Consider the following 41,194-nt stretch of genomic DNA (forward strand, 5'->3'; position numbering starts at 1 on the left):
GCGTCGGCCGCCGCCCCACCCGAGGGAGAACCGGAACCGGGCCGGACCGCACGGAACACCGCGGTGCGCTCGCTGTCGGCCGACTCGCCCGCGGCGGGCGCCGCGGGAGCCGGGGCCGCACCGGACCCGGCCTTCCCGGCGACGGGAGCGTCACCGGACGCGGACTTCGCGTCGGCCGCCGCCCCACCCGAGGGAGAACCGGAACCGGGCCGGACCGCACGGAACACCGCGGTGCGCTCGCTGTCGGCCGACTCGCCCGCGGCGGGCACCTTGGGAGCCGGGCCCTTGCCGGACGCGGGCTTCGCGGCGTCGGCCGCCGCCCCGCCCGGAGCCGAACCGGCATCCGGCCGCACGGCACGGAACACCGCGGTGCGCTCGCTGTCGGCGAGGGCCTCCCCGGACGCGGGCTTCTCGGCGTCGGCCGCGGGGCGGCTCGGGCCGGGAGCGGAACGGGGCTTCCCGGTACGGAAGACCGTGGTGCGCTCACCGTCGACCGGCTCGTCGGCAGCGGGCTTCACGGCGTCAGCCGCCGCGGCGGGCGCGGGCTTGCCCGCCTCGGCGGCAGCCCCGGGCCGGGACTTCACGGAGGCGGAACCGGAACCGGGCGTCGAAGCCCCGGCGGTGGCGTCGCGTCCGGTGGAAGCGGACCCCGGCTCCCCGGTGGCGGCAGCCGCACCGGACGCAGGCTTGTCCGTGTCCGGTGCGGCTGCCCCGGTCCCGGACTTCGGCGGGCCGCTCACGGCGTCGTCGGACACGGAAGCGGAACCGGAACCGGGCTTCACGGCACGGAAGACAGCCGTGCGCTCACTGCCGGCCGACTCGTCGGCAGCGGCGGGCTTGGCGCCGGCTCGGGCCGCCGCCGACACGGGCGCCTCGGCGTCGTCCGCGGACGCGGGACCCGGCTCGCCGGCGGCCGGAGCAGCACCGGACCCACGCTCCGCGCCGTCGACCGCGGGCTTGCCCGCGTCGGGCTCGCCGCCGGACGGAGACTTCGCGCCGTCGGCCGCGGCCCCGTCCCCCAGGGACCCGGAACCCGGCTTCCCGGCCGCGGGAGCGTCACCGGACGCGGCCTTCGGGGCCGCCGCCTTCTCCGCAACCGCCGCATCGGCATCCGCATCGGCATCGGCATCCGCATCCGCATCCGCCCTGGAGGATCCGGCGCCGGCAGAGGCGACCCACGCCGCCACCGCCTCCCGCAGCGGATCCCGCCCGGCGGGCTCGTCACCGGAACCGGCGGCACCGGAGTCGGCGTCCACCTTGGCGGAGTCTCCTGACCCGCCCTCAGGTTCCCTCGGCCTGAACACCGACAGCCTCGGGTCGCGGCCCACGGAGGACTCCACCGCCCCCGGCGTTCCTTCATCTACCGACTTGTCGGGGGACTCGCCCGCCACCGTTCCTCCTCCATCGACGCCACGACCGGTTGTCCGAATGTCTAACAGTGTCCCGTCTCGGGGGCATCGCCCCCGTGCTAGACGAGAACGACATAGCTGCGGGTTCCCCCACAAAGCAGGCAGGCACTCTCGACAGATGAATGTGAGAGGCGTCACCCTGTCACTCATCCACGCGGGGAGGCATGGATGGGCAGGAGCCGCAGAACAATTCCGGAGGAGCTTCTGCTGCTCGCCTTGGACCCGACCACGGGTACCACGGCGCAGCCGCAGTCGCTCGACCTCGGCCTGGCCGGGGCACAGCTAGTGGAGCTGGCTCTGGCAGGACGGATAGCCCCTGACGGGGATCGTATCGCCGTGGTGATGCCACGGCCGACAGGAGATCCGACTCTGGACTCCGCACTGGAACTGCTGCGCAGGCGCGGCAGCCCGGTACGGGCCGTCCACTGGATCGGCGGACCCCGGCTGGGGCTCCGCCAGATTTACCTGGCGCACCTGGAGCGCTGCGGCATGGTCCATGCCGTCGCGGGACAGATGTGCGGGGTGTTGCCGACGACTCGCTACCAGGCGACCGACACGGCGATCAGCCGGGAGATCCGTACCCGGCTGGACACGGCGATCCGCACCGGCGTACCGCCGGACCCGCGGACCGCGGCGCTCGCCGCACTGGCCCACGCGGTCGGACTCGGCAAGCACCTGTACCCCGGCAACGAGGGGCGGTCGTCCAGGTCCCGGCTGCGGGACCTGATCCGGCACGACCCGATGGGCGGTCTCGTGGCGCACGCCGTCATGGACGTCCAGAACGGTGTGGCCGCACAGCCGCGCCGCGACCGTGCTCCGGCCGCCCAGCCGGCCGCCCGGGCCACGGCGAGCGGTGTTCCGCTGCAGCCGCGCCGGACGGGTGCGATGGCCCGCGCGGCCGCGCACTGAACGAGTTCGACCCGCTCCACCCGCTCCACCGCAATGCCACCAGCGCGCGGGGTGGCGGTACCGGCGAACCGGTACCGCCACCCCGCGCGTCTGCTTTCCCCGTTTCACCGCCGTTCCCCCGTTCCCCAGCGGCGCCAACCGCTTCGGTGGCAGTCTGCTCACCATCAGGCACGCAGAGAGACAGCTGCGGCACGGCAGAAGAAGACAGAAGAAGGCGGAGGTGCCGTTCACGTGGCGTCCAATGTCAATCCCACCGTCCGACGCCGCCGACTGGGCATGGAGTTGCGCAAGCTCCGCGAGGACAAGGGCATGACGGCCGAGCAGGTCGCCGAACGCCTGCTGGTCTCCCAGTCGAAGATCAGCCGACTGGAGAACGGCCGCCGTTCCATCAGCCAGCGCGACGTCCGCGACCTGTGCGACGTGTACGAGGTCGAGGACCGCCGGCTCGTCGACTCCCTCATGCAGATGGCGAAGGACTCCCGCCAGCAGGGCTGGTGGCACGCCTTCGGCGACATCCCGTACAGCGTCTACATCGGCCTGGAGACGGACGCCGCCAGCCTGCGCACCTACGAGCCCCAGATGGTTCCGGGCCTGCTCCAGACCCCGGAGTACGCCCAGGCCCTCATCCGCGGCGCGCTGCCCGAGACCGCGCCGCTCGACGTGGAGAAGCGCGTCCAGGTCCGGATGCACCGGCAGAAGCGGCTCTCCGAGACCGACAACAACAACCCGGACGTGGGACCGCTGCGGCTGTGGGCCGTCATCGACGAGGCGGCGCTGCGCCGGCACGTGGGGGACGCGCAGCTGATGATCCGGCAGCTGGAGTACTTGATAGAGCAGTCCGAGCAGCCGTACATCACGGTGCAGGTGATGCCGTTCACGATGGGCGCGCACCCGGGCATGAACGGTCAGTACGCGATTCTGGAGTTCCCGGACGCGTCGGACTCGACCGTGGTCTACATCGAGGGCGTCACGAGCGATTTGTACCTGGAGAAGGCCAACGACGTTCAGAAGTACAGCGTGATGTACGAACACCTGCGCGCCCAGGCCCTCAACGTCGAACAGACGCGGCAGTTCATCGGCGAGATCATCGACCACCATGCGGGCAAGGGCAGGTAAAGGGTCGGAAAGGGGCCAGGTCGCGGGGAGGGCCCGTACGGTACACCGTCACTCCCCGGCCACAGAAGGCCTGAATGGAATATGCCACTCGGTCGGGTGAACGTCCCCTTCGCCCGTCGGGAGGTGCGGGTAGCGTCGATCACGTCGGCCGGGAAGCACTGAATTCGGCCGACGCCCCCACCGGCACTACTCGCTGAACCGGAGAGAAACATGGCTATTCGTCAGGGTGGCACCGAAAACTGGGTCAAGTCCTCCTACTCCGGCGGAAACGGCGCCTGCGTCGAGGTCAAGTCCCCCGTCGTGGAGGCCATCGCGGTCCGCGACTCGAAGGTGCAGGACGGTCCGTCCCTCACCTTCGCGCCCGGCTCCTGGACCTCGTTCGTCGCCGACGTCACCGAGGGCCGGATGGGCCGCCTCGCCTGAACGTCACGGCATGCGTCCCAACCGCCTCGAATCGACTGACATCAACAGCACCACCGGCACCACCAGCAGAACCCGCACCACCAGCACCACCGTCTGGAGCCCTCTCGACCGGCACGCCGTCCTGGCCGAGGGGGCTCGGCCATGCCCGGCCATGCCCGGCCACGCCGGGCCCCGCCCGGCCCCGCCCGAGCGCCGGCCCGGCTACCTGAGCTGGTCGACGTACCGGTCGGTCCCCGGCACCGTCGGGATGAACGGCGCCACCAGCTCCACCCGCCCCAGCCCCGACCGCGCGACCTCCGCGTCCAGCCCCTGGAAGCGGTCCCAGCAGGTCCGCGGATCGGCCTCCAGGAACCAGAGCAGCGTCAGGCGGGTGTCGACCCCCTCCACCTGCTTGACGTAGGTCATCCGGTCGCCGGGCAGCGGTGTCGGCCGGAAGACCGTCACCATCGCGGCCGGCGAGCCGTGCAGCCGCTTCGGCAGGGCGCTCGACCGCAGCCATTCCAGCAGCTCCGCCCGCTGCTCCGGCCCGTCGGCGTCGACGACCTGGACCACGAGCCCGGCGTACGGGTGGTCCATGGCGTGGAAGTCGCGCGGACCGGCGGCTCCGTCGCGGTAGACGGTGGCCTGGTGGTCCTGGAAGGACGTGAAGACGTGCGTCCGGTCCTGGTAGACGCGGCCGTCGCGGCCCAGGCGCTTGTTGATGCCGACGGTCCACTTCATGTGCTCGTCGTAGCGGCCCTCGGTGACCCAGTACGTCGAGATGTAGCAGCCCGCCGTGACGGGCTGGGCGACGGCCGACTTCTCCGGGTAGCGCAGCTCCTGTAGGTCGCGGGTGGCCACCCAGCGGCGGCCGGCGTACATCCAGGGCATGGCCATGGCGCCGGCGTAGTAGTGGTCGTCCTCGTACCAGCGGTTGTACGCGAACTCGTGGCCCGGGTGCGGTTCCACCATGGTGATCAACGCGTGGCCGGGGTGGACGCCGTAGGGGCCGACCGCCGCGAGCTCGGCGTAGTCCTCGACGCGGGTGTCCTGTTGCCTGTCTGTCGTCATGGCACCGGTCTAGCTGATGCGACGTCAGATCGGGAGGGGTCGGACGGAAGCGGACCGAGCCGGGTCGGCCCCCGCCCGTTCACCCTGCGATACATAGATGCCGTATACAAGCTTCTCTGGCTACGATGCGCGCACCCGAACCCCGAGGAGCCACCGTGCCTGTCGCCGCCGCCGCTTCCGCCGTCGCACCGCCCTCGTTCGCCGCCCGCGCCACCTCGGTGGAGGGCTCCCCCGTACGCGAGATCCTCGCGCTCACCGAACGCCCCGGGGTGATCTCCTTCGCCGGCGGGCTCCCCGCGCCCGAACTCTTCGACACCGAGGGGCTGCGGGCCGCCTACGACTCCGCGTTCGCGGCCTCGGCGCGGCGCGCGCTCCAGTACTCCACCACCGAGGGCGCCCCGGAACTGCGCGCGGCCGTCGCCGCCCGTGCCACCGCGCGCGGCCTGGCCACCGGCGCGGACGAGGTCCTGGTCACCTCGGGCTCCCAGCAGGCCCTCACCCTCATCACCGGCGCCCTGGTCGAGCCCGGGGACGTGGTGCTGGTCGAGAACCCCACCTACCTGGCCGCGCTGCAGTGCTTCCGGCTGGCGGGGGCGCGGGTGGTGCCCGTGCCGTGCGACGCGGAGGGGTTCGTCCCGGACGCCCTCGCCGATATCGTCGTGCGGGAGCGCCCGAAGCTGCTCTACACGATCCCCACCTTCCAGAACCCGACCGGCCGCACCCTGCCGGCCACCCGCCGGGCCGCGATCGCGGAGACCGCCGCGCGGCTGGGGCTGTGGCTGGTGGAGGACGACCCGTACGGAGAGCTCCGCTACGAGGGCGCGGACATCCCCTGGCTCGCCGCGCACCCGGGGGCCGAGGACCGTACGGCGCTGCTCGGCAGCTTCTCGAAGGTCATGGCGCCGGGGCTGCGGCTGGGCTGGCTGCGGGCTCCGGCGGCTCTGCGCCGGGCCGCGGTGGTCGCGAAGCAGGCGGCGGACCTCCACACCTCGACGGTGGACCAGCTGGCCGCGGCCCACTACCTCGCCGCGGCCGACCTGGACGCCCACGTCGCCCGGGTCCGTTCGGCGTACCGGTCCCGCCGCGACGCCCTGCTGGCGGCCTTGAGCCGCACGCTCCCGGCGGACTGCGAGTGGAACCGGCCCGAGGGCGGCATGTTCGTATGGGCGCGCCTGCCCGAGGGCCACGACGCGACGGCCCTGCTCCGGGCGGCCCTCCCGCACGACGTCGCGTTCGTCCCGGGAGCCCCCTTCTTCACGGGCTCCCCGGACCCGCGCACCCTGCGCCTGTCCTTCACGACGCACACGCCGGAGGAGATCGCGGAGGGCGTCTCCCGCCTGGGTTCGGCGCTCGCGGAGTACGGCCGGCGTACGGACTGAGGGCAGGCCCGGGCAGCCGCCGGGGCCGGGCGCGCGCCGGGGCGGCCCTCAGTGCTGGAGGGCGACCTTGAGCAGCACGATGAGCATCCCGAGCAGGAGGTTGACCGCGCCGGCGACCGCCATCAGCCCGCGCGTGGCCCCGGCGCGACTGGCGGCCACGACCGACCAGCCCACCTGGCCCGCCAGGGCCACGAAGAGGGCCAGCCAGGCCGTCCCCGTCGCCCCCAGCCCGAACAGCGGACTGACGGCCGCGGCGAGGGCCGGCGGGACGGCCGCCTCGATGATCGGGCGTTCTTCCCTGGACATGCCGCGGATCGCGCGCCAACTCAGGTGGCGCACGATCCGGGCCCCGAAGAGGCGCGAGAAGACGTGGGCGGCCCAGAACACCACACCGGTGCAGAGCAGCAGTACGACGAGGTGCAGTCGGGGGAACGTGCCGGGTACTCCTGCACCGACCACCACGGAGGCGGCCAGCAGCGAGCCGTAGACGGCGCCGGAGTAGTCACCGCCCGCCGCTCCGGCCTCCTCGGGGCCGTCCGAGGGCGCCGGGGCACCGTCCGGGTCTTCACTGTGGGCCACTTGGGTTCGATCTCCGTTCCGCCGCGGACAGCAGGAACACCGGGTAAGGCTCATTGTGGGGTCGCCGGGGGGTTCGGGCATCCCGGGCACCCCCAGTGGCCCGCCAGGTTCAGGCGGGGCCCGCCAGGTTCGGGCGGGGCCCGGCAGGAACGGGCAGGGACCGCCAGGGACGGGCCCCGCGACGTGGTCTTCGCCCCGGGAGCCCCCTTCTGCTCCGCCTTCTCCGCCTTCTCCGCCTTCTCCGCCCTCCCCGAACCCCGCACCCCGCGCCTCCCCTTCACCACCCACACCCCGGGGAGATCGAGGAGGGACTGCGCCCGCCCGGGAACGGCCGTCCGCGGGTGAACCCGGACCCGGTCCGCATGGCGGGAAACCCATCGCCAAAGATCGCCCGGGACTCATAGGGTCAGGCCGGTTCCCGACCGGGAACCGGCTCGGGGAGGGGACGACACACACATGCACCGACGCGTACGACGCAGACCGGCCGTGGCGGCGCTGGCCATCGGGCTGGGACTGCTCACCACCGGCTGCGACGCCCTGCCCGGCGCGGACGCCAAGAGCCCCGCCACGGTCGCCCCGCCCGCGCCCCTGCCCGCCCCCTCGCCCGACCCGAAGCCGCTCGACGCCGGGGCCCTGCTGGCCGCGACCCCCGCGAACTACTCCGGAGCCGAACCGGCCGAGGAGCGCCGACGGGCCCCGGTCACACAGGTCTCGGACCCGGAGTGCCGGCAGTTCCTGGCCCTCAAGGACGGGGAATCCGCACGGGCCGTCGTCACCCAGGACTTCACCTGGCAGAAGGACGGCCGGGGCAGCGGTACCAGCACCCTCGCCGCCTACGGGAGCGTCAACGAGGCCCGCGAGGTCTTCGCCCGGCTCCGCGGCGCACAGTTCGCCTGCCCGTCCTTCTCCGACGCGGGTGACACGGACTCCTCCGCGACGAACGTGGTGGACCGGCCCGCTCCCCCCGAGGGCGACGAAGCCCTGGCTTTCGCGCTGGCACGCTCGTTGGGCAAGGACCGGTCGACCATGATGGCGGAGGAGCACGTCGTCACCCGGGTCGGCACGGTGATCGTCGACTTCCGGAAGGTCTCCTACGACGGCCAGGGCATCGTCTTCTTCCCGACGTCCCTCATGTCCCACCAGGTGACACTCCTGGTCCTGGCCCAGCGCTGACCCCGCCCCACCGAGGGGGACCCGCCCCGCCCCTTCCCAAGCCCGGCGCGCGCACGTACCCTGACGCACCGTCAGATCCCCATACGGGCCCCGCCAGGAGGCGCGCCATGCTGCTGCAAGGGAAGACCGTCATCGTCTCCGGCGTCGGGGCCGGGCTCGGGCATCAGGTGGCCGCCACCGTCGTGCGGGACGGGGGCAACGCCGTGCTCGGGGCGCGGACCGAGGCGAACCTCGCCAAGTCCGCCGCCGAGATCGACCCCGACGGCGTGCACACCGCCTACCGGACCACCGACATCTCCGACGAGGCGCAGTGCCAGGCCCTGGTCGCGCTAGCGCAGGAGCGGTTCGGCGGGGTCGACGCGGTCGTGCACGTCGCCGCCTGGGACTCGTACTTCGGCGGGATCGAGGACGCCGACTTCGGCACCTGGCAGCAGATCATCGACGTGAACCTGCTCGGCACGCTGCGCATGACCCGCGCCTGCCTGCCCGCCCTCAAGGAACGCGGCGGCTCCGTCGTCATCATCGGCACGCAGTCCGCGGTCGCCGCGCCCAACGAGGTGCAGCAGGCGGCCTACGCCGCCTCCAAGGGGGCCCTGACCTCGGCCATGTACTCCATGGCCCGGGAGCTCGGCCCGCACCGGATCCGCGTCAACACCGTGCTGCCCGGCTGGATGTGGGGGCCGCCCGTACAGGCCTTCGTCACCTTCAGCGCCCACACCGAGGGCGTACCCGAGGCCGAGGTGCACAAGCGGCTGACCGACCGGATGGCGCTGCCCGACCTCGCCACCGACGGGGACGTGGCCGACGCCGCCGCCTTCCTCGCCTCCGACCGGGCACGGGCGATAACCGGCCAGTCGCTGCTGGTCAACGCCGGTGAGCTGATGCGGTGACGCCCTCTGCCCGCGCTGATGCGGATCGTATGCTCACCGCATGACCACTCCGAGTGACGCTCCGACCGACAACGCGATGCGCCGTGCGCTCCGTCGGGCACGCGACGGCGTCGCGCTCGACGCGACCGAGGCGGCCGTACTCCTCCAGGCGCGCGGCGAGGCCCTCAAGGACCTCGCCGCCTCCGCCGCACGCGTAAGGGACGCCGGGCTCGCCGCCGCCGGGCGGCCCGGTGTCATCACGTACTCCCGCAAGGTCTTCATCCCGCTGACCCGCCTGTGCCGCGACAAGTGCCACTACTGCACGTTCGTGACCGTGCCCGGGAAGCTCCGCAAGGCGGGGCAGGGGATGTACCTCTCCCCCGACGAGGTCCTCGACATCGCCCGCCAGGGCGCCGCGATGGGCTGCAAGGAAGCGCTCTTCACCCTCGGCGACCGCCCCGAGGACCGCTGGCCCGAGGCCCGCGAGTGGCTCGACGCGCACGGCTACGACGACACGCTCGCCTACGTGCGCGCCATGGCGATCCGCGTCCTGGAGGAGACCGGGCTGCTCCCGCACCTCAACCCGGGCGTGCTGTCCTGGTCGGACCTCCAGCGGCTGAAGCCCGTCGCGCCGTCCATGGGCATGATGCTGGAGACCACCGCCACCCGCCTGTGGTCCGAGCCCGGCGGCCCCCACCACGGCTCCCCCGACAAGGACCCGGCCGTGCGGCTGCGGGTGCTGGAGGACGCGGGCCGCTCCAACGTCCCCTTCACCACCGGCGTCCTGATCGGGATCGGGGAGACGTACGAGGAGCGGGCCGACGCCTTCTTCGAACTGCGCCGGATCCAGCGCAGCTACCACGGCGTCCAGGAGGTCATCGTCCAGAACTTCCGCGCCAAGCCGGACACCGCCATGCGCGGCATGCCGGACGCGGAGCTGGAGGAGCTGGCCGCCGCGATCGCCGTGGCCCGGCACATCCTGGGCCCCAGCGCCCGCATCCAGGCCCCGCCGAACCTGGTGGACGCCGAGTACGCGCTCCTCATCGGCGCGGGCATCGACGACTGGGGCGGGGTCTCGCCGCTGACCCCCGACCACGTCAACCCCGAGCGCCCCTGGCCGCACATCGAGGAGCTGGCCGAGCGCACCGCCGCCGCCGGCTTCGAGCTGCGCGAACGCCTCACCATCTACCCGGAGTTCCTGAAGCGCGGCGAGCCCTGGCTGGACCCGCGGCTGCTGCCGCACGTACGGGCGCTCGCCGACGCGGAGACGGGCCTGGCGGACGAGTCCGCCACGGTCGAGGGCCGCCCCTGGCAGGAGCCGGACGAGGGCTTCGCCGCCTACGGCCGCACCGACCTGCACACCGCCATCGACACCGAGGGCCGCACCGGCGACCGCCGCGAGGACTTCGACGAGGTGTACGGCGACTGGGAGGCGCTGCGGGAGATCGCGGCCCCCGGGATGGTGCCCGAGCGCATCGACACGGACGTACGGGCCGCGCTCGCGCAGGCCGCCGACGATCCGACGAAGCTCACCGACGGGCAGGCCCTGGCACTGCTCCACGCGGACGGCCCGGCGCTGGACGCGCTGTGCCGGATCGCGGACGACCTGCGCAAGTCGGTGGTGGGCGACGAGGTCACGTACATCGTCACGCGGAACATCAACTTCACCAACGTCTGCTACACCGGCTGCCGTTTCTGCGCCTTCGCGCAGCGCCGTACGGACGCGGACGCCTACACCCTCTCCCTGGAGCAGGTCGCGGACCGCGCGGCCCAGGCCTGGGACGTGGGCGCGGTCGAGGTGTGCATGCAGGGCGGCATCCACCCGGACCTGCCGGGCACGGCCTACTTCGACATCGCGCGGGCGGTGAAGGAACGCGTCCCCGGCATGCACGTGCACGCCTTCTCGCCGATGGAGGTCGTCAACGGGGCCACGCGCACGGGGATGTCCGTACGGGACTGGCTGACGGCCGCCAAGGAGGCCGGGCTCGACTCGATCCCGGGCACCGCGGCGGAGATCCTGGACGACGAGGTCCGCTGGGTCCTCACCAAGGGCAAGCTGCCGACGGCGGACTGGATCGACGTCATCACCACCGCGCACGAGCTGGGCATCCGCTCCTCCTCCACGATGATGTACGGGCACGTGGACCAGCCGAGGCACTGGCTCGGCCACTTCCGCACCCTGGCCCGGATCCAGCAGGCCGCGCTTTCCAAGAACGTGGCCGGCTTCACGGAGTTCGTCACCCTCCCGTTCATCCACACCAACGCGCCGGTGTACCTGGCGGGGATCGCCCGGCCCGGTCCGACGGTGCGCGACAACCGGGCGGTGACGGCGATGGCCCGGATCCTGCTCCACCCGCACATCCCCAACATCCAGACGAGCTGGGTGAAGCTGGGTGCGCAGGGCGCGGCGGAGATGCTGCGGTCCGGGGCGAACGACCTGGGCGGGACGCTGATGGAGGAGACCATCTCCCGCATGGCGGGTTCGAGTTACGGATCGTACAAATCCGTACAGGACCTCATCGCGGTCGCGGAGGCGGCGGGCCGGCCCGCGAAGCCCCGTACGACGCTGTACGGGGAGGTCCCGCGGGAACGCCAGGAGGCGGCCCGCGCCTCGGACGGCCACCTGCCGGAGCTCCTGCCGGTACTGGACTGACCAGGCGCACGGAAAGGGAAGGGCCCGGCCGGGGAGTACTCCGGCCGGGCCCTTCCCGTCACGGCTCGTCGGATCGGATCAGCCGACGAGCAGGTCCCTCTTGAGCTGCTTCAGCTCGCGGGCGTCGATGCCGAGGCCGTCCTTCAGGTAACGGTCGAAGGAGCCGTACTTCGCCTTGACCTCGTCGTAGCCGGAGTTCAGGTACTCGGGGCGGACGTCGAGCATCGGCTTGTAGACGGCGGCCTGCGGGGCGGGCAGGTGGGAGAGGATCGCGTCGTTGGCGGCCTTGCGGTAGTCGTTGCTGGCCAGGTAGTCGGCCATCACGGTCTCGCTGGGGACGCCGAGGGCGGTCAGCAGGGCGGCGTTCGCCCAGCCGGTGCGGTCCTTGCCGGCGGTGCAGTGGAAGAGGACGGTGCGCGCGTCGTCGTTCCGGATGCCGTCGAAGACCTGCGTGTAGGCCTTCTTGCCGCCTTCGCCGCTGACCATGGCCTTCTCCGCGTCGACCATGGCCTTGACGGCCTCGTCGGGGGTCTTGGGCATGGTCTGGAACGAGCCGGAGCCCGCGAAGACGTCGGCGACGACGTAGGTGGCGCCGGCCGGGACCTTGTCGGCGTCCTTGGTGCGCTCGTCCTGCATGCGCAGGTCGAAGACGGTCTTGACACGCAGGCGCTGGAGCTTGGCCAGGTCGTTCGCGGTCAGCTTGTTGAGGGCGTCGGAGCGGTAGACCTCGCCCATCTTGACCCACTGGCCGGTGGTGGTGCGGTAGCCGCCCGCGTCGCGGAAGTTGACGGCGCCTTCGAGCTTGACCTGGCGGTCGGCGAGGCGCAGGCCCTCGCCGCGCTCGGGGTCGAAGTCGAACCACTGGCGGTCGGCGGCGGGCAGCCCGGTGACCACGGCCTCGCCCTTGGCGCCGCCCTTGGCGACGACCTTGCCGTTCGCCTTGATCTGGACGCGCCGGGTGCCGGCGGCGCTCCACTTGACGGTGTACGAACCGTCGGCGCCGGCGGTGACGGAGGCCTCGGTGAAGGGGATGGAGGACTGGCTGTTGTTGTGGTGGTGGCCGGACCAGGGGAGGTCCCACCCGGAGGCGGAGGCGGCGGGGACCGCGACCAGGGAGGCGGTGAGAGCGGAGGCGACGACGGTCGCGGCGAGGAGGGCCTTCTTCATGCCGCCGAGACTGGGCGGCCGCGGGAAACCGGCGATGAACGAGACATGGCCGGGACCGGCCCAGTCCACGACAAGTGGCAAAACGTGCCATTGGCCAGGTCGCGGCCGGAAGTGTTCGCTTTCCGGCCGTTCTCCCCGCACTTACGCGCCGCTTGGCACACTCGTTCCGAATTCGATCGGACGTGTCCACTACAGTGCGGGTTCGCATGCGCGGCGGGAGGCTCGCGAGCCGGGGGTGGATGAATTGATCGGCAGGACCAACACGACGAACGACGGCCCCGGCCCCGACCCAGCCCCCGCGGGCCCGGTCCCCCCGACCACGGCAACCCCGCCGGGAGGCCCGCAGACGGGCCATGCCCACCTCGCCGCCGCGACCCCACCGCCCGGCACACCGACGGGCCCGGCACACCTGGCGGCAGCGACCCCGCCGGGCGGCACGGTCGTGGCCGGAACCGCAGCCCCCGCACACCTCGCGGCAGCGACCCCGCCCGGCGGGACGGCCGTGGCCGGAACCGCCGCCGCGACCGGGATCCAGCCGACACCGACCCCGCCCGGCGGCACACCGAACGACACCGCAGCCCCCGCAGACCTCGCGGCAACGACCCCGCCCGGCGGCACGGTCGTGGCCGGAACCGCCGCCGCGACCGGGATCCAGCCGACACCGACCCCGCCCGGCGGCACACCGACCGGCACCACGGGCCCCGCACACCTCGCGGCAGCGACCCCGCCACACGACACCCCCCTCTCCGCACTCCCCACACCCACCCCGCCCGGGGGCACCCCCCTCGGCGCGGGTGTCCCGCCGGCGGGGAGCACGCCCGCGGCCGCGGCCCAGCCCACCGCCCGTACCGCCCCCCGCGCCACCGCCACCGGGCTCTGGGGCCGGGCCGAGCAGCAGGACTTCCGCAGCCGGGTCCGCGGCACGCTCCTCGGGGCCGCCATCGGCGACGCCTTCGGCACGCCCCTCGCCGGGCTCCCCCTCGCCGCCATCCGCGAGGAACACGGCCCGCCCGGCCTGGCCGAGCCCGTCCCCGCGCACGGCCGCCGCGGTGCCGTCACCGCCGCCACCCAGCTCACCCTCTTCACCGTGGACGGCCTCGTACGGGCCCACGTACGCCGCGACACCGGCGCCTGGCACCCGCCCACCGACGTCCACCGCGCCCACCGCCGCTGGTGGGCGACCCAGAACGAGTGGGGCCCCGACGAGCGCCGCAAGGACAACGGCTGGCTCGCGCAGCAGGAGTGGCTCTACGTCCGCCGCGACCCGGACCGCGCCTCCCTCACCGGCTTCGCCGACCACACCCTCGGCACCCTCGACCACCCGAAGAACCCCACCGCCCAGGGCGCCGCGGCCGCCACCCGCTCGGCCCCGTTCGGCCTGCTCGTCGGATGGGAACCGGCCCTCGTCCTCCAGCTCAGCGTCGAATGCGCCGCGCAGAGCCACGGCCACCCCACCGCCTACCTCGCCGCCGGCGCCTTCGCCGTCATCGTCCACGGCCTGACCCGCGGCGACTCCCTCGACTCCGCCGCCCAACGCGCCCTCGGCCTGCTCGGAGCCCGCCCCGGGCACCAGCCCGTCACCGACGCCCTCCAGCGCGCCCTGTCCGCCGTCACCCGCGGCACGCCCGGCCCCGACACGATCGAGGCGCTCTCCCCGGGCGACGGCCACACCGCCGACGAGGTGCTCGCCATCGCGGTGTACTGCGCCCTGGTCGCCGAGGACATCCCGCACGGCCTGCGCCTCGCCGTCAACCACGGCGGCGACTCCCCCGCCACCGGCGCCCTCACCGGGGCCCTCCTCGGCGCCCAACACGGCGAGACCGCCCTCCCGGCCGCCTGGCTCGCCGACCTCGAAGGCCGCGCCACCCTCCTCGAACTCGCCGACGACTTCGCCCTGGAGATGACGCAGGGCCCGAGCCTCCACGGCCCCACGGCCACCGGCGGGGCCTGGCTGTCCCGCTACCCGACCCATCCCCCACACGCGAACTGACGCCCTGACGACCCCTCAACTTTCGCGCGCCCACCCCGTACCGTTACGTCGATTCCCACGTCTCGGAGGTGCCAGCACATGCGGATCGCCACGACCGTCTTCCTGACCGACCGCACCGTCTCGCCCGTCCGCCTCGCCCGCGCCCTCGAAGAGCGCGGCTTCTCCGGCCTCTACCTCCCGGAGCACACCCACATCCCGGTCAGCCGCGTCAGCCCCGCCCCCATGGGCGGCGAGCTCCCAGAGATGTACGGCCGCACGCTCGACCCCTTCGTCGCCCTCGGCCAGGCCTCCGCCGTGACCGAGCGGCTGCACCTCGGCACCGGCATCACCCTCGTCGCCCAGCACGACCCCATCGACCTCGCGAAGCAGGTCGCCACCCTCGACCACCTCTCCGGCGGCCGCCTCACCCTGGGCATCGGCTACGGCTGGAACGTCGAGGAGGCCGCCGACCACGGCGTCGAGTGGCGCACCCGCCGCGAACTGGTCCGCGACCGAATGGCCCTGATGCGCGCCCTGTGGGCGCCCGACCCGACCGCCTACGTGGGCGAGTACTCCTCCGTCCAGGCGAGCGAGGCCCACCCCAAGCCGGTACAGCCGGCCCGCGAACTCGCCCCCGGCCACCCTCTCCACGGCCCCCGCACCATGATCGGCGGCGCGGCGGGCCCGAAGCTCTTCGCCGCCATCGCCGACCACGCCGACGGCTGGCTCCCCATCGGCGGCCGCGGCCTCACGGAGTCCCTCCCGGCCCTGCGCCAGGTCTGGGAAACCGCCGGCCGCGACCCGAAGTCCCTCCAGGTGGTCCCGTACGCCGTCCAGCCGAACCCGGGCAAGCTGCGCCACTACGCCGACCTGGGCATCGAGGAGGTCGTCCTCCAGCTCCCGTCGGCGCCGGAGGACGAGATCCTGCGGGTGCTGGACGACTTCGCGCAGTACCTCTGAACCCCTGCACCTCCCAGTCCCCCGGGGCGGAACCGCCCGGGACCTCCCGAGCGTGTCTCCGAGTGCCTCTGACCGCCCGGACGGGCTGGTACTTTGGCGCGTTCCGCCCTTCAACTCGCCTTCCTGGGGGACTTCCCGTGCACCGCCACCTGCGCATCTCCGCCTTCGTCGCCGCCGGAGCAGCGGCCGCCCTGACCCTGACCGCCTGCAGCAGCGACAGCTCCCCGGAGGCGGACAAGAAGCCCGCCACCTCGGCCGCGGCCCCGGCTCCGGCCACCACCGCCCCCGCCGCGGGCGCGGGCGCGGGCGCGGGCAGCCTGGAGGGCGGCTGGATCTCCCTGCAGAACCCGGGCAAGGGCGTGGTGCTCACCATCAAGGGTCAGCGGGCGTTCGTGGTCGAGACTGCCACCGGCCTCACCTGCGAAGGAACCACCGACGGGAAGTCCCTGGACCTGAAGTGCCCGACCGGCGCGACGCGTTCGAAGGGAAAGGTCGACTCGGTCGACGCCACCAGCCTGAAGGTCACCTGGGAGGGCGCCGGCACGGACACCTTCCAGAAGAGCGAGCCGGGCAAGCTCCCCGCGCTCCCGACCAAGAAGTAGCCGAGCGCGGCACGCACGGGCCCCCGGGCCCGGCGCGTGCCGCCGCTCACCCGCGTCCGGCCCACCCGGGCGGCCGGCACGTTCATCGCACCCGGGCGAGGAAGAGGTCGCTGAACAGGGCCATGTCGATGCCGCCGCCGTGGGCGTCCAGAACCTCGGCGGTCTCGGCGAGAACCTGCTCCCGCCGGTCGGCGGGCAGGACGCGATAGCGCGAGATCGAAGCCAGATATCCCACGTAGCGGTCGGTGTCGTAGTGCTGTTCCTGCCGGTACCGGACGGCACGCAGATCCGTGAAGCGGCCGTCGCGGCGGCACTCCTCCTCGGGCCATCCGGGCTGTCCGGCCCAGCTCCCCGGCACCTCGTTGTAGGAGGAGGCCCGCTCGGCGTGAGGTGCACCGGCCATCCCGTGGCGGCGGTCGACCGCAGCCAGGGCGGCGTGCAACTCCCCGTCGCGGACGCCCTGCGGGTTCCAGAACAACGCCACCGCGCCGCCCGGCGCAAGGGCTGCGTGCACCAGGTCCCAACGGCGCTCCGGATCCGTCCAGTGCCAGGACGTGGCGGCGAGGACCAGCCCGAAGCGGCGGCCGCCAGGCTGCCAGTCCTCGAACGTGCCCGCGTGGACCCGCACCCCTGGATGGCGAACGGTGTTGCGGCGCAGCACCTCCGCCATGCGCGGGTCCGGCTCGATGCACACCATCCGCGTGCCCACGGCTGCGAACGACACCGTGGCCTTGCCCGTCCCCGCTCCGATCTCCACCGCCGCCCGGTCGCCCAGGGCCGCGTAGGCCAGTACCTCCGCGAACAGGGCATCCGCATAGCCGGGCCGAGCTGCATCGTAGAGCTCGGCCACCTCTCCGAACACCTGGCTCCGCGCCAGGTCGACCTCACCCTGCACGGTCATCCGCCTCCGCCTCCGCCTCCCCGATCGGCAAACCGCCGACGCCTACCGAAGGAGATATCACCGGCGGCTCAGCTCCGCCCAGACCGTTTTGCCGATCAGCCGATCCTGGACGCCCCAAGCGGCGAGCGCATCGACGATGCGGAGCCCGTAACCGTCCTCGGCCTGGTAGGCGTGGGGCTGCACGGCGGGGCGGCGGTCGCGGCGCGCGTCCGAGACCTCGATGCGCAGGACGCCCTCCAGCAGCGTCATCCGCAGCTCGAAGTCCCGCCCGGGTACCCGCCCGTGGGCCACCGCGTTGGAGGTGAGCTCCGCCACGACCAACCCCGCGTCGGCGGAGAGCCGGGAGGACTCGGGAATCCCCCAGTCGTGCAGCTCCACGAGGGCGAGCTGCCGCGCGAGGCGGGCCCCGCGAGGGGTGCAGCTGAAACGCTGCGTGAACGTGCGTACGAGTGCCCGGGCGGGGCCGGGAGTGGTGGTCATGGACTGAACGTCCCGCGTGAGCAGCGCAGTTCCCAGCAACCCGACTACTACTTTTGAAGAGTAGTAGTCCACTCTCTGGACAGTGGCAGTCACGGTGCGTGAACCTTGCCGTGGGGAGGTGACGCTGTGACGACTGCGACAACCGCCGACGAGAGCGGCGACGGAGAGGTCGAGCCCGACGACGACCTGCGGAACTTCGGCGAGACCATCAAGGCGTTCCGGAAGCGGGCGGGACTGACGCAGGAGCAGCTCCACCCGTTGGTCGGCTACTCGGTGCAGTACGTGGCCTCGGTGGAGCAGGGGCGCCGGCAGCCGTCCAGGAGGTTCGTGGAGAAGGCGGAAGAGGTGCTGGACGCCTTCGGTGTCATCCGCATCGCGGCGAAGCGCCTGACGCGTCAGCGGGGGCTGGCGAAGTGGTTCAGGCGGTGGGCGGACCTGGAGGAGACGGCCCTTGCCCTCAATACGTACGAGTGCAGGTCGATTCCGGGGTTGTTGCAGACGGAGGCGTATGCGCGGGCCCTCATCGGTGACGTTCTCCCACCGCCCACCCCGGAAGAGGTGGAAGCCCGCATCGTGGCCCGTCTGGCACGGCAGAAGCTCCTGAGCCGTACTCCGTACACGGTCTTCAGCTTCATCATCGACGAAGCGGTGATCCTGCGACAGACCGGCGGCCCGGAGGTGACCCGACAGCTGATCGACCACCTGCTGGATTGCGCCCGGCTACCCAACCTCGATCTGCAGATCATGCCGCTGATCAGCCCAGAGCACGCGGGGCTCGGGGGCTCCTTTCAGCTCCTCGAAACAGAGGATCACGAATGGATGGGTTACAGCGAGGGCCAGCAGTCGGGTCGGGTCCTGTCCGACCCGAAAGACCTCAGCCTCCTCCACCAGCGGTATGCCAAACTTCGCATCCAGGCCCTCAACCCGGCGGACAGTGCGGGCCTGTTGAAGCGAATGCGAGGATCCCTGTGAACAGCTCCGAGTTGCGGTGGTTCAAGAGCAGTTACAGCAGCGGCGACGGCGACAGCTGCGTCGAGGTGGCCCTCTCCTGGCACAAGTCCACGTACAGCGGAAGCGAGGGCGACAGCTGCGTCGAGGTCGCCGCCTGTACGGAAGCCATCCACATCCGGGACTCCAAGGTGACGGCAGGACCCGAGCTGGCCGTCACCCCGGCGGCCTGGACCGAGTTCCTCGGCGGGGTCACGGGCACTCGGCGGTAAGGGGCCGCCACCTCTGAGCGGCAGCCAGAGAGGGTTGGGGGTTTCCCGTCAGTCCCATCGTCCTTCCGCGTCGGGCCGGCCTGTCAAGGGCGCTCCTCCTTCGTCGTCGCGTCGCTGCGCGACGGCCTTCGGCCGCCCTTGACAGACCGTCCCGCCACGGAAAGACAAGGACTGCCGGGAACCCCCCAAAGGAACGGGCCGGGCCAGAGATTCCACAACGGGCCCACCGGAATGCCCGACCCGGTCGAGGACTCACCCCTCCTCGGCCCCTCCAGAGCACCGGCCAGGCCAGGCAGACGGCCACACCCCCCGAAACCCCCACCACAAGAGCCTGAGCGGGAGGAAGGGCGCCACAAATCGCTACGCGCTCCTCGACAACGGCGTCTGACCACCGCCTGGGGCTGGTCACGCACCAGATCGCTACGCGCTCCTCCTTGACGGCGTCCGACGGTCGATTGGGGCTGGACATAGGCCGCCCACGGCCACCGCACGGCTGACACCGTCCGGCGTTGATCAGGCCGTCATGGGTCGCTGGGACAGACGGTCAGAAGGAGAAATGCTTGGCCACCGCCCAGCCGCGCTCCGCCGACCTGGCGTAGAACGTCCGCAGGTCCTCGTGGTACCGGGCCAGGCAGTCGCGCCATTCCTCATCCGGCTCGGGTGTTTGGCGTTGACGCCACTCCTCCCACAGGTCGGGGAACGAGACGCCTTTCAGATAGTCCGCCGCGCGAGACACGTCCGGCGGATCGACCGCCACATGACCGGGGCCGCTGCCACGGTCGGGTATGTGTCGGCCGCCGAAGACGGGAAGCTCCCGGTCGCCGCCCGGCTGGGACGGTGGCCAATAGAGCTCGTTCAGCTGGAAGAAACCGGTCTCCAGCCATACCGCCTCCCCGACCCTGACCAGCCGCCGCAGCTCGTCGAACTCCACGTCGAACAGGGCATCAAAGCCATCCGGGTCATCGGGCAGCAAGGAGGGGTCGAGCCCTTGGAAGTAGATCCACATACTCACACCGGCACGGTAACGGTCACCACCGACACCGACCCGGAGACCGTCCACTCACCACAACTCGGCTTTTGTCGAAAGGAAGAGCTCAATGATCTCCTCACGGGTCAGCGTGGGAGCCACGTAGTCCCGCTCCACCACCCGCTGCTCGAACTCCGGCGGGACGAGAGTTCATGAACAACCACCAGGTAATGGGCCATGTTGGGCCACACCCACTCGCCGTCGGTCCGGAGGCTGAAGGCGCCCATCACTTGCCGGGACTCATCGAACGGATCGCACTCCACTCCCGGAGAGGCGCCGAGCCATTCGCAGGCACCCATGTACGCACCCAAGGCCGCCCGGTCCGACCGCATCGGACCTCTCGGGAGATCCTCCGGCCGGACACCCGAGCCGATCTTGCACGGCATCGCGTCATAGAAGCCGAAGTACTTCACCCGGTCGCTCCTCATCGTCCATCGCCGCAGGCAGCCCGCATTCTCCCCGACCCACGACGGCCTGATCGACGCCGGACGGTGTCAGCCGTGCAGCGGCCGTTGGCGGCCTATGTCCGACCCCAATCAACCGTCGGACGCCGTCAAAGAGGAGCGCGTAGCGATCCGGTGCGTGACCAGCCCCAGGCGGTGGTCAGACGCCGAGACGTGAGGAGCGCGTAGCGATTTGGGGCGCCCTTCCTCCCGCTCAGGCTCTTGTGGTGGGGGTTTCGGGGGGTGTGGCCGCCTGGCCGGTGCTCTGGAGGGGCCGAGGAGGGGTGAGTCCTCGACCGGGTCGGGCATTTCTGTCGGCCCGTCTTGGGATCTATGGCCCGGCCCGTTCCTTTGGGGGGTTCCCGGCAGTCCTTGTCTTTCCGTGGCGGGACGGTCTGTCAAGGGTCGCCGAAGGCGATCGCGCAGCGACGCGACGACGAAGGAGGAGCGCCCTTGACAGGCCGGCCCGACGCGGAAGGACGATGGGACTGACGGGAAACCCCCAACCCTTCCTCGCTACCGACCAGCCGAGGCACCGCCAAACCCCACCCCGGACCCGCAGGGGCGGCCCGAGGGGGAGAAGTCCCGCACGCGCATCACCCCGTACCCTCCCCCCATGATCACTCCCACCACCCACATCCGCGTCGCCCGGCCCTCCCTCGACCTCAAGGCCGCCGAGCGCTTCTACGTCGACGGGCTCGGCCTCGACGTGCAGTGGCGCAGCGTCGCGAGCCACCCCGGGAAGCACGACCTGCTGATGGTCGGGCCCGCCGGGGGCGGCTGGCACTTCGAGCTGACCTATGACCCCGCCCATCCGACCACCCCCGCCCCCACCGTCGAGGACCTCTTCGTGGTCTACCTCGGCGAAGCCCCCGACGAGGCCCTCGTCGACCGGCTCGTCGAGCACGGCGGTACCCGGGTCCCCTCGCACAACCCGTACTGGGACGAGTGGGGCGTCACCATCGAGGACCCGGACGGCTACCGGCTCGTGCTGTGCTCCCGTACCTGGGGATAGCCGCACGTCATCACGACCCCGCCCCCGCCGCCCAGAACTGCGACAGCGCCGCTTCCTTGTACGGCTGCGGCGTCACGCTCAGGTCCCCCGCGAAGGGGCGGTCCAGGGCCACGACCAGCAGCAGGCTGAAGCCGATCAGCCCGGCCACCGCCGCGACGAACAGCAGCTGCATCTTCAGGCTGCGCAGTCCGAACAGGAAGGTGAGCGGGATGATCACCAACGCGCCGCCGTACACCAGCACTTGCAGCAGGATCGGCAGCGAGGTCTCCGCCATCGAGACGCGGGCCCGGCGCTGCGCGGCGACGTCGTTGACGCGGCTGACGGCCTCGGCGTAGAAGGTCTCGGCGCGGGGGCCGCTCGGCTCGTACGCCTGGAGGGCCGCGTAGAGGTCGCGGGTCTGGGTCGAGGTGGCGTCGTAGCTCGGCTTGCCGTCGCGCATCAGCGGCCACTGGACCTCGACGACGGCGTGGGCGTAGGCGCCCACGGCCTGGTTGACGCGCGCGCGGTCGGCTTCCGGAAAGGTGTCGGCGCTGCGTACGACCAGCGCCAGGTCGGTGGCCTCGGTGGCGACGATGGTCTCGGTGTTCTCCAGCTGCGTCCACAGGGTGACGACGACGAACGCGAGGATGATGCCGTAGATCGCGCCGAACATGCCGAGCGCGATCCCGACCATCTCGTTGTGGTCGCCGCCCGCGAGGTGCGGGAAGCGGCGGCGGGCGGCGATGCTGCCGACGACGGCGAGGCCGGTGACGCCGCCGACGAGGAGCACCGCGATGACGAGCGTGCTGAGATTGTTGAGCAACCAAAGGATCATGCACTGCTCAACGACCGGCTTCCCTCAAGGAAGCAGCGTGTGCGGGCTCAGCATCCCGTCCGGGTCGAATGCCGCCTTGACGGAGCGCATCACGGCGATGTCCGTGGCGGAGCGGGTCAGGTGCAGGTAGCGGGCCTTGGCCCGGCCGATGCCGTGTTCGGCGCTGATGCTGCCGCCCGCCTCCGCGACCCGGTGCAGGACCGCCTCCGTCACCGGTTCCTCGTCCTCGGGGGTGACGTCGAGGAGGTTGACGTGGACGTTGCCCTCCGCCAGGTGCCCGAAGACGTACGGCCGGGCGCGGCCGGCCAGCAGCGCGGGCAGGTCCGCGACGAACCTCGGCAGGTCGGTGAGCGGGACGGTGACGTCGAGCTTGAGGGGGATCCCCTCGGCGTTGACCGACTCGGTGTGCCGCTCGCGGTAGGCGGCGAGGCGGCGGCGGTCCGAGGCCTGCCGGCCGACGGCCACGGCGCGGATCTCGTCCGCCACCGCCTCCTCCTCCAGCAGCGCGGCGAGTTCCTCGGCGGGATCGTGCCGGGCCGCGCACTCCACGAGGAGGTAGACGGGGTGTCCGGTGCGGAAGGGCGCGGGCAGGCGGGCGTGCTTCAGCACCAGGGCCAGGCCGTCGGCCGTGAAGAACTCGGCCAGTTCGAGGGATTCGAGCCGCCGCAGGGCGGTCAGGACTCCGACGGCGGACGCGAGCGAGTCGAGGGCGAGCAGGGCGGTGACCCGCTCGGGCAGCTCCGGGACCAGGCGCAGCCGCGCCCGGGTGATGACGGCCAGGGTGCCCTCGCTGCCGACGAGGAGGCCCGTCAGGTCGTAGCCGGTGTTGTCCTTGGGCAGCCCGGCGAGCCGGTCCAGGACGCTGCCGTCGGCGAGCACGGCCTCGACCCCGGCGACGTTGGCGCGGGTGGTGCCGTGGCGGACGACGCGCTCGCCTCCCGCGTTGGTCGCGATCATGCCGCCGAGGGTGGCCGAGTCCCGGGACGCCAGGTCGACGCCGAAGTCGCAGCCGTGCGGGCGTACGCGGGCCTGCAGCTCCGCCAGTGTGGCCCCGGCGCCCACCGTCACCTGGCGGGCGTCGGCGTCGATGGGGCCGATCGCGTTCAGCCGGCGCAGCGACAGCACGACCTCGGTTCCGGTGCCGGTGGGGACGCCGCCGCCGACGAGGCCCGTGTTGCCGCCCTGCGGGACGATCGGGGCGCCGGCGTCCCGGCAGATCCGGAGGGTCCGCGCGACCTGTGCGGTGTCGGCGGGCCGGACCACCAGGCGGGCCCGGCCGGTGTGGCGGCCGGTGAAGTCGGTCTCGTAGGAGGCGCGGAGGGCTGGGTCGGTGAGCACGTGGGCGTCGCCGACGACGGCCGCGAGGTGCCGGGCGAGCCGGTCGTGGTCCATCTGGCCTGCGGCGTCTGCGGGGTCCTGCGGCTCGCTCATGATCCACACGTTAGGCCGGTATCCGATCGGCGACCAGCCCGACTCCTGTGCTCGCCCGCAGGGGGGAGCGAAGCCCGCGCGGGCCGTGGTGGACGAGGCCATCGCCCCGCCCCTGCGCGCGGGCGCACGCGGGGGTGGGCCCGGCATGACCCCGTCCGGGGCGGGGCGCGGCGCCGGCCGTCAGCGGACCTTCGGGGCGTTGGGCAGCCCGGCGGACAGCGCCCCGCCGGCGCCCGCGAGCGAGGTGTCGGTGGCCTTGGTCGCGGTCCCGGCGGCCTGGGTGGTGACGCCCACGGCGGTCTTGGTGTCCTGGACGGCCTGCGCGGGGTGGTCGACGATGTCGCCGACGCGCTCGGTGAGCGGGACTCCGTGGGGCATCCCGTCGGCGTGCGCGGCGACCGGGGTGAGTGCGAGGGCGGCGCCGCCGGACAGGACCAGGGCGGCGAGGGTGCGCTTCATGGCATTCATGCCCGGCCCAACGACCCCGCCGCGCTCGTGGTCACCGCCCACCCCCACTTTGGAGTGAGCCCGCGACGAGCAGTACGTGCTCGGATGACCGGCGATCCCGTGGAACGCCGACGGCCCCGGATCGAGAGGAACGATCCGGGGCCGCGGGGATGACTCGGCAGGGGTGACGCGGGGGGCCCGTCAGGGGGCGGGTGGGGTCAGTCCTCGACGACCAGGGACGGGGTGGACTTCGTCAGGATCTGGCCGCGGAAGAAGGCCGGGCTGCGGCGTTCGGTGACGAACATGATGACCAGGCCGAGGGCCAGCAGGCCGACGCCGATGACGAAGACGCTGCCGACGCCGAAGACGTCGGAGCCGGAGCCGTAGGCCGGGTCCCAGGTGTCGAAGAGGGTCTTGCAGAAGACGGCGGCCAGCAGCAGTCCGCCCATGACCGGGAAGACGCCCTTGAAGAACAGGTCCCGGGCGGAGCGGCGCAGGTCGCCGCGGAAGTACCAGGCGCAGGCGAAGGCCGTCAGCGAGTAGTAGAAGCAGATCATCAGGCCGAGGGCGAAGATCGTGTCCGTGAGGACGTTCTCGCTGACCAGGGTCATGATCGTGTAGAACGCGCCGGTGGCGACGCCCGCCATGACGGTGGCGCGGCCCGGGGTCTTGAACTTCGGGTGGACCTTGGCGTAGGAGGGCGGCAGCGCCTCGTACGTCGACATGGCGAGGACCGTGCGGGCCACCGGGATGAAGGTGGTCTGCAGGGACGCGGTGGCGGAGGCCAGGACGGCGACGAAGAGCAGGATGCCGAGCACCGGGCCCATCACCGGGCCGGCGAGGGCCGCGAAGACGTTGCCGGAGGTCTCCGGGTTGCCGAGGCCGAGGCCCTTGTCGCCGGAGCCGACGGCCATCTGGGCGGCGACGCCGGTGGCCAGGTAGGAGCCGACCAGGACGACCATCGCGATGAGCGAGGCGCGGCCCGGGGTCTTGGCGGAGCCGATGGTCTCCTCGTTGGCGGTCAGGCAGGTGTCCCAGCCCCAGTACATGAAGATCGAGAGGGAGAGACCGGCGGTGAAGGCGCCCATGGACTCGACCGCGAAGGGGTTCATCCACTGCCAGGAGAAGTCCAGGCCGGTGTCGAAGGTGCCGGCGGAGGCCTTCTGGAGGGCCATGGCGACGAAGACGGCGAGCACGACGAGCTGGAGGCCGACGAGGGTGTACTGGACGCCCTTGGTGGCGGTCATGCCGCGGTAGCTGATGGCCGTGGCGACGGCGATCAGGGTGAGGCAGGTGGCGATGTGGACGGCCTTGTTGCCGTCCAGGTCCGCGATCGACGGATTGCCCGTGATCTCTCCGGCGAGCAGCCAGAAGTAGGAGGTGGCGACGCCGGCCAGGTTGGAGAGCACGATGATCGTGGCGATCACCAAGCCCCAGCCGCACATCCAGCCGATCCGCGGGCCGAAGGCCTTGACGGTCCAGGTGAAGGAGGTGCCGCAGTCCGGCATGGCCTTGTTGAGCTCGCGGTACGCGAAGGCGACCAGGAGCATCGGGAGGAAGCCGGCGAGGAACACCGCGGGCATCTGGACGCCGACCTCGCCGGCCGTGGAGCCGAGGGTCGAGGTCAGGCAGTAGACGGGGGCGACGGTGGAGATGCCGATGACGGCACTGCCCACCAGGCCTACGGATCCCTTGCCGAGGCCCTTGCCGCGCACGTCGCCCTCGCCCTGGGCGACGCCGCTTACCGTGTCTCCGGCCTGGGGCCGAACGTCCAGCTGAGTCATGAGTCAGGACGTTAGATGCTGCGCATTCCATATCTGGAGGACTTAAGTCCGGATACAGGACGGCCCAAATCCCTTTGAACCTTGAGATCAAGAGACTTCACGAGCATGTAATACAAGGTTCACTTAGGCATCCATCCATAGATCGACAGGTGCCGGACATCCCGTTCCGGTATGCGGAAACCGCACCTCTGCCCCTTTTGTGCACTTTCAAACTTTCCCGTGTGACTGCGGTCACCCCCCATCCAGGCCGGCGACGGCGGCCCCGGGGCCGAAGCTGCCCGAACCGGCCCGAACCGGCGCGGGGTCCGCAAGACTGTTCCCATGCCCACGGCCGATGAACTCCTCAGCGCGGCGACCGTCACCACCCTCGCCCGGCTGCTCGCCCGCTCGGGCGGACGCCGGTCCGCGCCCGCCCTGCGCGCGTGCGCCGACGCGCTCGACGGGCTGACGTACAGCGGCCGCGTGGCCGCCGTCCGCGACGCCGTCCTCACCGACCTCCCCGCCGACTGGCCCGGCTTCGAGGCCGTCGTACGCACCGCCCTCGCCGACCCCGCCTTCGACGGGTGGATGACCTTCCCCGTCAACGAGGCCGTCGCCGTCCGCGGGCTGGAGGTCTTCGAGCCCGGGCTGGCCCTGCTGCACGACCTCACCCCCCGGCTCACCGCCGAATCCGCGGTACGACCCTTCCTGCGCGCCGACCCGGCCCGCGCCCTGGCCGTCGTACAGGGGTGGACGGACGACCCGGACCCCCACGTGCGCCGCCTCGCAAGCGAGGGCACCCGGCCCCGCCTGCCGTGGGCCCCGCAGCTGCCCGCCTTCATCACCGACCCCCGCCCGGCCGTGCCCGTACTGGACGCCCTCCACACCGACGGGTCCGAGTACGTCCGCCGCTCCGTCTCCAACCACCTCAACGACATCAGCCGCGACCACCCCGACCTCGCCGTCGAGACCGCCGCCCGCTGGCTGGCGCGGCCCGCGGCCACGACGGACCGCGTCGTACGGCACGGACTGCGCACCCTGATCAAGGCGGGGCGGCCCGAGGCGCTGACCCTGCTGGGCCACGCCCCGGACGTCCCGGTCGGCGTGCGCGGGCCCGTGGTCACCACCCCGCGGGTCTCGGTCGGCGAGTACCTCGTCTTCGACTACGCGGTCACCAACACCGGTGCGCTCCCGGCCGAGCTGGTCGTCGACTACGTCGTGCACCACACGAAGGCGAACGGCACCCGCACCCCGAAGGTCTTCAAGCTCGTCACCCGCGCCCTGGCCCCGGGCGAGACCCTCACCGGCACCAAGCGGCACTCGTTCAAGCCGATCACCACCCGCCGCTACCACTCCGGCGAGCACCTGGTGCAGCTCCAGATCAACGGACGGGTGCGCGGCGAAGCCGCGTTCTCGCTGGACGCCGGGTGAGCACCTCGGCAGGCCGGCGGTCCGGTCGTCGGGGTCCCGTGGCGGGACCCCGACGACCGGACCGGGTCCGGGCGGCTTACGCCGTCCAGACGATCGACTGCATCTCGCTGTACGCGTGCAGCGCGTACGAGCCCACGTCGCGGCCCACGCCCGAGCGCTTGAAGCCGCCGAACGGCGCCTCCATGTTCCGGCCGATGGTGTTCACGCCGACCCCGCCCGCCCGCAGCCGCCGGGCCACGCGGAACGCGCGGGCCGAGTCCCCGGACCACACGTAGCTGAGCAGCCCGAAGTCGCTGTCGTTGGCCAGGCGGACCGCCTCGTCCTCGTCCCCGTCGAAGGGGACGACCACGACGACCGGGCCGAAGATCTCCTCGCGGACCACCCGCATGTCGTTCGTGCAGTCGACGAGGAGGGTGGGGGCCACGTAGAAGCCCTTGCCGCCGTCACCGACCACCGGGCGCTCACCGCCGTGGGCGATGCGCGCGCCCTCCTTCTTCCCCAGCTCGACGTACGACTCCACGCGGTCCCGGTGCGCCGCCGAGATCACCGGTCCCACCACCGTGCCCCGCTCCCTCGGGTCGCCGACCTTCATGAAGGCCAGGTAGCCGGTGAGCTTCTCGATCAGCCGGTCGTAGACCGCCCGGTGGACGATCACCCGGGTCGGGGCCGTGCAGATCTGGCCGGAGTAGAAGGAGAAGGTGGTGCCGATGCCCATCACCGCGGCGTCCAGGTCGGCGTCCTCGAAGACGATCGCCGCGCCCTTGCCGCCCAGTTCCATCAGCTGCCGCTTCATCGTGCGGCCGCAGACCTCGGCGATGCGCTGCCCGACGGCCGTGGAGCCGGTGAAGGACACCATGTCCACGTACGGGGAATCGACCGCGGCCTCGCCGATCTCGACCGACTGCCCGTTCACCACGTTGACCACGCCCGCCGGCACTCCGGCCTCCGCGAGCGCCTCGGCCATCTTGAACACCGACAGCGGGTCCTGCGGGGCGGGCTTGACCACCACCGTGTTGCCCATGGCCAGCGCCGGGGCCACCTTGCCCGCCGGGTTCGCCCACGGGTTGTTGTACGAGGTGATGCAGGTGACCACGCCGACCGGCTGGCGCACCTCCAGCGCGCCCAGCACGGACGCCTTCCCCATCGGGCCGGCCTCGGTGACCTGCGGCGGCAGCCCGCGCTCGACCGGCTCCAGGGCGCCCTTCGCGTACCGCCGGAAGCGGGTGACGCCGACGCCGACCTGCATGCCGCGCGCGATGCCGGTCGGGGCGCCCGTCTCGGCCTGTGCGAGGGCCGCCCACGGTTCGAACTCCCGCTGCATGATGTCGGCGGCCCGGTCGAGGATCGCCGCGCGCGCCTCGGGCGTCGTACGGGACCAGCTCTCGAAGGCCTCGGCTGCGGCGCGGGCCGCCTCCGCGACCTGGCCGCGCGAGGCCTCGGGGGCCAGGCCGACGACGGACTCGTCCGCCGGGCTGACCACCTCGTAGTGGCCGCCCTCGGGCTCCACCCACTCGCCGCCGATGTAGAGCTTCTGCGGTACCTGCGACTGCGTCATCGGGTGCTCACCGTCCTCGTGTCCCGGCCGGACCGGAGCACGATGCCCGGCACGGCCCCCGTCACCTCGTCGTCGCGGATGGTCTCCACTCCGTTGACCCGGACCGAGACGATGCCGATGGCCCGGGAGTCCAGCCGCGGGCTGTCCCCGGGCAGGTCGTGGACGAGGGTCGCGGGTCCCGCCTCGATGCGCTCGGGGTCGAAGAGGACCAGGTCCGCGTGGTAGCCCTCGGCGATCCGGCCGCGCTCGCGCAGCCCGAACAGCTGCGCCGGGTCGTCGGTGAGCATCCGTACCGCCTGCTCCAGCGGCACCAGCTTGCGGCCGCGCAGGCAGTCGCCGAGGAAGCGGGTCGTGTAGGGGGCGCCGCACATGCGGTCCAGGTGCGCGCCGGCGTCGGAGCCGCCGAGCATGACGTCCTCGTGCTGCCAGGTCTCGGCGCGCAGGGCCCAGGTCGCCGGGTCGTTGTCGGTGGGCATGGGCCACAGGACGGTGCGCAGGTCGTCGTTGGCGCATATCTCGACGAGGCACTGGAAGGCGTCCTGGCCGCGCTCGGCGGCGATGTCGTTGACGACGCGCCCGGAGAGGCCCTCGTTCTCCTTGCTGTACGTGTCGCCGATGACGTAGCGCCCGAAGTTGGCGAGGCGGCGGAAGACGCCGGCCTCCTTGCTGTCGGCGCGGCGCAGCATCTCGGCGCGTACGTCCCGGTCGCGGAGCTTCGCGATCCGCTCGGGGACGGGCAGGTTCAGGATCTCGCCCCAGCCGGGGATGAGGTTGAGCGCGCAGAACGTGCCCAGCGACATGTTCATGGGGGTGAGGATCGGCATGGTGAGGGCGACGATCCGGCCGCCGGCCTTGCGGGCGCGCTCGCTGGGGATCAGCTGGCGCGGGACCCGCTCGGGGACGGAGGCGTCGATGGTGAGGACGTTCCAGTTCAGGGGCCGGCCGGCGGCCGCGCTCATCTCGACGAAGAGGTCGATCTCGTCGTCGGAGAACTGGTCGAGGCAGCCCGCGACGATCGCTTCGAGCTGGGTGCCCTCGTGTTCCGCGACGGCTCGGGAGAGCGCGAGGAGTTCGGCGGGTTCGGCGTGCCGGGAGGCGACGGGGGCGCCGGCGCCGTCGGAGTGCGTGGAGGACTGGGTGGTGGACAGGCCCCAGGCTCCGGCGTTCATGGCGTCGTGGAGGAGGTCGAGCATCTGCCGCATCTGCTCGGGGGTGGGCTTGCCTCCGACGGCGTCCTCGCCCATGACGTGGCGGCGCAGGGCGCAGTGGCCGACCATGAAGCCGGCGTTGACGGCGATGCGGCCGTCGAGCGCGTCGAGGTACTCGCCGAAGGTGGACCAGGTCCAGTCGACGCCCTCCTCCAGGGCCGCCAGGGCCATGCCCTCGACCTTGCTCATCATGCGGCGCGTGTAGTCGGCGTCCTCGGGGCGGGCCGGGTTGAGCGGGGCCAGGGTGAAGCCGCAGTTGCCGCCGGCGACGGTGGTGACGCCGTGGTTCATGGAGGGGGTGGCGTAGGGGTCCCAGAAGAGCTGGGCGTCGTAGTGCGTGTGCGGGTCGATGAACCCGGGGGTGAGGACGAGGCCGGTGGCGTCCTCGGTGGTGCGGGCCTCTTCCGTCACGGTGCCGATGGCGACGATGCGCCCGTCGCGGATGCCGACGTCTGCGACGCGGGCGGGGGCGCCGGTGCCGTCGACGACGGTGGCGCCCTTGATGACGTGGTCGAGCATGACGTCCCTTCTCCGTGTGCGTTGCGCGCCGTGTCCTGGGGCTCCGCCCCAGACCCCGCGTCTCAAACGCCGGCGAGGCTGATTTTTGGCTGCTGTCTGCTGTCAGGCGCGGCTCAAAGACCCGGGGCTCCGCCCCGTACCCCGCTCCTCAAACGCAGGAGGGGCTGGATTTGCCACCGGTGGCGCCTCAAGCATCGGCCGGACCGAGGTTGCCCGGGCGGGCAACCCAGCCGCACAAGGCAGGCGACGGGGACGAAATCCAGCCCCGCCGGCGTTTGAGGCGCAGGGTCTGGGGCGGAGCGCCAGCAGCGGCGCCGCACCCGTGCCCCGGCCGGTGGCCGCCCGGCCGGGGCAGGTGTGGGACGGCGGTCCGGGAAGACGCCGCCCCGGTACGGGGCCCGGGTCTGCTCGGCCCGCCGCTAGGCGGACTGGCGGAAGCGGGTCGTGCGGTGGACCGGGTCCGTGTCGATCTCCGGGATCACGTGCTCGCCGATCAGCTTGATCGTGGTCATCGTGTCCTCGTACGAGACGCCCGTCGGCAGACCGAAGGACAGCTGGTCGGCGCCGGCCTGCTCCCAGCGCTTGCACTGGGCCTTGACCTCGGACGGGTCACCGCAGATCAGCAGTTCCTCGGCGATCAGGAGCTCGATGATCTCCGCGTTGTACTCGGGCAGGGTCTCGGGCCACTCCGGGATGGCCTCCGGCCGCGGGAAGGTGTCGTGGTAGCGGAACACCAGCGACTGGAAGCGGTTCATGTTGGCGTTGACGGCGATCTCGACGGCCTTGTCGTGCGTCTCGGCGCAGATCGCGGTCGAGGTGACCATGACGTTGTCGTTGACGAAGGCGCCGATGGCCTTCGCCTCCCGGATGGCCGTCTTGTACTGGTCGAGGACCCATTCCATGTCGGAGACCTTCTGCACGCTGAAGCCCAGCACGCCGAGGCCCTTCTTGGCGGCCATCGCGTACGAGGACGGGGAGCCCGCCGCGTACCACATGGCCGGGTGCGCCTTCCCGTACGGCTTGGGGAAGACCTTGCGCGGCGGGAGCGACCAGTGCTTGCCCTGGAACCCCTCGTATTCCTCCTGGAGGAACATCTTGGGGAACTCCGCGATGGTCTCCTCCCAGATCTCCTTGGTGCCGTTCATGTCCTCGATGCCCGGGAGGAAGCCGAGGATCTCGTGGCTGCCGGCGCCGCGGCCGGTGCCGAATTCGAAGCGGCCCTTGGAGAGGTGGTCGAGCATGGTGACCTTTTCGGCCACCTTCACCGGGTGGTTGACCGGGGCGAGCGGGTTGAAGATGCCGGAGCCGAGGTGGATGCGCTCGGTGGCGGCGGCGAGGTAGCCGAGGAACACCTCGTTCGCCGACAGGTGCGAGTACTCCTCCAGGAAGTGGTGCTCGGAGGCCCAGGCGTACTTGAAGCCGGACTTGTCGGCCTGGATGACGTACTCGGTCTCCTCCAACAGCGCCTTGTGCTCGGCCTGGGGGTCGACCTTGGACCGCGCCTCAGGCACGTATCCCTGCACGAAGAGCCCGAATTCCAAGGGGGTTCACCGTCCTTTGGTTTCTGACGTTGCGTCAGATTCGATGTCTCGACTGTTCCATCGCGAGTGCGGGAGCGTCAATACCTGACGCTCCATCAGATATGTGGGAGGGCGGCTAGAGGACGCTGACGCCCGCCATCCAGCCGCCGTCGATGACGAAGGGCTGGCCGGTGATGTAGGAGGAGTCGTCGGCGGTCAGGAAGAGCGCCAGCTTCGCGATCTCCTCCGGCTGCCCCACCCGCCCCATCGGCACCACGCGCTGGTAGAGCTCCGCCATGGCGTCGCGGGCCTCCTGGGGCAGGTCCGCCGGGTTCGTGTTGCCGGGGGTGGCCATCGCGGTGTCCACGGCGCCCGGGCACATCGCGTTGACCCGGATCCCCTTGGCTGCCAGCTCCAGCGCGGCCACCCGGGTCAGGCCGAGGATGGCCGCCTTGGTCGCCGCGTACGTGCCGACGTACGCCATGCCCGTCAGGCCCGTGTACGAGGAGGTGTTGACGATCGTGCCGCCGCCGGCGGCCTCGATCTCGGGGGCCACCGACTTGATGCCGAGGAAGGCGCCGACCTGGTTGACCTGGACCACCTGCTGGAACTCCTCCAGCGGGGTCGCGGTCAGCTCGTTGAAGCGCAGGATGCCCGCGTTGTTGACGAGCCCGTTGATCGGGCCGAAGGCCTCCTTCGCGGCGGCGACCGCGGCCGCCCAGTCCTCCTCGCGGCTCACGTCGAGGTGCGCGTAGCGGGCCCGGTCCTCGCCCAGCTCCTTGGCCACGGCCGCGCCCTGCTCGTCGAGCACGTCCCCGAGGAGCACCTTGGCGCCCTCGGCGGCGAAGAGGCGGGCCTCCTGCTCGCCCTGGCCGCGCGCCGCGCCGGTGATGATCACGACGCGCCCGTCCAGCTTGCCCATGTCCTGCTCCCGGTCTTCTAGTCGTTGAGGTGCGGCGCGACGTCGGCGCCGAAAGCGGTGATCTGGTCGACGAGTTCGGCGCGGTCGCGGCAGCGGAAGCGGACCTGGATCTGGTCCACGCCGAGGGCCTTGTACTCCCGCAGGGACTCGGCGAGCGCTTGCGCCTTGCCGGTCAGCGTGCGGCGGCCGGTGTCCCAGCCGGGCTCGCCGACGTACAGGGCCTCGGTGATCGCCCCGAACTCCATGGGGCCGGTCACCCCGGCCTCCTCGCGGAGCTCCTTGATCCGGGCGATCTGCGCGGGCAGCTTCTCCCGTGGGTCACCCTGCGGGAGCCAGCCGTCGCCCCGGAGGGCTGCGCGGCGCACGGCGGCGGGCGAGGAGCCGCCGACCCAGACGGGGATCCGCTCCTGCGCGGGCCGGGGCAGCTGGCCGAGGTCCTTGAAGGAGAACCGCTCGCCCTCGAACTCGGGGTACTCCTCGGGTCCCAGCGCGGCGCGCAGCGCGTCCAGGGTCTCGTCGAGGACGGCGCCGCGTCGGTCGAAGTCCACGCCGAGGACCTCGAACTCCTCCTGGACGTGCCCGGCGCCGACGCCGAGGACCAGCCGGCCGCCGGAGAGGTGGTCGAGGGTGGCGTACTGCTTGGCGCTGAGCAGGGGATGGCGCAGGCCGAGGATCGCGACGTGGCTGAGCAGCCGGACGCGCTCGGTGATCCCGGCCAGGAAGGAGAGCGTGGCCACCGGATCGTACCAGATGGTGCTCATGGGGCCGGCGAGCCGGCGCGGGATGGCCACGTGGTCGCAGGTCGCCAGGTAGCCGAAGCCGGCCCGGTCGGCGGCGCGGGCCACCTCGGCGAGGTCGGCGGCGCCGGCCGAGGCCTCCCAGGGTTCGGCGTAGATGGTGCTCTGCGACTGGATCGGGAGCTGCATCCCGTAGACCAGCCGACCTTCCGGAAATACGCGCGCCATGCCGGGCCCGCCTCGCCTTCGTCTGCCGATTCGTCATATCGGTGTGCCGGGCCATCGTCGTAGCTGACGGTCCGTCAGGCAAGGGGGTGGACGGAACGGGTGGCGGACCGGACCGCACACCGTGCCGCGCATCGAACCTCTGGCCTGATCCGAAAGGGACGGCCTAGGGTGCGCGCATGGATCTGTTGCTCACGCTCGTCAGCGGGATCGCCTGGACGGTCGTGTACGTGGAGGCGATCCGCGTCGGGTTCCGCGACCGGACGTACGCGATGCCCGTCGCCGCGCTCGCGCTGAACTTCGCCTGGGAGTCGATCTACGCGGTCCGCGACATCGCGACCGGCGTCTCCGCCCAAGGCGTGGTGAACGTGGTGTGGGCGGCGGCCGACGTGGTGATCGTCTGCACCTACCTGCGGTTCGGACGGGCCGACCTGCCGCGGTTCGTGACCCGGCCGATGTTCGCCGCGTGGTCGGTCCTGGTGTTCGGAACCGGTTTCGCCGTACAGGGCCTGTTCCTGGCCCACTTCGGGGCGCACGACGCCTCGCGCTATTCGGCGTTCCTGCAGAACCTGCTGATGTCGGGGCTGTTCATCGGCCTCTTCGCGGCACGGTCGGGCCCGCGCGGGCAGTCCCTGACCATCGCCGTCGCCAAGTGGCTGGGCACCCTGGCCCCGACGCTGCTGTTCGGGGTGATCGAGGACGCGCCGTTCATCCTCGCGCTGGGGATCCTGTGCGGCGTCTTCGACCTGGCCTACATCGGCCTGCTCCTGCGGGCCCGGAGCCGTGCGGCCGGGGGCGACACGGAGGCCGGGGCCGACGCCGGGACCGTGGCCGGGGCCGAAGCCGGGGCCGTCAGAAGCCTTCCGGACCCATCACGATGACCGGCTTCGCCGCCGGATCGAGGGTTTCCAGGACCTTCTTCATGGCCTGCTTCGGGATGCCCACGCAGCCCTGCGAGGGGCCGTCGTGGTCCACGTGGAGCCAGATGTTGCCGCCCTTCGACTCACCCTCCGGCTTGGTCGCGTCCAGCGGGGACGTGCCCGGCTTGCGGTTGAAGTCGATCGCGACCACGTAGTCGAAGGAACCGGCGAGGGACTCGCCGTTCACCCCGCGGCCCGTCGCCACGAACGCCCCGTCCTTGTCGTACGGGAGCCTCGTGCCCGGCGGCTTCGCCAGCAGCCCGCCCGCGTCGGTCAGCGCGAACACGCCCTGCGGGGAGGTCAGGTCCCCGTACGTGCGCTCCGTGGACCAGCCCTTGGCCCCGTTGCGCGCCGGCCAGCTCTCGGCCCGTACCCAGTCCGCGCCGGCCGCGGGCCGCGTGTACAGGGTGGCGGTGGACTCCGAGGAGTCCTTGGCCTTGCCGGTGACCAGGATGAGCTGGCGGGACTCGGCGGGGATCCGGGCCCGGGTCTGCTCGCTGACGCCCGGCAGACCCTGGAGGGCCTCCCGGCGGGCGTCGCGCGCGGCCCGGTCCTCGGCCGGCGGGCGGGAGTCCGCCCGGGCCTGCGGCCGGGGCTGCGACCCCTGCGGGTCGTCGGCGGCGTACACCCAGCCCGCCCCGAGGGTCAGCAGGCCGAAGGCAGCCGCCAGCGCCACGCGGCGCGTCGGGCGGGGCGTGCGGGAGCGGGCTCGGCGGTGCTTGCTCATTGGGCCGACCGTACATCAGCGGATCTTCGAACCCGGTGCACCTCGGGAGGCGCCCTGTCGGCCCGCCGACGGGAAACGGACCCGTACCGTCAGCCCGCCCTCCGGTGCCGCGTTGGCCTCGGCCACGAGCTCCGCGCCGTGCGCCCGCGCGATGGCCGCCACGATCGAAAGCCCCAACCCCGCGCCCTCACCTGCGGTGTGCTGCCGTTCGGCACGCCTGCGGAAAGGCTCCAGGAGCCTCGGCACGTCCGCCGGATCGATCACCGGGCCGGTGTTGGACACGGCCAGTTCCCCGCCGGCGGAGGTCGCCACGACGATCCGGCCGCCCGCACGGTTGTGACGTACGGCATTCTCCAGCAGGTTCCGGACCAGGTGTCCGAGCAGCGCCCGGTCCCCGGTCACCGTCAGCGGCGCGAGGGTCCGTACGACGGTCAGCGCGTGCGGCGGGTCGGCAGCGAGTTCCGCCGCGGTCAGCGCCGCCAGGTCCACCGGCCCGGTGGACCCGGGCTCCAGGCCCTCCTGCGACGCCGCGAGCAGCAGCAGGGACTCGACGAGGTGCTCGCCCTCCTCCGCGACGCCGATCAGCCGCTCCCGGATCCGGGCCACCTTCCGCGGCGACGGCTCCCCCGCCAGCCCGATCTCGGCGGCGGCCCGCTGCACGGCCAGCGGGGTGCGCAGTTCGTGCGCCGCGTTCGCCGCGAACCGCCGCTGGGCGCCGACCAGATCCTCCATCCGCCCGAGCATCGCGTCGAAGGTGTCGGCCAGTTCCTTGAGTTCGCCGGGCGGGGCGTCGAGGGAGATCCGCTGGTGCAGGTTCTCACCGGAAAGCCGGCGCGCGGTCTCGGTGATCACCCCGACGGGGCGCAGCACCCGGCCGGCCATCCACCAGGCGAGCCAGATCGACAGGACGGCGAAGACGGCCAGCGCGATGAGCGAGTACGTCAGCAACTGGTGCCGGGTGGCGTCGGTGACGGCGTCCGAGAGGTTCTGGGTGAACGCGTACCCCTTGAGCTCCTCGGGGGTGGGCGTCTCGCCCGGGGCCATGGTCCGGGCGGGTTCGGGGCTCCGGTCCACGTCGACCGTCCGGCCCGGCACGGGGATCCGGTAGGCGGGGCTGACCGTACGGACCACCCCGTTCACGCTCGCGTACAGGCCCTGGCCGACGAGGAAGTAGACCAGCGCCACCAGTCCCCCGCCCGCGAGGAGCAGCAGCACCCCGTACAGGGCGGTGAGGCGGCCTCGTTCGGTCCGCGGGAGCAGCCGTTCGGGCAGCCGTGGAAGCGCCGGGCCGTTCATGCGCCGGCGATCCGGTAGCCCGCGCCCGGCACCGTCTCGATCGGCTGCGGCTCGCCCAGCTTGGCGCGGAGCTTGCTGAGGGTGACGCGGACGGCGTTGGTGGAGTAGCTGGTGTCCTGCTCCCACACCTGCTCGATCAGGTCGTCGCTGCTGACCACGGCCCCTTCGGCGCGCAGCAGCGTCTCCAGCACGGCGAACTCCTTGCGGGACAGCGCGAGCCGGTGCCCGTCGCGGGTGGCGGTGCGGCGGGCGGTGTCGACGGCGATCCCGGCGCGCTCCAGCACGGGTGGCAGGGCGGGGCGGGCGCGCCGGCCCAGCGCCAGGACGCGGGCGAGCAGCTCGTCGTAGGCGAAGGGCTTGGTGAGGTAGTCGTCGGCGCCGAGACCGAGCCCCTCGACCCTGTCCCGCACGGTCCCGGACGCGGTCAGCATCAGGACGCGGGTCAGCAGCCCCTCGCGGACCACTTGGCGGCAGACCTCGTCGCCGTGCAGGCCGGGCAGGTCGCGGTCCAGGACGAGGACGTCGTACGCGTCCAGCCGCAGCCGGCGCAGTGCCTCCAGGCCGTCGCCCGCCTCGTCGACGGCCAGGGCGTCGCGGCGCAGCCCCTCGGCGATCATCTCCCGGAGGAATTCCTCGTCCTCCACCACCAGTACGCGCATGCCCCCTCTTTACCGGAAGCCCACATTTCGCCGTTGTAAGCAGGGAGCGAGAGGGAAGCGAAACCCCCTTCGGCGCAAGGCTCGGGACCATGAAGCGATCCCTGATCATGACCACGGCCGCGGTCGTCACCGGGCTGACCCTGTTCGCCACCGCCTGCGCGAACGACGGCCCCGGCGGCTCCTCGGGTTCGGGCGGGAAGAAGGAGTCGAGCGGCGGGACGGACGCCGACCGCGCCGTGAAGATGCGCCAGTGCCTGCGCGAGCACGGCATCGACGCCCCCGACCCGGCGCCCGGCCAGGACCCGCGCGGGATGACGGTCGGCGGCGGCGCCGACCCGCAGAAGATGCAGGAGGCCATGAAGGAGTGCGGGATGGGCGGCCCCGGCTCGGGCAAGGAGCCCACGCAGGAAGAGAAGGACAAGGAACTCCAGTGGATCCGCTGCATGCGTGAGAACGGCGTCGCGCTGAAGGACCCCGAGTACAACGGGGGCGCGCGCAGCGGCATCGAGATACCCCAGGGCCAGGAGAAGGCCTTCGAGGACGCCCAGAAGAAGTGCGAAGCGGCCCGGTGAAGCCGCGCTCCAAATGGCTGCTGGGCGCGCTGGCCGTCGTACTGGCCGTCTCGGGCGGCGGTTACGCCGTCATGGCGCAGCCGCAGCGGGACGACGCGGCGCGCGAGCGGCGCGCGGACGGACTGCCGCCCGCGACGGCGCCGGTGCGGCGCGGCGACCTCGGCTCGGGCCTCCAGGTGGAGGGCACCCTCGGGTACGCGCAGGAGCGCAAGCTGAACGCGGGCGGGCCGGGCGTGCTGACGTGGATCGCCGGAGAGGGATCGACGGTCGAGCGGGACGGGAAGCTCTACGAGGTGGGCGGGCGGGCGGTGCGGCTGATGTACGGGGCCGTGCCCATGTACCGGCCGCTGAAGGCCGGGGACAAGGGCGAGGACGTCAAGCAGCTCAAGCGCAACCTCCAGGCGCTGGGGTACGGCACCGGGCTCGACCCGGAGGACCCCGCGTACACGGCGGGCACGGCGACCGCGGTCAAGCGGTGGCAGAAGGCGCACAAGAACGCGGAGACGGGCGAGGTCGGCAAGGAGGACGTCGCCTTCGCCTCGGGGCCGCAGCGGGTGCGCGGGAACGACGCGGCGGTCGGTGACGAGCCCGGGCCGGGCAAGCCGGTGCTCACGGTGACCGGGACCGAGCGGATCGTGCGGTTCCGGCTGGAGGCGGCGAAGGCGGCCGCGGCGAAGCCCGGCGAGCCCGTCACGGTACGGCTGCCGGGAGGGGCGACGGCCGGCGGCAAGGTCGACTCGGTGGGCGGCACGGCCGGTTCGGGTGACGGGAACGACGGCGCGGGCGGAGCCGGCGGGGGCGGTGCGGGCGGCGGCGGCGGCGACAAGAAGGCCAAGGTCGAGGTGTCCGTCACCTTCGACAAGCCCGCCGAGGTCAATGCCCCGGACCAGTCCCCGGTGACCGTCGGCCTGACCGGGGAGACCCGCAAGGGCGTGCTCTCCGTACCGGTGGGCGCGCTGCTCGCGCTCGCGGACGGCGGCTTCGGCGTCCAGGTCGTGGAGGACGGCCGGGCGCGCGAGGTGAAGGTCGAGCTGGGCATGTTCGGCAACGGCCGGGTCGAGGTGACCGGCGGCGCCCTCAAGGAGGGCATGCAGGTGGGGATCCCGAAGCTTTGAGCGACATCGACATCGACATGGAAACGGTCGTGGAGTTGACCGGGGTCACCAAGGAGTACCCGGGCGGGGTCGCCGCCCTGCGCGGGGTCGACCTGACCGTCCGCAGCGGCGAACTCCTCGCCATCGTCGGCCCGTCCGGCTCGGGGAAGTCCACGCTGCTGCACATCGTCGGCACCCTGGACCGCCCGACGGCCGGAGGCGTGCGCATCGCCGGCCATGACGTGGCGGCCCTGTCGGACCGTGCGCTGTCGGCACTGCGCTCCCGGCACGTCGGCTTCGTCTTCCAGTCCTTCCACCTGGTGCCGGGCATCAGCGCGAAGGCGAACGTGGCCGAGGGACTGCTCTACTCCGGCCTCTCGCGCGCCGAGCGCGGACGCCGGGCGGCCGCCGCCCTGGAACGGGTCGGCCTCGGGGACCGGATGGACCACCGGCCGCACGAACTGTCCGGCGGCCAGAAGCAGCGCGTGGCCATCGCCCGTGCGGTCGCCGGCGCACCGGACCTGCTGCTCGCCGACGAACCGACGGGCGCCCTGGACACGGCCTCCGGGGAGTCGGTGATGGAGCTGCTGCACGAGCTCAACCGGGACGGCGCCACGATCGCGGTGATCACCCACGACAACGAGATCGCCGCGAGCCTGCCGCGGCAGGTGCGCATCCGGGACGGGGAGATCGTGGCGGACGTGCTCAACGGGGCGGACGTACGGAACGGGGCGGGGGTGGTGTGGTCATGACCGGCCCCCGTGCCCGCACCCGGCTCACCGCGCCGAGGCTGTCCCCCCGGGACGTCCTGCACGTCGGGTCGGCCGGCCTGCGCTCGCGCCCCATGCGGGTGGTCCTGTCCGCGCTCGGCATCGCCATCGGCATCGCGACGATGATCGCGGTGGTCGGGATCTCCTCCTCCAGCCAGGCCAAACTGCTGCGGGAGCTCGACGCGCTCGGCACCAACATGCTGGTCGTGACGCCCGGCCAGGGCATGTTCACGGGGCAGGACACCAAGCTGCCGAAGGAGTCCCCCGGCATGATCTCCCGCATCGAGGGCGTCGAGTCCGTCGGCACCACCGGCGACGTGCCCGAGTCCGTACGCCGGTCGGAGAACATCCCCCGGGAGGAGACCGGCGGGATCGTGCTGAAGGCGGCCACGGACGATCTGCTCGGCACGCTGCGCGCGAGGACGGGCAGCGGGACCTGGCTCGACGAGGCCACCGGCCGCTACCCGGCGGTGGTGCTCGGCGACGTGTCAGCGCGCCGCCTCGGCATCACCGCGCCGGGGCAGCAGGTCTTCATCGGCGGCCGGTACTTCACGGTGATCGGCATCCTGGAGCCGGTCCCGCTGGCTCCGGAGATCGAGCGGTCCGCGCTGATCGGCTGGGACGCGGCGCAGCGGCTGCTCGGCTTCGACGGGCACCCGACGGCGGTGTACGAACGCTCGGCGGACGACCGGGTGGCGGCGGTCAGGAAGCTGATCGCGCGGACGGCCAACCCGCAGACCCCGAGCGCGGTCGCGGTCACCGACCCCTCGGCGGCGCTCCAGGCGAAGGCGGCCACGGAGGGTGCGTTCAGCACGCTGCTGCTCGGCCTGGGCGGGATCGCCCTGCTGGTGGGCGGGGTCGGGGTCGCCAACACGATGATCATCTCGGTGCTGGAGCGGCGCCACGAGATCGGCCTGCGCCGCTCGCTGGGCGCCACCAAGGGCCAGGTCCGGATCCAGTTCGTCACGGAGTCACTGCTGCTGTCCGGGCTCGGCGGCCTGGCGGGCATCGCCCTGGGCGGCGCGGCCACGGCGGTCTACGCCCGGGTCGGGGACCTGCCCTGGGTGGTCCCCCTGTGGGCGGTGACGGGCGGCTTCGCGTCGACCCTGGCGATCGGCACGCTGGCCGGCCTGTACCCGGCGGTGCGCGCGGCCCGGCTCTCGCCGACGCTGGCGCTGGCGGCGGCGTAGGGGGCGCCGGGGCGGGGCGGGGCGGGGACCGGGCGGAGGCGAGGGCCGGG

General features: G+C 72.3%; 36 protein-coding genes and 2 pseudogenes. 19 read left to right on the forward strand and 19 right to left on the reverse strand.

The annotated features are described in order from the left end of the window. Positions 1-1,256: pseudogene (locus ACIQ5Y_RS35875) on the reverse strand (hypothetical protein); the annotation flags it as partial. A 321-nt stretch (positions 1,257-1,577) separates the two neighbouring features. Here ACIQ5Y_RS35875 and ACIQ5Y_RS35880 point away from each other — a divergent pair. The 3 genes from ACIQ5Y_RS35880 to ACIQ5Y_RS35890 all read left to right on the forward strand — a co-directional run bounded on the left by ACIQ5Y_RS35880 (position 1,578) and on the right by ACIQ5Y_RS35890 (position 3,857). Beyond that, positions 1,578-2,318, forward strand: a complete 741-nt coding sequence (locus ACIQ5Y_RS35880) for a GPP34 family phosphoprotein (protein WP_403890398.1) — start codon at positions 1,578-1,580, stop codon at positions 2,316-2,318. A gap of 231 nt (positions 2,319-2,549) precedes the next feature. Continuing rightward, positions 2,550-3,434, forward strand: a complete 885-nt coding sequence (locus ACIQ5Y_RS35885; RefSeq protein ID WP_384593679.1) for a helix-turn-helix domain-containing protein — start codon at positions 2,550-2,552, stop codon at positions 3,432-3,434. A gap of 210 nt (positions 3,435-3,644) precedes the next feature. Further along, positions 3,645-3,857, forward strand: a complete 213-nt coding sequence (locus ACIQ5Y_RS35890; RefSeq protein ID WP_403890402.1) for a DUF397 domain-containing protein — start codon at positions 3,645-3,647, stop codon at positions 3,855-3,857. 201 nt (positions 3,858-4,058) lie between these two features. Here ACIQ5Y_RS35890 and ACIQ5Y_RS35895 read toward each other — a convergent pair whose 3' ends face one another. Continuing rightward, positions 4,059-4,907: a hypothetical protein gene (locus ACIQ5Y_RS35895; protein ID WP_403890405.1), complete on the reverse strand. Its 849-nt coding sequence runs from the start codon at positions 4,905-4,907 to the stop codon at positions 4,059-4,061. Between the two features lie 125 nt (positions 4,908-5,032). Here ACIQ5Y_RS35895 and ACIQ5Y_RS35900 point away from each other — a divergent pair, with 125 nt between their 5' ends. Beyond that, the gene (locus ACIQ5Y_RS35900; protein WP_403890408.1) at positions 5,033-6,286 is read left to right on the forward strand and encodes a PLP-dependent aminotransferase family protein; all 1,254 of its coding nucleotides are present in this window, start codon (positions 5,033-5,035) and stop codon (positions 6,284-6,286) included. Positions 6,287-6,334: 48 nt separating this feature from the next. Here the strand turns inward: ACIQ5Y_RS35900 and ACIQ5Y_RS35905 are convergent, their stop codons facing one another. Beyond that, the gene (locus tag ACIQ5Y_RS35905; RefSeq protein ID WP_403890410.1) at positions 6,335-6,865 is read right to left on the reverse strand and encodes a hypothetical protein; all 531 of its coding nucleotides are present in this window, start codon (positions 6,863-6,865) and stop codon (positions 6,335-6,337) included. A gap of 456 nt (positions 6,866-7,321) precedes the next feature. Here ACIQ5Y_RS35905 and ACIQ5Y_RS35910 point away from each other — a divergent pair, with 456 nt between their 5' ends. The 3 genes from ACIQ5Y_RS35910 (at position 7,322) to ACIQ5Y_RS35920 (ending at position 11,560) form a co-directional block, all read left to right on the forward strand. Further along, positions 7,322-8,038: a hypothetical protein gene (locus ACIQ5Y_RS35910; protein ID WP_403890413.1), complete on the forward strand. Its 717-nt coding sequence runs from the start codon at positions 7,322-7,324 to the stop codon at positions 8,036-8,038. A 107-nt stretch (positions 8,039-8,145) separates the two neighbouring features. Beyond that, positions 8,146-8,928, forward strand: coding sequence for an SDR family oxidoreductase (locus ACIQ5Y_RS35915; RefSeq protein WP_385129746.1), 783 nt, complete (start codon positions 8,146-8,148; stop codon positions 8,926-8,928). Between the two features lie 40 nt (positions 8,929-8,968). Beyond that, complete coding sequence (locus tag ACIQ5Y_RS35920) at positions 8,969-11,560, forward strand: bifunctional FO biosynthesis protein CofGH (RefSeq protein WP_403890416.1); 2,592 nt, start codon at positions 8,969-8,971, stop codon at positions 11,558-11,560. Between the two features lie 78 nt (positions 11,561-11,638). On the opposite strand, the gene ACIQ5Y_RS35925 is transcribed toward ACIQ5Y_RS35920, so the two are convergent. Beyond that, positions 11,639-12,727, reverse strand: a complete 1,089-nt coding sequence (locus ACIQ5Y_RS35925) for a tyrosine-protein phosphatase (RefSeq protein ID WP_403890419.1) — start codon at positions 12,725-12,727, stop codon at positions 11,639-11,641. A gap of 868 nt (positions 12,728-13,595) precedes the next feature. Between ACIQ5Y_RS35925 and ACIQ5Y_RS35930 the strand changes: the two are divergent. The 3 genes and pseudogenes from ACIQ5Y_RS35930 to ACIQ5Y_RS35940 all read left to right on the forward strand — a co-directional run. After that, positions 13,596-14,717: pseudogene (locus tag ACIQ5Y_RS35930) on the forward strand (ADP-ribosylglycohydrolase family protein); the annotation flags it as partial. Between the two features lie 78 nt (positions 14,718-14,795). Next, positions 14,796-15,656, forward strand: coding sequence for a TIGR03619 family F420-dependent LLM class oxidoreductase (locus ACIQ5Y_RS35935; protein ID WP_403890422.1), 861 nt, complete (start codon positions 14,796-14,798; stop codon positions 15,654-15,656). 137 nt (positions 15,657-15,793) lie between these two features. After that, a complete protein-coding gene (locus ACIQ5Y_RS35940) occupies positions 15,794-16,258 on the forward strand; it encodes a hypothetical protein (protein WP_403890424.1) in 465 nt (154 codons plus the stop codon). A gap of 82 nt (positions 16,259-16,340) precedes the next feature. On the opposite strand, the gene ACIQ5Y_RS35945 is transcribed toward ACIQ5Y_RS35940, so the two are convergent. Together ACIQ5Y_RS35945 and ACIQ5Y_RS35950 are read right to left on the reverse strand one after the other, a co-directional pair. After that, positions 16,341-17,159: a class I SAM-dependent methyltransferase gene (locus ACIQ5Y_RS35945; RefSeq protein ID WP_403890427.1), complete on the reverse strand. Its 819-nt coding sequence runs from the start codon at positions 17,157-17,159 to the stop codon at positions 16,341-16,343. 57 nt (positions 17,160-17,216) lie between these two features. Then, positions 17,217-17,639: an ATP-binding protein gene (locus ACIQ5Y_RS35950; protein WP_403890430.1), complete on the reverse strand. Its 423-nt coding sequence runs from the start codon at positions 17,637-17,639 to the stop codon at positions 17,217-17,219. A gap of 126 nt (positions 17,640-17,765) precedes the next feature. Here ACIQ5Y_RS35950 and ACIQ5Y_RS35955 point away from each other — a divergent pair, with 126 nt between their 5' ends. Beyond that, positions 17,766-18,611 (forward strand): Scr1 family TA system antitoxin-like transcriptional regulator, encoded by an 846-nt coding sequence (locus tag ACIQ5Y_RS35955; protein ID WP_403890433.1) that lies wholly within the window; start codon positions 17,766-17,768, stop codon positions 18,609-18,611. Next, the gene (locus ACIQ5Y_RS35960; protein ID WP_403890436.1) at positions 18,608-18,859 is read left to right on the forward strand and encodes a DUF397 domain-containing protein; all 252 of its coding nucleotides are present in this window, start codon (positions 18,608-18,610) and stop codon (positions 18,857-18,859) included. Before ACIQ5Y_RS35955 ends, ACIQ5Y_RS35960 begins: the two co-directional genes overlap by 4 nt. A 544-nt stretch (positions 18,860-19,403) precedes the next feature. Here ACIQ5Y_RS35960 and ACIQ5Y_RS35965 read toward each other — a convergent pair. Next, entirely contained in the window at positions 19,404-19,865 is a 462-nt protein-coding gene (locus ACIQ5Y_RS35965; RefSeq protein WP_403890514.1) for a DUF1877 family protein, read from the reverse strand. A 1,080-nt stretch (positions 19,866-20,945) separates the two neighbouring features. Between ACIQ5Y_RS35965 and ACIQ5Y_RS35970 the strand changes: the two genes are divergently transcribed. Further along, on the forward strand, positions 20,946-21,344 hold the full coding sequence (locus ACIQ5Y_RS35970; protein WP_403890438.1) for a VOC family protein: 399 nt from the start codon (positions 20,946-20,948) through the stop codon (positions 21,342-21,344). 10 nt (positions 21,345-21,354) lie between these two features. Here the strand turns inward: ACIQ5Y_RS35970 and ACIQ5Y_RS35975 are convergent, their stop codons facing one another. From ACIQ5Y_RS35975 to ACIQ5Y_RS35990, 4 genes are all read right to left on the reverse strand, one after another. Further along, entirely contained in the window at positions 21,355-22,158 is an 804-nt protein-coding gene (locus ACIQ5Y_RS35975; RefSeq protein ID WP_403890441.1) for a DUF4239 domain-containing protein, read from the reverse strand. A 24-nt stretch (positions 22,159-22,182) separates the two neighbouring features. Further along, on the reverse strand, positions 22,183-23,589 hold the full coding sequence (locus ACIQ5Y_RS35980) for an FAD-binding oxidoreductase (RefSeq protein ID WP_403890444.1): 1,407 nt from the start codon (positions 23,587-23,589) through the stop codon (positions 22,183-22,185). 180 nt (positions 23,590-23,769) lie between these two features. Continuing rightward, entirely contained in the window at positions 23,770-24,057 is a 288-nt protein-coding gene (locus ACIQ5Y_RS35985; RefSeq protein ID WP_403890447.1) for a hypothetical protein, read from the reverse strand. 197 nt (positions 24,058-24,254) lie between these two features. Next, on the reverse strand, positions 24,255-25,820 hold the full coding sequence (locus tag ACIQ5Y_RS35990; RefSeq protein ID WP_403890449.1) for an APC family permease: 1,566 nt from the start codon (positions 25,818-25,820) through the stop codon (positions 24,255-24,257). A 321-nt stretch (positions 25,821-26,141) separates the two neighbouring features. Between ACIQ5Y_RS35990 and ACIQ5Y_RS35995 the strand changes: the two genes are divergently transcribed. Next, entirely contained in the window at positions 26,142-27,230 is a 1,089-nt protein-coding gene (locus ACIQ5Y_RS35995; protein WP_403890452.1) for a DNA alkylation repair protein, read from the forward strand. A 76-nt stretch (positions 27,231-27,306) separates the two neighbouring features. On the opposite strand, the gene ACIQ5Y_RS36000 is transcribed toward ACIQ5Y_RS35995, so the two are convergent. The 5 genes from ACIQ5Y_RS36000 to ACIQ5Y_RS36020 form a co-directional block, all read right to left on the reverse strand. Continuing rightward, complete coding sequence (locus tag ACIQ5Y_RS36000; RefSeq protein WP_403890455.1) at positions 27,307-28,785, reverse strand: aldehyde dehydrogenase family protein; 1,479 nt, start codon at positions 28,783-28,785, stop codon at positions 27,307-27,309. Continuing rightward, positions 28,782-30,578: an amidohydrolase family protein gene (locus ACIQ5Y_RS36005; protein WP_403890457.1), complete on the reverse strand. Its 1,797-nt coding sequence runs from the start codon at positions 30,576-30,578 to the stop codon at positions 28,782-28,784. Before ACIQ5Y_RS36005 ends, ACIQ5Y_RS36000 begins: the two co-directional genes overlap by 4 nt. Before the next feature lie 353 nt (positions 30,579-30,931). After that, positions 30,932-32,053: an LLM class flavin-dependent oxidoreductase gene (locus tag ACIQ5Y_RS36010; protein ID WP_403890460.1), complete on the reverse strand. Its 1,122-nt coding sequence runs from the start codon at positions 32,051-32,053 to the stop codon at positions 30,932-30,934. 115 nt (positions 32,054-32,168) lie between these two features. After that, positions 32,169-32,954, reverse strand: coding sequence for an SDR family NAD(P)-dependent oxidoreductase (locus ACIQ5Y_RS36015; protein ID WP_403890463.1), 786 nt, complete (start codon positions 32,952-32,954; stop codon positions 32,169-32,171). A 17-nt stretch (positions 32,955-32,971) separates the two neighbouring features. Next, the gene (locus ACIQ5Y_RS36020) at positions 32,972-33,919 is read right to left on the reverse strand and encodes an LLM class F420-dependent oxidoreductase (protein WP_403890466.1); all 948 of its coding nucleotides are present in this window, start codon (positions 33,917-33,919) and stop codon (positions 32,972-32,974) included. A gap of 176 nt (positions 33,920-34,095) precedes the next feature. Here ACIQ5Y_RS36020 and ACIQ5Y_RS36025 point away from each other — a divergent pair, with 176 nt between their 5' ends. After that, positions 34,096-34,797 carry a hypothetical protein gene (locus ACIQ5Y_RS36025; RefSeq protein WP_403890469.1) on the forward strand — a complete coding sequence of 234 codons (702 nt, stop codon included), beginning with the start codon at positions 34,096-34,098 and terminating at the stop codon, positions 34,795-34,797. On the opposite strand, the gene ACIQ5Y_RS36030 is transcribed toward ACIQ5Y_RS36025, so the two are convergent. From ACIQ5Y_RS36030 to ACIQ5Y_RS36040, 3 genes are read right to left on the reverse strand one after another with little or no spacing between them, the layout of a single operon-like run. Beyond that, positions 34,769-35,563, reverse strand: a complete 795-nt coding sequence (locus ACIQ5Y_RS36030; RefSeq protein WP_403890472.1) for a hypothetical protein — start codon at positions 35,561-35,563, stop codon at positions 34,769-34,771. The genes ACIQ5Y_RS36025 and ACIQ5Y_RS36030 overlap by 29 nt on opposite strands. 15 nt (positions 35,564-35,578) lie before the next feature. Beyond that, entirely contained in the window at positions 35,579-36,859 is a 1,281-nt protein-coding gene (locus tag ACIQ5Y_RS36035; protein WP_403890474.1) for an ATP-binding protein, read from the reverse strand. Beyond that, complete coding sequence (locus ACIQ5Y_RS36040) at positions 36,856-37,518, reverse strand: response regulator transcription factor (RefSeq protein WP_403890477.1); 663 nt, start codon at positions 37,516-37,518, stop codon at positions 36,856-36,858. Before ACIQ5Y_RS36040 ends, ACIQ5Y_RS36035 begins: the two co-directional genes overlap by 4 nt. An 89-nt stretch (positions 37,519-37,607) precedes the next feature. On the opposite strand from ACIQ5Y_RS36040, the gene ACIQ5Y_RS36045 reads away from it, so the two are divergent. Genes ACIQ5Y_RS36045 through ACIQ5Y_RS36060 form a run of 4 tightly spaced genes read left to right on the forward strand, consistent with a single transcriptional unit; the run spans position 37,608 to position 41,144 of the window. Continuing rightward, positions 37,608-38,090 (forward strand): hypothetical protein, encoded by a 483-nt coding sequence (locus tag ACIQ5Y_RS36045; protein WP_403890480.1) that lies wholly within the window; start codon positions 37,608-37,610, stop codon positions 38,088-38,090. Continuing rightward, positions 38,087-39,205, forward strand: coding sequence for a peptidoglycan-binding protein (locus tag ACIQ5Y_RS36050; RefSeq protein ID WP_403890482.1), 1,119 nt, complete (start codon positions 38,087-38,089; stop codon positions 39,203-39,205). The genes ACIQ5Y_RS36045 and ACIQ5Y_RS36050 overlap by 4 nt, the downstream gene beginning before the upstream one ends. A gap of 17 nt (positions 39,206-39,222) precedes the next feature. Continuing rightward, entirely contained in the window at positions 39,223-39,936 is a 714-nt protein-coding gene (locus ACIQ5Y_RS36055) for an ABC transporter ATP-binding protein (protein ID WP_403890517.1), read from the forward strand. Next, the gene (locus ACIQ5Y_RS36060) at positions 39,933-41,144 is read left to right on the forward strand and encodes an ABC transporter permease (RefSeq protein ID WP_403890485.1); all 1,212 of its coding nucleotides are present in this window, start codon (positions 39,933-39,935) and stop codon (positions 41,142-41,144) included. The genes ACIQ5Y_RS36055 and ACIQ5Y_RS36060 overlap by 4 nt, the downstream gene beginning before the upstream one ends. Positions 41,145-41,194 lie beyond the last annotated feature (50 nt).

The organism is Streptomyces sp. NPDC096339 (assembly GCF_044762985.1).
Taxonomy (GTDB): Bacteria; Actinomycetota; Actinomycetes; order Streptomycetales; family Streptomycetaceae; genus Streptomyces.

Bases quoted from the DNA above. Each gene is read 5' to 3' on its own strand.
- ACIQ5Y_RS35985 (WP_403890447.1), bottom strand. From the start codon at position 24,057: ATGAATGCCATGAAGCGCACCCTCGCCGCCCTGGTCCTGTCCGGCGGC.
- ACIQ5Y_RS36040 (WP_403890477.1), bottom strand. From the start codon at position 37,518: ATGCGCGTACTGGTGGTGGAGGACGAGGAATTCCTCCGGGAGATGATC.
- ACIQ5Y_RS35915 (WP_385129746.1), top strand. From the start codon at position 8,146: ATGCTGCTGCAAGGGAAGACCGTCATCGTCTCCGGCGTCGGGGCCGGG.
- ACIQ5Y_RS35980 (WP_403890444.1), bottom strand. From the start codon at position 23,589: ATGAGCGAGCCGCAGGACCCCGCAGACGCCGCAGGCCAGATGGACCAC.
- ACIQ5Y_RS35935 (WP_403890422.1), top strand. From the start codon at position 14,796: ATGCGGATCGCCACGACCGTCTTCCTGACCGACCGCACCGTCTCGCCC.
- ACIQ5Y_RS36025 (WP_403890469.1), top strand. From the start codon at position 34,096: ATGGATCTGTTGCTCACGCTCGTCAGCGGGATCGCCTGGACGGTCGTG.
- ACIQ5Y_RS36015 (WP_403890463.1), bottom strand. From the start codon at position 32,954: ATGGGCAAGCTGGACGGGCGCGTCGTGATCATCACCGGCGCGGCGCGC.
- ACIQ5Y_RS35880 (WP_403890398.1), top strand. From the start codon at position 1,578: ATGGGCAGGAGCCGCAGAACAATTCCGGAGGAGCTTCTGCTGCTCGCC.
- ACIQ5Y_RS36035 (WP_403890474.1), bottom strand. From the start codon at position 36,859: ATGAACGGCCCGGCGCTTCCACGGCTGCCCGAACGGCTGCTCCCGCGG.
- ACIQ5Y_RS35990 (WP_403890449.1), bottom strand. From the start codon at position 25,820: ATGACTCAGCTGGACGTTCGGCCCCAGGCCGGAGACACGGTAAGCGGC.
- ACIQ5Y_RS35920 (WP_403890416.1), top strand. From the start codon at position 8,969: ATGACCACTCCGAGTGACGCTCCGACCGACAACGCGATGCGCCGTGCG.
- ACIQ5Y_RS35965 (WP_403890514.1), bottom strand. From the start codon at position 19,865: ATGTGGATCTACTTCCAAGGGCTCGACCCCTCCTTGCTGCCCGATGAC.
- ACIQ5Y_RS35945 (WP_403890427.1), bottom strand. From the start codon at position 17,159: ATGACCGTGCAGGGTGAGGTCGACCTGGCGCGGAGCCAGGTGTTCGGA.
- ACIQ5Y_RS36060 (WP_403890485.1), top strand. From the start codon at position 39,933: ATGACCGGCCCCCGTGCCCGCACCCGGCTCACCGCGCCGAGGCTGTCC.
- ACIQ5Y_RS35925 (WP_403890419.1), bottom strand. From the start codon at position 12,727: ATGAAGAAGGCCCTCCTCGCCGCGACCGTCGTCGCCTCCGCTCTCACC.
- ACIQ5Y_RS35970 (WP_403890438.1), top strand. From the start codon at position 20,946: ATGATCACTCCCACCACCCACATCCGCGTCGCCCGGCCCTCCCTCGAC.
- ACIQ5Y_RS35895 (WP_403890405.1), bottom strand. From the start codon at position 4,907: ATGACGACAGACAGGCAACAGGACACCCGCGTCGAGGACTACGCCGAG.
- ACIQ5Y_RS35900 (WP_403890408.1), top strand. From the start codon at position 5,033: ATGCGCGCACCCGAACCCCGAGGAGCCACCGTGCCTGTCGCCGCCGCC.
- ACIQ5Y_RS35975 (WP_403890441.1), bottom strand. From the start codon at position 22,158: ATGATCCTTTGGTTGCTCAACAATCTCAGCACGCTCGTCATCGCGGTG.
- ACIQ5Y_RS36030 (WP_403890472.1), bottom strand. From the start codon at position 35,563: ATGAGCAAGCACCGCCGAGCCCGCTCCCGCACGCCCCGCCCGACGCGC.
- ACIQ5Y_RS35995 (WP_403890452.1), top strand. From the start codon at position 26,142: ATGCCCACGGCCGATGAACTCCTCAGCGCGGCGACCGTCACCACCCTC.
- ACIQ5Y_RS35950 (WP_403890430.1), bottom strand. From the start codon at position 17,639: ATGACCACCACTCCCGGCCCCGCCCGGGCACTCGTACGCACGTTCACG.
- ACIQ5Y_RS35890 (WP_403890402.1), top strand. From the start codon at position 3,645: ATGGCTATTCGTCAGGGTGGCACCGAAAACTGGGTCAAGTCCTCCTAC.
- ACIQ5Y_RS35910 (WP_403890413.1), top strand. From the start codon at position 7,322: ATGCACCGACGCGTACGACGCAGACCGGCCGTGGCGGCGCTGGCCATC.
- ACIQ5Y_RS36045 (WP_403890480.1), top strand. From the start codon at position 37,608: ATGAAGCGATCCCTGATCATGACCACGGCCGCGGTCGTCACCGGGCTG.
- ACIQ5Y_RS36055 (WP_403890517.1), top strand. From the start codon at position 39,223: ATGGAAACGGTCGTGGAGTTGACCGGGGTCACCAAGGAGTACCCGGGC.
- ACIQ5Y_RS36000 (WP_403890455.1), bottom strand. From the start codon at position 28,785: ATGACGCAGTCGCAGGTACCGCAGAAGCTCTACATCGGCGGCGAGTGG.
- ACIQ5Y_RS36020 (WP_403890466.1), bottom strand. From the start codon at position 33,919: ATGGCGCGCGTATTTCCGGAAGGTCGGCTGGTCTACGGGATGCAGCTC.